Source organism: Mesorhizobium sp. ESP-6-2, assembly GCF_020164675.1.
Lineage (GTDB): Bacteria > Pseudomonadota > Alphaproteobacteria > Rhizobiales > Rhizobiaceae > Mesorhizobium.
The window spans coordinates 1-57,671 of sequence record NZ_JAIUGT010000011.1 but is presented as its reverse complement, the minus strand read 5'-3'; the positions used below and the strand labels follow the sequence as shown (position 1 = coordinate 57,671).

Here is a 57,671-nt window from a genome sequence, read left to right as displayed (position 1 = left end):
GTCGGCGATCAGTCACGTCGCCAGCATGATCGCTCACGGCGTTTTCGAGAAATGGCCAGAACTCTATTTCGTTATCGTCGAATGCGGCGTCGCCTGGGTGCCTACCGTCCTGTGGCGTCTCGACGCCGACTACAAGGCGCTGCGCAAGGAAACGCCGTGGTTGAAGATGCTGCCATCGGAGTACTGCCGCCGCAACATACGCTTCTCCACGCAGCCGCTGGAGCAGCCGGCCAACGTGCAGCATCTCTGGTCCATCCTGGAAGCGATGGACGGCGAAAACACGCTGATGTTTGCGTCGGACTATCCGCATTGGGACTATGACGACGCCAACACGCTGCACATCCCCCCTGCCTGGAGGACCAAGGTCATGGGTCAGAATGCGCTCAACGTCTACAAGCGCATTCCTGCCGTCCTAACCGCGAACGCTGCCTGACGGAGCAGAACATGGCCGAGAAAACCTTCATCTGCCGCGTCGACGAGATCGAAGCCGGGACACCTGTCATTGCCAAGGTCCGCAGCCTTTCGGTGGGCGTGTTCCGCATCGGAGACACCTTCCATGCGCTGCTCAACATCTGTCCGCATCGCGGCGCGCCGCTCTGCGAGGGACCGCAATGCGGGACGACGGCGCCGGTCGAGGAAGCCCGCTTCATCTATCATCGAGAAAACGAGATCGTGCGCTGCGCCTGGCATGGCTGGGAGTTCGACATCAAGACGGGCTCGGCACTTGTCGACCCGGCCGTGCGGGCGCGGACATTTCCCGTCATGGTCGAGGACGGCAACATCTATGTGACCGCGTGAGGGTCAAAAAGACCAGCAGGTCAATGAAGGAGGCGAAAAGCAAAGGAAGACGAGCTGGAAGATCGACGTGCATGACGAGGGTTGGAAAATAACGCGGAAAATCCGCCAATGGGAGAACGAACATGTCGGAATCTGAGTACAAACTTCGCATCGCGCAAAGTCTGATCGGGCGCGGCAAGGTTTCCCGCCGCGACTTCATCCACCTGGGCCTGGCGGCAGGCCTGACCGTCGCTGCCGCCGACCAGATCTTCGTCACCACTGCCCGGGCAGAACCGCAGCAAGGCGGTTTCGCGAAGCTCGGCATGGCGCATGGAGCGACTACAGACTCCATCGATCCGGCCGGCTATCCCGATACGTTCACGCAAACGGCTTTCTCGGGAGCCATGTCCAACAGCCTCACGGAGGTTGACGCCAAGGGAGGCATACAGCCGGACCTGGCCGAGAGCTTCGAATCTTCCAATGGCGCCAAGACCTGGGTGTTCAAGCTGCGCAAGGGCGCCACCTTCCACAACGGCAAGAACGTGACGGCGGACGACGTCGTGACATCGATGCGCTATCATATGGGTGCCGATACCAAATCGGCGGCGAAGTCTCTGCTTGAATCCGTTTCCGATATCAAGGCGGATGGCCCGGAAACGGTCGTCTTCACGCTCAACAGCGGCAACGCCGATTTCCCTTACATCATGAGCGACTATCATTTCGTCATCATGCCTAGCGTGGATGGCAAAGCCGATTGGGCATCAGGGGCCCGAACCGGCGCCTTCGTGCTTGAGAATTTCCAGCCTGGCGTTTCGGCCAAGCTCAAGCGCAATGCGAATTACTTCAAGAACGGCAAGCCTTACCTGGATGAGGCGGAGTTCATCGCGATTACGGATTTGGCCGCACGCATGGCTGCGCTCTCGACCGGGGAAGTGGACTACATCGGCCGCGCCGATCTGAAGACACTCGGCATGTTGAAGCGCAATCCAAAAATCGACATCATCGAGATCACCGGCTACGGGCACTATACATTGCCGATGAACGTCACCATGGCGCCATTCGACAATCCGGACGTGCGCATGGCAATGAAATGGGCGATCAACCGTCAAGAGATCGCCGACAAGATCTTCCTCGGACATGCTACCGTTGCCAATGACGATCCGATCGCGCCGGCGATCAAGTTTTACAAGAACCCGGAGCCGCAGCACAGTTTCGATCCCGAAAAGGCGCGCCATTATCTGAAGAAGGCGGGCATGGAAAAGCTGAAGGTCGATCTCTCGGTCGCCGATGCCGCTTTCGCAGGTGCGGTGGATGCGGCCGCACTCATTCGCGAGACGGCCGCACAGTGCGGCATCGACGTCAATGTGGTGCGCGAGGCCGAGGACGCCTATTGGGACAATGTCTGGCTCAAGAAGCCGTGGTGCGCTTCCTATTGGAGCGGTCGCGCAACCCCCGACTGGATGTTCACGCAAGCCTTCGCAGCCGAATCCAGCTGGAACGAGTCGTTTTGGAAGAATCCCCGCTTCAACGAATTGCTCGTCCAGGCCCGAGCCGAGACGGATGAGGCCAAGCGTGCCGGCATGTATGCCGAAATGCAGCAGCTGACCCATGACGATGGCGGCAGCATCGTGCTGGTGTTCAACAACTTCGTCAGCGCCAAATCCAAGAAACTGGCCCATGGCGATGTGGCGCCGAATTGGGAAAATGACGGCCTGAAGATGGCTGAGCGCTGGTGGATGGCTGAGGCATAGAGGTGTTTGTCAGGCGCGCCGCTCGCACCGCGGACGGCACGCTGTTGGGATTGCGCGCATGCGTGTGAATCCAGTCGCAAAAACGGTGATGCAACGGTTAGGCCTTGGCCTGATCACGTTGTTCGTCGTTTCGATCATCATCTTTTCGGCGATCGCCATGCTTCCAGGCGACTTCGCCAAGGCGACGCTTGGCCAAGCTGCTACCCCCGAAACAGTCGCGGCCCTTCAACACGAGATCGGCCTCGATCGCCCGCCAATCGAACGCTATTTCAGCTGGATGGGTAAGATGGCACAGGGTGACTTTGGATCCTCCTTCGCCAGTCGAACCGGGTACCGGCGGACCGTCGCGGAGATCATCGCACCGCGGCTCTACAACACCATGTTCCTGGCGGTCATGACCGCGCTCGTCGCGGTGCCGCTGGCGTTGGGGTTGGGCATTCTTGCGGCCCTCTACCGCAACAGCTGGTTCGATCGGCTTGTAAATACGGTGACGCTTACGACAATTTCGTTCCCTGAATTCTTCGTCGCCTACATGCTCGCTTTCCTGATCATCTCGCGCGATACCTTCGCCGGCACAGACTTGGCACAATCTTTACCCGTCTGGCTCGCGGCTTCGATCAACTGGACGCTGAACGTCGTACCGAAGTTCCCGACCCTGGCCAATATCAGCGGCCAGACGCCGTTCTGGGAACACGTCTGGCGTGCGGCTCTGCCGTCGATCACGCTCACACTCGTCATCGTCGCTCACATGATGCGAATGACGCGCGCGGCGATCATCAACATGCTTTCAAGCCCCTATATCGACATGGCACGCTTGAAGGGGATGACGCCAATGGTGGTCGTGCTCCGGCACGCCTTGCCAAACGCCTGGGCCCCGATCGTGACAGTTGTCGCCTTCAACCTTGCCTATCTCATCGTGGGCGTCGTGGTTGTCGAGGTGGTGTTCGTCTACCCCGGTGTGGGCCAACTGATGGTCGATGCCGTGAAGTCGAGAGACGTACCGGTCGTGCAGGCCTGCGCGCTTGTCTTCGCCGCCACCTATATCCTGCTCAACCTGATCGCCGACATCATCTCGATCGCAACCAACCCGAGGCTTCTGCACCCAAGATGACAAGTGCGGAGCCCCTCATCCAGACCACCAGCGCGGCCAGGGTAAGGCGCACACGCCGATCTCGCATGAGGACAGCGCTGAAGAAGGCGCCGCTCAGTGCCTGGTTCGGTATGGGTGTAACCCTCTGCTACGTTCTGGTCGCCCTGTTTGCGCCTCTGATTGCTCCCTATCGGGAAACGCAGGTCTTCAGCGAGGCATTCGCGCCCTGGGGCCACGAGTTCATGTTCGGGACTGACCAACTGGGTCGCGACATGCTCACTCGACTGATCTACGGGGCCCGCAACACGATCGGCATCGCCTTCGCGACAACCATCATCTCCTTTGCAGCGGGTGTGACGCTCGGCCTCCTGGCTGCAATGTACCGGGGGTGGCCAGACCAGATACTATCACGCGCGGTGGACGTGTTGATGTCGATCCCGAGCCTGATTTTTGCGCTGATGCTGCTCTCGATATTCGGCTCTTCGATCACCAGCCTCGTCTTGATCATCGCATTGCTGGATTCTACACGCGTGTTCCGTCTGGCGCGAGCCGTTGGACTCAACGTCGTGGTGATGGACTATGTCGAGGTCGCGCAATTGCGCGGCGAAGGGCCCGCATGGATTCTGCGCAAGGAAATCCTGCCCAACATTCTGCCGCCGCTCATCGCGGAATTCGGCCTGCGTTTCTGTTTTGTGTTTCTGACCATCGCAGCATTGTCGTTCCTGGGCGTCGGCATACAGCCCCCATCGGCTGACTGGGGGTCGATGGTGCGGGAAAACGCAACGCTGATCACCTATGGCGATGTCACGCCGCTGCTGCCGGCGGGCGCCATTGCCCTCCTGACGGTAGCGGTGAACTTCGTCGTGGACTGGTTTTTGCATTCAACCAGCGGACTGCGTGATGAAAACTAGCAGTGCCACCGCACGCGAAAAAGGAACAGATCTTCTCAAGGTCCGGGACCTTCACGTTGAAGGCTTCTCCGATGAGCGCTGGCATCCGATCGTGCGCGGCGTGGATCTCTCGCTTAAACGCGGAGAAGTGCTCGGACTGATTGGCGAATCCGGCGCCGGGAAGTCGACCATCGGCCTTGCGGCAATGGGCTATGCCAAACCGGGATGCCGTATTACCCAGGGCTCGGTGCTGTTCGACGGCGTCGATCTTTTGTCAATGAGCGAAGCCCGTCGTCGGCGGCTTCGGGGCTCTCGCATCGCCTATGTGGCGCAAAGCGCAGCCGCCTGGTTCAACCCGGCTCACCGGCTCCTCGATCAGACCGTGGAAACGGCAGTTGCGCACGGGATCGCCAGCCGGGACAAGGCAAATCGCGATGCTATTGAGCTTTATCGACGCCTCCAGCTTCCCGAGCCTGAGACCATCGGCTTCCGGTATCCGCATCAGGTATCCGGCGGCCAGTTGCAGCGCGCCATGACTGCCATGGCCATGGCTTGCCGACCCGACCTGATCGTGTTCGATGAGCCGACAACTGCGCTCGATGTGACCACGCAGGTCGAGGTTTTGGTTTCGATCCGCAGGATTGTTGAAGATTTCAACACAGCGGCGATCTACGTCACGCACGATCTGGCCGTGGTGGCGCAGATGGCGGACCGGATCATGGTTCTGCGCCATGGACAAACGGTCGAGGAAGCGGACACGCGACAGATGCTCACGGCCCCTACCCAGGAATACACCCGGACGCTCTGGGCCGTGCGCAAGCTCGCCAAGCCGGAGATTAAGACCCAGGACTATTTGCTCACCATCGACAATGTCACCGCCGCCTATGCCGGAAGGGTCAAGGTGCTGGCGGACGTGTCCATCAAGGTTCCGCGCGGCCGGACGGTAGCAGTGGTGGGCGAGTCAGGATCGGGGAAATCGACGCTTGCCCGTGTCGTTACCGGTTTGCTGCCCGCCATATCCGGGTCGCTTTCATTTGACGCCAAGCCGCTTCCCTTGTCTCTGAAGGAACGCTCGAAAGACCTGCTGCGCCGTATCCAGATGATCTATCAGTCGCCCGACAGCGCGCTTAACCCTCGCCAGACGGTCGAGGACATAATCGCACGGCCCCTCGAATTCTATTTAGGCCTGAAGGGGGAGCAGCGAGACCGCCGGGTCGGTGAGCTCATGCACATGATCGAGATGGACGAAAGCTTCCTCGACAGGCTGCCTGGTGAATTGTCAGGAGGACAGAAACAGCGCATCTGCATCGCCCGCGCGCTAGCTGCCAATCCGGAGCTCATCATCTGTGACGAGGTCACCTCGGCACTCGATCAGATTGTGCAGGAGGAAATCCTGACGCTCCTGATGCGCCTGCAGCGCGAACTCGGCATCAGCTATATCTTCATCACCCACGATATCGCGACGGTAAGAGCGATCGCGGACGAGGTCGTGGTCATGCATCAAGGCAAGGTGGTGGAGCAGGGCTTGAAGACCGAGATTTTGACACCGCCGCACGCTGCCTACACCGAACTGCTTCTCTCTTCCGTGCCGGACATGGATCCGGATTGGCTGACGCAACTGCTGGCACGACGGAAGAACCAGGGCATTCTAGACCCGGCTGGTTGAATAGTCCTGCCAATGGAATTAGCAGTTCTCTCACCCACGGCTGAATCCGCCAACACACAAACGTCGCTGCAATGGTTCAGAAGTGCTGGGGCGTAATAGCCAACGAAATCGGTGTGTCCAATGATAGGCGATGCAGGGATTGAGCCTGCGACCGCCGGGTGAAAAGCATAGTCCTTGGCTAATCTTGTTGCGGGTTTTCGGCCACCGCTTTTGCCCAAAAAAGGCTACTTGCGCAAACCGAGCGCGTGCACGCTAGATCAGTCCTTTGCGAACGTTCAGGTGAGTGAACGCCGTTACTAGTATGGCGCCGACCATGAAGTAGAGCGTGGACATGACATGGCCGTTGTGGAACTGGAAACCAGCACAAAGCAGCGCCAGCACAACGGCGAGGAAGGCGGTTACGCGCGAGAAGTCATCTGACATGGGCGACCTTTGAAAGATTGGTGACCGCCCTCAATCGGCCGCGCGTTCTATAAGGCGCTTTGCACCGTCCTGCAACTCGGCCTAGTGCAGAATCTTGGCCGGCCATGCCCCGACGCTCTCAGCTTCTCTCTACTGGGCCGTGTTGGTTGGGCGGAGCGGGCCCCGAAGCTCGGGTGCTGATAAGTCTTGGCGCTCTGGCGCTCGGATTGCTAAGCGCCTTTGAAGTTCGCAGGGGCCTGGCGCTCGTTTCACGAACTTCGGCTTGCTGAGCGGTTCGAATCCGCCTCTGGGCACCATCACCTTCCTAAGGTGTTGATCCAGCTGAAAAACCAGCAAAATTAAATGCTTAGGGCTACCCGAGTGCTACACATAAAAGCAATAACCAAGGATTTCATAGGGGAAATCGCAAGGCTCGCTGGCAAGTCAGCGAGCCCACGTCCCAGAGTGGGACGATTACCAGCGCATAAAACTGCCAACGGCTGGTTAAGCATGAATTTACCACGACATACAGGCGAACGGATCGTGAATGAACGAACCGGATTGGCGGCGGTTATGCTCGCGCTTCCAATGAGGACTACGTTTTGTTCGCGACCGCCTTCGCCTTGCTGATCTCATTCTCGGTCAGCATTGCCCTTGTTTCATGGGCCGCGCCCAGCACAGCGCAAGCCATATCCGCCGACCTGCACAAATCCATCGCCGGATGGCTATTGCGTGAAGCAAGGTCCGACGCGCCCCCGCAAGGCTCTAGATGATTGCCTCGCCATCGCAGAACTCCCTCATGCCACAGTCCCGGAGATAGGCATACCGCGGGCCATGAAACGTGAGCCGATCTCGACTTCACCGCCCCAGCGGTAGTTTGGACATCGCCGCAAGTTCTTCCTCGTCTCTAATTCCGGCCTGATAGTTTGCTATAACTCGGGATGCGAGCGCTTCACGTCCCTCCGACGATTGGCCCTCGGTTTTCAACTTCTCGAACACGCGTCCTAGCAGAGCGACTTCAGAGGAATCGAAGACGCCAGCTTCTTTGGCTCGCTGATAAATTGGCATGTGCGCTCCCTCCAAGGAATAGGTGAGAAACTGATCTCACTTAAAGACTCGACGCAAAGCAAAAAATGGATCGGTATTGGCCCTACATCCCTGATTGACACCTCGGAGAGGCTTGACAGCAGATAGACGTACACGGCCCGCCCGGCCGACTTTGCTGGTGGTGCGCCCAGAAACGATTTTGGAACCAAACCAAGCATCCTCCCATTGCAGGTGCTGGCACTTGAAAGGGAGGTATGTAATGGAAATCCAAGGCATTTACGCCGCGCTCGCGACAGCAAGCATGGATCGTGCAGAGAAGTTCTATACCCATCTGTTCGCCCGGGAGCCTGATGATCGTCCCATGGACGGGTTGATCCAATGGCGCGGCGTCGCAGGCGCGAACATTCAAATCTTCGATGACAAGGACAAATGCAGGGTTCGGCAGACTGACCGTTGTTGTCCCGAGAATAGATGACGCCCGCAGATCGCTCGAAGGAATTGGGGTGAAGCTCACCGGCGAATCCGAGGGCGACTACGGACGGATTGCCCAGTTCTCAGACCCTGACGGAAATCGCATCACTCTTGCGGAGCCTCCCTCGAGGCCCTTCAAAACGTGAACCCGAAGCCACTCTTCGATCTGCCTCGCAAGTTGAGTCCAATAGTGCCTGTTGAGTTGTGCGGGTTCACCAGCCCGGAACTAGCGTCGGTTTTCCTCCCGTTCGGAAGTTGGCGAGGTGTTCGGGATGCTCGTGCCTATGCGGCTTTCGAGAGGTGGCTTTGAATAGATGCTCCAAGAGAAGGCATCGGGCCGAATACCCTGCTCGACTTGGCTCCACGTCACGGGCGATTGGGAACCCGGGGCGGGCTCTCGCTCGTCGCGGGACTTTTCCGCGTTTCGACCCCTGTCTTGGATCGATACCGCATTTGGAAATAGTGGTCGTTGATATGGCCGATCGGGCGAAAGCTTGATGCTCTCTTCCAAGCGTCTGATTGCCGTTGTGGAGGGACGCCAGATGAGCCTATGCCCTATTCGGGCCGATGGCTTGGCAAGTTTGCCATTCAAGCGCCAATTGGGCTCGCGGGGGCCAATAAGGTCAGTAGATTCCCACGGCAATGACGAGGATAATCCCGATAACAGCCAGGGCCATGACCGCCACCATTGCGGCCTCAAACGGGCCGCCGCCGTTCCTTAAGTGGTCCATCTTTTTTTGCTCCCACCGTACGCCCCAATGAAAGACCGGGACCTGTTCCAGCGGAATTACAAATGTTAGGGGCGAGAAAAGATCGTCCTGAATCCAAGCACTAACCACGGAAGCCGAGGTTCTTACCAAAGCAATCGTTGCGAGGGTTGAAAAGCTCAGCGGCCGAGCGCGAAGCAGGGCTGCCCCGCCGAGCGTTCAGACTAGCGGCTGAGGAAAAGCCAACAGCAGCGGGTGATCGGGAACCAAGTTCGCGACCGAGAGTTAAGGGGGCCCTGTCAGCGGCGGCTAACTCAACATGCTCCTTGCGGTGAACAATGCGATCTCGACGGCCGTACTGGCTGGTAGGAGTGCGAATGCAGAAGTTTTTGGTGTGATAGACCTCACCAACAAAACTGAGGCCGAAATCGGTCCCATCAGCTTGGGCATGGCCATTCAGTTCGTGGCCAACGGCTCGGTCCTTGGATATGACGTACGCGGGGCGATGGTGGTCTACGGCGAGCCGGGCACACCGAGCTTAAGGGCGAGAGAGTGCGAGCGATTGTGGGCGCAATTTGGCGGCGCTCTTCTTCGACCGTAACCGTCTTCTGCATTTTTAGAGTTGTAGCCGTCGGAGTTAGATCGGGAGCATGGGGACGTGGTTTCGAACTTCTTTGAGAACGCATCGGTAAGGCGTAAACTGGCGGTTTTGATCCGCATGATGAGGTTCGCGCGTTCGATAGGCACGAGCTGACATACTTGGGTCCGGATTACCTTCGATCGGCCTCTTGGCTGCGGCATTTCATACGACTTGGCTAAAGCGGCGCTTGGGCGATTGCCGAACTCGCTTCAAACCACTGCGGATCGTGAGCCGAATCCATTGAGAAGCTATCCAAACTCCGCAGCTTCCGCAGGCAGGTCGTCGAGCACCGGATTTTACGGCTTGCCAGAGAGAAGCGGACTTGGCGTTCCTGTGCAACCGACAGAAATCGAAGCGCCGCTATCATATGTAATTGCCTGCCGGATGTGATATGCCTGATTGCTGGCCGCAGTAGCTTTTCAAGAGAAAACGTCATGCTGTATCCGGGCCGATTTTTGGAGCCGAGCGAAATTGGGATGCTCGCCCACGCTTTTCAGACAGTCTGCAAAGAGCGCGGCGTTTACCCTCTTTCGCAAGAAGGGGAGCGCTTAGCTTCGCATTTGCTCAAGCTGTTTATGAACGGCTTGACCGGGGAGGACGAATTGCTCGACGCCGAGAGAAACCGCGCTCGACGGCATGACCGGTCGTTACAGCAGGTCTCTGCCAGTCACGCAGGGACGAGGGAGGCCGCATGAATCCGACAGAGCTGGGTAGACCGGCGGCTCAAGGCAAGAAACCTTGGTGCAGACGTTCGAATCAAAGCTAAGCGTATCACAGGCCTTCATGCCGCGAGCGCTGACCCAACCTTAAGCATGCGGAATATAGATTCCGGTTGAAGAGACCGTGCCAAAAAGGCGCCGCCGACGCTACTGAGCGGCTGCTCGCGCATCCTATTATACAAACAAACTGTCGTGCGGCAGTCGAGGTTGTCTAACTCGTCGGCCATCTCAGCCGTCTAATACTGACTACCTTGGCATCGGCAAAAGCCTCGCTATTGGCGATGTGAGATGTCGCCGCAGGCCGCAGTCGAAGAAGCGGTGCACTCCGATCGGCCGCTATACCCGCGCTGCAAGTGCATCGCATGTGCAATTGTTATGTACTTTTCAACACCAAGTTCAAGCCGCACGAGGAAAATGACAAGGAAGCCATTCACGACGCGTTTAGACCCATCGGTGTTAGCTCTGGCTGAAAAACTCGCAGAGTCCGGACGTCGTTCGGTAACGGCTGTCATCGAACTCGCATTGATCGAGTATGCGGAACGTCGTGGCTTTAAGGCGCGAGAAGCCGAAAAGGGCGGATAGCTGCCATTGCGAAGCACACTCGCTGAGCGGCCGAAATGACCGTTTACCAAAGGAGCCAGTAGCTCTCCGACGACATTCACACGGGTGGTCATTTGGCGCCGGTGCTCTCGGCGCATTCAATCCAGTTGGCCGCTCTCGCAACGGCTTCGATGAGCCTCGCTGTCCCATCGAATGCCGAGATCGGATGATCAGGGTGTCGCCGTGCGGAAGCTGCGCACGAAGCTGTCGACCACGTTATCGAGGTCCGCCATAGACAGGCAGAGCGGCGGGCACATTCTGATGACGTTGCGATACGGTCCCGAGCGGCTGGCGACCAGGCCCTGACGCCGGGTTTCTTCGAAGACTTGCAACGTTTCCTCGGGCGCCGGTTCCTTCGTGGCGCGGTCCTTCACCAGCTCGATGGCGAGCATGAGGCCTTGTCCCCTGATGTCGCCGATCAGCGGAAAATCCTTCTTGAGGTCCTGCAGCCTTTGCTTCAGCGCGCCGCCGACCGTAGCGGCGTTCTCCTGCAGCCGCTCCTCGCGTATCACCTTGAGCACCGCGCGTCCGGCGGCGCAGGCGACCGGATTGGCGCCGTAGGTATGGAACAGGAACTTGTCGGCCATGGACTCCGCGACGGCGCGTTTCGCGATGACGGCGCCGAGCGGGATGCCGTTGCCGACGCCCTTGGCGACAACGACGATGTCGGGAACGACGCCATGCGACTCGAACGCCCAGAAGGCATCGCCGGTTCGCCCGACGCCGGACTGCACCTCATCGATGATGCAGATGCCGCCGGCAGCCCGCACGCGTTCGAATGCGCCCGCGATGTAGCCGGCGGGCATCGGCACGATGCCGCCGTAACCCTGCACCGGCTCGATGATCATGCCGGCCAGCCGGCCGCTGGTCGAGCTGGCTATGGCACGTTCGACTTCGTCGAGATAGGGCTGCACACCTTCACCGTGGACGCCCCGATACTGGTTTGGCTCGGCGACGAAGGTCACCCCGCCAAGCTGCGGCACCTGGTGACGAAAGCCAGCTATGCCGGTCACCGACTGGGCGCCGAAGGTGGCGCCGTGGTAGCTTGAGGCAAGCGCCAGCATGTCGATGCTGCCGGTGTGCGAGCGCGCCATAAGCAAAGCAAGGTCGATCGCCTCGGCGCCGCTGTTGGTAAAATGCACGACCCAGTCGTGACCGGCCGGCATCGTCGCCACCAATTCCTCGGCATATTGGGCGGGAACCGGATGGTAGAACATCGTCGTGCAATGTGTCAGTTCGCTCACCTGCTCGGTGGCTGCCTTGACTACCTGCGGATGGGCGTGTCCGACCGAGATGCAGAGATTCATACCGAGCAGGTCGATGTATTTGCGGTCCTTCTCGTCCCACACATACTGGCCTCTGCCGCGCTTTAGGATCAGCGGCTCCTTGTAGGGAACGAACTTGCGTTGCGAGGCCGAATAGAAGCGGTTCCGCCGATCGACGATGGCTTCAGTCGACCAGTCGATCTCCAGACTTGAATGGACGTGCGGGGCGTTCATGTCGTGCCTCCAGAGTTGAGATTCCCCGCGGATTGAGCACGGAATGCGCAGCATCCGCACCGGCAAACACCCTCCATCAGGATAACTGATGGAGCCGATTAGTCATGCGGTGAGGGGCGGTCGACCGTGTAGCAGTCGGCGGGAAGGCTTGGCAGGCGGGTGCTGATCGCGTGCGTCAAAACCTCGGCGGTGCGGGCGGCGAAAGCCTCCGGCAGGTTTCCGAGTTCCCGCTCTCGTGCGACCAGCAGGATGTTGCGCGACAGACCCGTAAACGGCAGGGGATGCACGTCGATCTCCATGCCCTCCGCCAGGCCGTCGATAAGCAAGGTCGGTGTCAGGATCGCAAAGCCCATGCCGGCGGCGACGGGCGCCATCACCACGCTGGAGCGGTCGCCTTCCATGGCGCGCGGGATTTCGATGCGCAGGCGGCTGAGGTGCTGGTCGACGCGCAGGCCGACCGGCGTCTCGCGCGAGAACCGCACGAAGGCAAGCTTCTTCGAGAGCTTGACGATGTCGCCGACATCGCCGGCAAAACCTTTCGGCGTTACCAGCAGAAATTTCTCGGTCATCACCGGATGACGCGTCAGTCCTTCGATCTCGAACAGCTCGCCGGAGGTGACGGCGAGGTCGGCGCGGCGGGCGCGCAGCAGCGCTACATGATCGGTCGCGAGACCCGCGAACAGGCTGAGCTCGGGAACGCCGAAACCTTTGCGGGCGAGCACCGAAAGCGCCGGCGCTAGCGTGGTCGCGATAGACGCCAGAAGCGCGATGCGCAACAAGGGCAGCGGCGCGGCATTGACGCGGCGCGCATCGGTGCGCAGGCCCTCCACCTCGGCCAAAATGGCAACAGCGCGGCGATGAAGCGCGATGCCGGCCTTCGTGAGTTCGATAGGCCGCAAATTGCGGTCGATCAGGCTGACGCCGAGCGCGCCTTCCAAATTCTTCAGGTGCTGCGACGCGGCCGATTGCGTCATGCCCAGCATCTGCGCCGCCTGGGTAACGTGCCTGGTCTCGACTATGGCGACGAAAACCTCGATCGACCGAAAAAGATTGAAATCGAAACTGCCGCTCTTCACCCGCAACTCCGCCCGCAAGGCTTCATAAGTTTTCCTAATGTTGCGAAATTTTGGTTGAGCGCAAGAGGCTTAGCGGAAAAGATCGCGCCGATCCATCCAGCGAAGGTACCTCACCAGGTGAATGACAGCGCACGCATCGTGATCATTGGCGGCGGCATCATTGGCCTCGGCATAGCCTATCACCTCGCTGAACTTGGGGTGAGCGACGTCGTCCTTCTGGAACGGCATCAACTGACCAGCGGCACCTCCTGGCATGCGGCCGGCATTGTCGGCCCGCTGCGCGCCAGCCTCAACCTGACAAGGCTTGCGCAATACGCGACCGAGCTGTTTCCGCGCCTCGAGGAACTTACAGGGCAGTCGTCCGGCTATCGGCGCACCGGCGGGCTGTGGCTGGCGCGACGTGCGGAGCGCATGGACGAACTGAAGCGCATCGCGCATATGGGCGATGTCTGCGGCCTGAGCGTCGGAATCGTCGATCAAGCGGGCGTGGCGGAGCGCGTCCGTGGCATCGTCGCCGACGGCATCGAGGGCGCGCTGTGGGTCGAGGAGGATGGCCAGGCCAATCCGGTCGACATCTGTGCCGCCTACGCTAAGCGTGTACGCGCCGCCGGCATCCGTATTATAGAAGGAACTGCGTGCTCGGGCATCGTGACCCGAAATGGCCGGGTCGCGGGCGTCACGCTTGCATCCGGCGCCACCATCAATTGCGAGATTGTCGTCAACTGCGCCGGCGCCTGGGCGCGCGATATCGGCGCTCTCGCCGGCGTTCCGGTGCCGCTGCAGGCTGTCGAGCACATGTATGTCGTGACCGAGCCCATCGCCGGCCTGCAGGATCCGTTTCCTATCCTGCGCGATCTCGACGAGGGCATCTACATCAAGGGGGATTCCGGCAAGCTGGTGCTGGGCGGGTTCGAGCCTAACGCCAAGATCTTCGACGTTCGCGGACCGGCGGGCGACAGGCCGTTCCTTGAGCTGCCGGAGGATTGGGAGCAGTTCGAGCCGTTCATGTCGGCCGGATTGAAACTTCTGCCGGCGCTGTCTGAAACCGGCATCAGGCACTTCATGAACGGCCCGGAGAGTTTTACGCCCGATACGCGGCCGCTGATGGGCGAGTCGCCCTATCTGCGCGGCTTCTATGTCGCCGCCGGCTTCAACTCGACAGGCATGATGTCGTCGGCGGGCGCCGGCAAGGCCATGGCCGAATGGATCGTCGACGGCGAGCCCGGCCTCGATCTGTGGGCGCTTGACATCGTCCGCTTCGACCGCGCCGCCGCGGCGCGCTCTTTCGTCGGCGTCCGGATGGAGGAAGCGGTTGCCGACCTCTTCCGCATACATTGGCCTTACAAGCAGGCGGCCGCCGGGCGTGACCTGCGGCGTTCCGCCTTTCACCGGACGTTCGCCGAAGCGGGTGCTGCGTTCGGCGCGCCGACCGGCTGGGAGCGACCGCTCTGGTTCGGCGGCACGGAGACGCGCGGCTATTGCATCGGCGCTCAGAAATGGTGGAGCGCAGCCAGGGCCGAAGCCGGACGAATGGCGCAAGGCGTTGGCCTGTTCGAGCTTTCGCCCTTCACCAAGATCGATGTGCGTGGACGCAACGCAACCCAGCTGATGCAAAGCCTGTGCGCGGCGGACGTCGATAGGCCGGAAGGCCGCGCCGTCTATACACAGATGCTCAACGCACGCGGCGGCATCGAGGCCGATGTGACGGTCACGCGGGCCGACGAGCACGGCTTTCGCGTCATCTCCGGCGCAGCGACAAGGCAGAAGGACCTTGCCTGGGTCGCACGTCATGCAGAGGATCTTGGTCTGGATGTTTCGGTCTTCGATGCCACGTCAGCAGAAGCCGTTCTTGGGGTTATGGGGCCGAATTCGCGCGCGCTGCTCCAGAGCCTGACGGACGCCGATCTTTCGGACGCAGCCTTCCCGTTCTCGACTGCGCGCCGCATCGACATCGGCACCGCCAATGTACGGGCCACACGTGTCAGCTTTGTCGGCGAACTCGGCTTCGAGCTTTACGTGCCGGTCGAACACGGCGAGAGCCTGCTTACCACGATCGTCTCAGCGGGCGGCGCTCATGGCCTGACCTTTTGTGGTCACCATGCCCTGGACGGCTGCCGGCTGGAGAAGGGCTATCGCCATTGGGGGCATGATATCGGGCCCAAAGACACGCCGCTGGAGGCGGGCCTCTCCTTCGCCATCGCCTGGAAGAAGGATGATTTCATCGGCCGCGATGCCTTGATGAAGCAGAAGGCCGATGGCCTGAAGCGCCGGCTCATGCATTTCGCCGTCGACGGCGACAATCCGCTTCTGTTGCATGACGAACCGATCTACCGCGACGGCAAACTTGCCGGCTTGACGACGTCAGGTGGCCTCGGCGTTCGCACGGGCCTGAGCCTTTGCCTAGGCTACGTTGCCTGTGATCCTGGCGAGACGAAAACGCAGCTGCTTGCCTGCGACTACCAGATCGCGGTGGCCGGCACACGCTACAGGCTGCGGCCACTCGAAAAGCCACCCTATGACCCAACCGGATCGCGCATGCGCGCAAGCGCGGAGGAAAATTCATGAGACAACTGGCCCGCGTGGTCATTATCGGCGGCGGTGCCATGGGCGTGTCGCTGCTCTATCACCTGGCCAAGCGCGGCTGGAGCGACGTCATGCTCGTCGAGAGACAGGAGCTGACAGCGGGCTCGACCTGGCATGCCGCCGGACTCTGCACGCATTTCGCCCACAATGCGACGATCATGGAGATGCGCGCCCATTCGGTGCGGCTCTATCGCGAAATCCTGACCGCCGAGACTGGGTTGCCGACCGGCTTCCATGCCAGCGGCGCGCTGCGCATCACCCGTTCGCACGAGCGGATGGACGAATTCCGCCATGTCCAGGGGCTCGGCCGGTTCGTTGGCCACGACTTCCACATTCTGAGCCCCAGCGAGCTCAGAGAAATCTATCCGCTTTGCCATACCGACGGCATCATCGGCGCGATCTACGAGCCCAATGACGGCCATGTAGATCCGACGCTGGCGACCAACGCAATGGCCACCGGCGCGCGCTCGCGCGGCGCCGAGATTGTGCGCCACAATCCGGTGCTGGCAATCGAGCGCAAGCAATCGGGCGAGTGGCTGGTCCGCACACAGCAGGGTGACATTGTCGCCGAGCATGTGGTGAACGCGGCCGGCACATGGTGCCGCGAGATCGGCGCCATGATGGGGCTCGACCTGCCCGTGGTGCCGATGCTGCACCAGTATGTCGTGACCGATACCGTCCCTGAGATTGCCGACCGGATCGCCACCGGCGCCAAGGAGCTGCCGATCATCCGCGACCCGGAGGAGAGCTGGTATTTGCGCCAGGAGCGCGACGGCTATATCGTCGGACCTTACGAAAAGTCTGCCCAGCCCTGGGCGGTCGACGGGGTGCCGCCCGAATTCGGCATGGAACTGCTGCCGCCCGATCTCGACCGGGTCGAGCACATCATGGCGCTGGCAATGGACCGCGTGCCGGCACTGGCTGATGCCGGCATCAAGACGGTGGTCAACGGCCCGATCACCTTCACGCCGGACGCCAATCCGCTGGTCGGCCCGGCTTTCGGTCTTGGCAATGCATGGCTCCTCACCGGCTCCAGCATGGGGGTCATGGAAGGCGGCGGGGCCGGCCGCTTCCTCGCCGACTGGATCGTCGATGGATCACCGCCCAGCGATGCCCTTGCCATCGATCCGCGCCGCTTCGGCAGCTATGCCGACCGCGACTATCGCATCGACAAGGCGGTCGAAGGCTTCGGCCTCCAATTCGGTATCCATTATCCGAACGAAGAACGCGAAGCCGGCCGTCCACGCCGCACGACGCCGGCGCTGGAGCTTCAAAAAAGCCAGGGCGCGGTGCTCGGCGCCGCCTACGGCTGGGAGCGGCCGAACTGGTTCGCCGGCAAAGGCGCCGACCGTCATCCTCCGCTGACCTTCCGCAAGCCTGGCTGGTTCGACGCGGTGCGCGGCGAGTGTCTTGGCGTGCAGGGCAGCGTCGGCGCCATCGATCTTTCCGCCTTTTCCAAATTCGAGATCGGCGGGCCGTGCGCCAGCGCTTTCATGGCTTCGCTCGGCGCCAACCGGCCACCGGAGCGCCATGGCCGCATCGGGCTCGTTCACGTGCTGACGGCAAAGGGCGGCGTGGCGTCGGAATTCACCGTGACGCGCCTCGGCGATGGCTGGTTCTACCTGACCAGCGCGGCACTTGCCGAGCGACATGACGAGGATCTGCTGCGCTCGCGCGCCGCGACCTTTCCAGGCGTGACGATCGACAACGTCACGGAAAGGCGGGGCGTGCTCGGCGTGATGGGACCGCGTGCCCGCGACCTCCTGGAAAAGATCTGCGAAGCCGATCTGTCGAACGCGGCATTCCCCTGGCTTTCGGCTCAGATCATACGGGTGGCGGGCATCAAGGCGGCGGCGCTTCGGGTTTCTTACGCCGGCGAACTCGGATGGGAACTGCATGTGCAGCTCGCGCAGTTCGGCAAGCTCTACGAGGCGATCACCAAGGCCGGAGCGCAATTCGACCTGCGTCCGTTCGGCATCTACGCACTGAACGCGATGCGGCTGGAAAAAGGCTATCGCGCCTGGGGCGCCGACCTGACCACCGAGCGCACGCCGCTGGAGGCGGGGTTGGGCGCTCTGGTCAAGGCTGACGGGCGGACGTTCATCGGTCGCGAGGCGATGCTGGAGCGCACCGGCAAAAGCTCGTGGACGATGGTGCTGCTCGAGATCGATGACGACGGCGAGCGACTGCCGTTCTACGCCCATGCCGTGATGCAGGCGGGGCGCCCGGTCGGGATCGTTACCTCCGGCAGCCACGGCTTCCGCACCGGCAAGATCGTTGCGCTCGCCTATCTGCGGCCCAGTGTTGCGGCTGAAGGCCTGACCGTCTCGATCCTCGGCAAGGAACTGGCGGCGCGGGAGTTGAAGAGGGCTCCCTACGATCCGGACAATCTGCGGCTGCGCGGCCTTCAAGCCGGTGCGCCTGTTGCTTTCATGCCTGCCTGATCACGGAGACAAGAATGGACGAGGACGCGACGATCAACGCTCCGGCGCCACGAAGCGGAGGCCGGGCCGGAAGGCAAGGCCAGCGTCTCGCCCAGCAGGCGCCGCGGCGTCCCTACATCAGCCGCAGGATCGGCACTTTCAACATCCTCGACGAGGAAGGCTTGAGCCTGATCGAGGCGAATGCCGACCGGCTGCTCAAGGAGATCGGCATGGAGTTCCATGACGACCCCGAGATCCTCGACATCTTTCGCGAGGCGGGCGCCGAAGTGGAGGGCACCAGGGTTCGTTTCGATCCCGGCATGTGCCGCAAGATCATCCGCGCCACCGCGCCTTCGCAGTTCAAGCAGCACGCCCGCAACCCGGCCAACACGGTGATGATCGGCGGCGACAACACGGTGCTCTGCCCATCCTGGGGGCCGCCCTTCGTCCACGACCTCGACCGCGGTCGCCGCTATGCGACGATCGCCGACTTCCGCGATCTGGTGAAGATCCATCAGATGATCCCACATCTGCATCATTCGGGCGGCGTCGTTTGCGAGCCTGTCGACCTGCCGGCCAACAAGCGGCATCTCGACATGCTCTACACCCACATCCGCCACTCGGACCGCGCCTTCATGGGCGCGTTCATCGGTTCGAGACGGGCGCAGGACGCGGTCGACATGGCCAAGATCGTGTTCGGAGAGGAGTTCGTCGCCAACAACGCCGTGCTCTACAATGTCTCCAACACCAATGCGCCGCTGGTGCTCGACGCCAACATGTCCGGCTCGCTGAAGGTCTGCGCCCGCAACAACCAGCCGGTCGCCTGCACGCCATGGACGCTGGCCGGCGCGATGAGCCCGTGCACGGTCGCCGGCACGCTGGCGCAGGTGCTGGCTGAGGCGCTTGCCTGTCTCAGCCTCGTGCAATTGATCAACCCCGGCGCGCCCTGCCTGATGGGAAGCTTTGCCAGCACGATCTCGATGCAGAGTGGCGCGCCGACCTTCGGCACGCCGGAGGCGGGCAAGATGGTGCTCGCCTGCGGGCAGCTGGCGCGGCGCGTCGGCGTGCCGTTCCACACCGTCGGCTCGCTGTCGGCTTCCAAGCTACCCGACGCACAAGCCGAACAAGAGGCGACATGGGGTATCCTGATGTCGATGTTTGCCGGCGCCAACGTGATCAACCACGCCACCGGGTGGCTGGAAGGCGGACTGGTCACCGGCTTCGAGAAGACGGTCATTGACGCCGATCTCTGCGGCAAGGTCGCCAGCCTGTTCGAGGGCATTGATCTGTCGCTCAATGCACAAGCCATGGAAGCGATCGAAGCGGTCGGGCCGGGGTCGCATTTCCTTGGCAGCGCCCACACGCAGTCCAACTTCCTTTCGGCCTTCTATCGCTCCACCAGCAGCGACAACAATTCCTTCGAGCAATGGAACGAGGATGGCCGCCTCGACGCGGCGCAACGCGCCAACCGGCAATGGAAAAGGCTGCTCGACGATTACCAGGATCCGGGCCTTGATCCGGCCATCGACGAAGCGCTCCAGGCCTTTATCGCCAACCGCAAGGCCAGCGAGCCGGACCAGGCTTATTTCTAGAGTGGGCTGCGTTGGAGTACGTTGCCATGCAGCAATGATCTTATGCGCTTCATCGTTTTTCCTTATGCGGTGAAATTTGGGATGGATTGCCTGCGTGTTCCGCTAACCTGATGGATAGACTGAACGAAATCAGCGCAACCGTTGGGGAACACCATGAAACGCTACCTTCTCGAAACAGCATTCAGCGCACTGTTGCTGATGCCAGCAACGTCGGCGCTCGCCGCCGACGTGACGATGCCCGACCCGAACTATGCCACCGCGACGGCGGTCATGAACGTCATCAAGAACGCGGCCGAGCAGGAACTGGGGCTGGAGGTTTCGACGGTGACCACCACTGCCGTTCCGGTCATCTGGGAGGCGATGAGCCGCAACAAGGGCGAGGTCGATATCTGGCCGGATGTTTGGCTGCCCAACCAGCAGGGCCTGGTCGACAAATACGTCAAGGGCGCCAGTACCGTGAAGCTCGCCCAGAACGGTTACGAAGCCAAGCAAGGCTATTGCGTCACCCAGGTCACCGTCGACAAATACCACATCAAGGATGTCTCCGACCTGGCTAATCCGGACAATGCCAAGCTGTTCGACACCAATGGCGACGGCAAAGGCGAAATGTGGATCGGCGCGACGGGCTGGCAGTCGACCAACATCGAGAAGATCAGGGCGCGCGACTACGGCTTCGCCGATTTCTTCGATCTGCAGGTCACCGACGAGGCGGTTGCGGCAGCCTCGCTCGACCGCGCGGCGAAGGCTGACAAGCCATGGGTCGGCTATTGCTACAGCCCGCACCAGAATTTCGCTCGCTACAAGCTCGCGTTCCTGACCGAGCCGAAAAACGATCCGGCGAAATTCGTGGTCGTGCAGCCCAACGACGATCCGCAATGGTTCGAAAAGTCGAAGGTCTCATCGGCCTATGCTGACACCACGGTGCATGTTGCCTATGCTGCCTCGCTTGCGCAACGCCAGCCGGATCTGACTGCGGCGCTGGAGCGCATGAACTTCAACCCGGACGACATCTCGAAATGGGCATACGCGATCATCGTCGACAAGAAGCCGGCCGACGAGGTCGCCAAGGCGTGGATCAAGGATCATCCGGACGACGTGGCAAAGTGGTTCGGCCACTGAGGGGAGCACCACGCGGCAACTGCGGCCGGGAGCTGTAGGCGTGGACGTTGTGTCGACCAATGACCCAAGGTCCCAGCGGAGCGGCTCAGTCGCTCCGTGCGCTATTGTCATGAGGGGCGTCTGGAAGGTCTTTGGCGCCCGCGCGCCGGAGGCCATGGCTTCCATCCTGCGCGACCGATTGCACAAGGAGGACGTGGTCAAGCGCTTCGGCTGCGTCGTCGGCGTGGCCGATGTCAGCATGTCGGTCGCGCCCGGCGAGATCTTCTGCGTGATGGGTCTGTCGGGCAGCGGCAAATCGACGTTGATCCGTCATATCAACCGGTTGCTCGAACCTTCCGCCGGCGAGATTTTCGTCGACGGCGAAAACATCATAACGAAAACGCCGGCGGAGCTGAGGGCACTCCGGTCGCGCAAGGTCAGCATGGTGTTTCAGAGTTTCGGGCTGCTGCCGCATCGCACAGTGCGCGACAACGTGGCGCTTCCGCTGGAAATCCAGGCGGCGAGCAAACAGCAGCGCTTCGATGTCGCCGAGGCAGCACTTGCCAAGGTCAATCTTTCCGGATGGGGCGATCGCTACTGCCATGAGCTTTCGGGCGGCATGCAGCAGCGCGTCGGCCTCGCTCGCGCGCTGGCGGCGGACTCGGCGATCCTGTTGATGGACGAACCGTTCAGCGCGCTCGACCCGCTGATCCGGCGGCAGCTTCAGGACGAGTTCCTGGCCCTCTCGCGCTCGATGGGCAAGACGGTGGTCTTCATCACTCATGACTTGGATGAGGCAATCCGGATCGGCGATCGCATAGCGATCATGAAGGACGGGGTCATCATTCAGATCGATACACCCGAAGAGATCGTCACCGCGCCCAAGCACGACTATGTCGCGAAGTTCGTCGCCGACATTTCACGCCTGAAAGTGATCACCGCCGGCCGCATCATGCAGCCAGTGGACCGTTTCAGGGCGCGCCACCCGCAGACGGACCTGAAGTCGTTGCGCCGGGTCGGCTTGCAGCAGCCGCTGGGGGAACTCGTTGAATTCGCGGCGCAGGACGAGGCGCCGCTGGCGGTGGCGAATGGCGAGGGAATTGTCGTCGGGGTGGTCGACAGGCAGCTTCTCCTGGAAGGATTGCGAAAGGGCGGACAATCGTGAACGCCCATGATCCGCAGAGGCTTGAACCGCTGGCGGAAAACCGTCTGGTCGAGGAGTTCGCCGTTCAGAACCCGCATTATTATGTCGAACGGTTTGCTCGCATCCGGCGGGCGCGCAATCCGGTCTGGCCTTTCAATGGCGCAGCGGCGCTGCTTGGCCCTGTCTGGGCGTCCGCCCGCGGCATCGCGGTGCTGTTCTGGATTGTCTTTTTTCTCGAAATGCTTGCGGTCGTCCAGATCGGCATCGGCATTGTCGGCAATCTCGGCGCCGCCGAGCAGGCGCGCGCCGAGCGGCTGACCAAACAGGCTGAGGCACGGGGTCAGCAGGCGAAAGCCGCGCAGGCCGCGGGCGTGGACAATGCCGAGGGCTTGAAATCGTCCGCCGCGGCATTGCAGAGAGCCGCAGACGCGGCGAAATTGCAGGCGGAAGCCGCCCGAAGCAAGGCGCCTCCGCTCATCGGCGCCGGCCTCGTCACGCTGCTTCTGGCGCGGCTCGCCGCCGGATTTCTTGGCAACCGGCTGCTGGAACGCCGCTTCGCCCGCTGGCGATCCACCCCTGCTTTGCGGCATGGCCTGAATTATCCGCTTGCGCTCAGCGCGCTGGTCTTCTGCATCCTGGCCTATGGGCTTTCCGTCTACCGTTTCGCCTGGGCAACGCCGGCCGCCTGGATCATGGCCGCGCCGTCCAACCGTGATTGGCAGGCCGGCCTGTCGTCGGCGCTGGACGGGCTTATGGAAGGAATTGCCCACGCCGGCGAGGGCTTCTTCGGCGCGGTCACCGGCGGCATATCGCTGGTGCTCGATGGGCTTTCCTTCGCGCTGACAGGTATGCCGTGGCCGGTGACCATGGCGGTCATCCTCATCCTCGCCTGGCAACTGGCCGGGCCGCGCGTAACCATCTTCACCGCCGCGGCGCTCGCTTATCTCGCGGTGCTCGGTTTTTGGGAAAAGAGCCTCGAAACGGTCGCGCTGCTTGGAACCTCGGCGGTGCTGTGCCTGGCGATCGGCATCCCGCTTGGCATCTGGTGCGGGCGCAGGCCTCGTGTCTACACTGCTTTGCGGCCGGTGCTCGACTTCATGCAGACCATGCCGGCCTTTGTCTATCTGATACCGGTGATCGCGCTGTTCGGCATCGGCAAACCGCCCGGCGTCATTGCCACGCTGATCTTCGGCACGCCCCCGGTCGTACGGCTGACGGCGCTTGGCCTGCAAGGTGTTCCGCCGGCAATCCGCGAGGCCGCGCAGGCCTACGGCGCCACGCGATGGTTCCTGCTGACGCGGGTGGATCTGCCGCTCGCCATGCCATCGATCATGGCCGGTATCAACCAAACTATCCTGATGTGCCTTTCGATGGTGGTCATCGCCTCGCTGATCGGCGCCAAGGGGCTGGGAGAGGACGTGCTCAACGCGCTCCAATACGCCGCCGTTGGCCAAGGGTTGCTCGCGGGCTTCGCCATACTGCTCTGCGCCATGATGATCGACCGCATCGTCCAAGGCCGGCCAAAATGAGGTCGCAAACAATAGATGCGGCGTGGCGTGGTCCAAATGAAGCGACCAGCCAGAGGCTTTGAGTAAGCGATGTCCGCTTTTGGCGTCGTTGGAGGGACTGAGATCGACTGAAATGCTGCGCATACCAGCCATTCGGTAGCCGGATCGTTCGCGCGCACCCGTCGTATCATCCTTTCCACATCGCCGATTGGAGAACAGCCTGCATATGCGCTGCGAGATCGAGCTCACCGCGCGCCTCGATCTCTAAAAGATATCGGGCCTTGACCAGGCGATCCCCTTCCCCGATCGCAGCATAACCGCAGATGGCGAGTAGCGCCCCCTCCTCCTTCCGGCCGGCTCTGTCAGAGCCGCTGCTGCCACCGCCTATGTCATGCACGGCGTTGACGAACGCGGCATATGCCGTCCTGTGCGCCTCAATCAGTGTACTCAGCTTATTGGATGGTTCGGAGTTTCCGCCCGGCGGCTTTGTGCCCAGTGCTTCTGCCGCAGCCGTCGAGGCGACGACTGCGCTGGCGGAGTGGAGAAGCAACGCGCGGCGGTTGATCCTGGACGTGGCGACCTCTCCCATTTGCTTTCATGGCTATCAGATCGGTGACGTAACACGATCAGAGCTTAACACGATGGTTTGCGCATTCGTGTCAGGATAGGAAGCTGGCGCGGCTAGCCGATGCGGAGCGCCTGCATCTCGAACAGGATGCTCGCCAGGCGCGTCCTGCGAAGGGCACTTGGATTTGGTGGCAGACTTGTCGCGGCCGGGCGCGTCCGACGGCGCAGCGAAGCTATACATTCGCGGTGCACAGGATAACGCCAGCCGGTTAGCCTGCGGTCGGCCGCCATCCTATGGCCAACTCTGGCGAAGTCGGCTCTATCGTCGGGCCGCAAACGAAGCCCGCCGCGGCAACCGTTCGACGACCGATCACGAGTCACCGTAGGTCAAGTCGCCAGATTCTGACAAATATGCTGCTAACGAACAAAGTCTTTGCTAGTAAGATCCATAGACAACAAGCTGCTGAAGACTTCGTTCATTTCGTGTCGTCGGATTCCTCGCCTGTAGCAATGCGCCTGACGCGGACAGCGTTGCCGATCACATCGGCGGGGCGCATCTAGGCCCTTTAGGTCCGGTTCGCATACTAGTTCTCCGCATGGCTAAAGACGACAGTCCCGTTGTCCTTGCGCACCTCAACGCATATGACCCCGTCGTCACCTCTCCGAGTTTGGAACATGGCGATTGCATGATCCTTCGCCACCTTCTCAGTGTCAAAGATAACCTTGTCGATGATGCCTTTTCGCCCATACCAAATGACGGTGAAGGCCATTGCAGCTCCCATGCTTGCCGCTACCATATAGGCGCTTCAGCCTAGGGGAGCAAACTGGCTGGGCGTTTTCGCCTAGCCCTCAAATTTCAACCTGAGACACTACCGTGCGGTAGCCGGTTTTGACCGTCAGAGAGTGCCTGGCCCGATCGACATTCGAGCGATTCCAAGAAACTCAAGAACGATCGCAGAAGCGGTAGAAGCCTTCCACGCTTGCCATATCGACGCTGACCAGCAGAGTCCGATAGATTGCCAACAGCGGTCCACATCCAACCAGCCATCGCTTGGCTGTTCGACGAGGACGGCAGCCGTTCCTAGAGAAGCGAGAGCGGCGGGCTCTAGAGGAGATTACGTCGATGACGAACGTTCGCGCCCTTGTCCTTGAAGATCAGCACCAACTCAAGCTGCGTGATATCGATCTGCCGCAGACAGTCGGTCCGGGCGAGGTTCGTATCAAGATCCATACGGTGGGTGTCTGCGGCTCGGACGTGCATTACTACACCCATGGGCGCATCGGCCCGTTCGTGGTCGAAGCGCCGATGGTCTTGGGCCACGAGGCCGCTGGCACCATCGTGGAAACAGGCGAAGGCGTCGAGCATCTGAAGATCGGCGACCGCGTCTGCATGGAACCAGGCATCCCCGACCCCAATTCGCGGGCGAGCCGGCTCGGCCTCTACAACATCGACCCGGCGGTCAGGTTCTGGGCGACGCCGCCGATCCATGGCGTATTGACACCCTATGTCGTTCACCCCGCCAACTACACCTTCAAATTGCCCGACAATGTCAGCTTCGCCGAAGGCGCGATGGTCGAGCCCTTCGCCGTCGGCATGCAGGCTGCGGCCAAGGCGAAGATCGCGCCGGGTGACACGGCGGTGGTGCTTGGCGCAGGGCCGATCGGCACGATGGTGGCCATCGCCGCCCTTGCCGGCGGCTGTTCCCGCGCCATCGTCGCAGACCTCGCTCAACCCAAGCTCGATATCGCCACAAGCTTCCAGGGTGTGGTTCCGGTCAACATCCGCGACAAGAACCTGGCGGCGGAGGTGAAGCGCCTGACCGCCGGCTGGGGCGCCGACGTCGTCTTTGAATGCTCCGGCTCGTCCAAAGCATGGGAGACGTTGCTCGATCTGCCGCGACCCGGCGGCGCTGTGGTGGTGGTCGGCCTGCCGGTGGCGCCGGTGGCGTTCGACATCGCTACGGCCTCGACCAAGGAAATCCGCATCGAGACGGTCTTCCGCTATGCCCACCAATATGACCGGGCGATCGCGCTGATGGGATCGGGTCGGGTCGACCTCAAGCCACTGATTTCGGCGACCTTCCCCTTCGAAGACTCCATCGCGGCTTTCGACCGCGCGGTCGAAGGCCGGCCGGCGGACGTGAAGCTGCAGATCAGACTGCCGGACTAAGGCGAGCGCCGGCAAACAGGTTTGGCGCACCTCCATTCGCCTCGATGCAGCCGGTCTGCTGATTCCGTCGCGTTCCAGAAAGCAATCCAGGTCCGGCTGTAACGGTCGCCGTTGCGACGGCAGCGCCCTGTGGAGCCGATCTGACTTGACAACTCGACGCCCGTCCCACACGCTGCCTTAACAAAAGGCACAACAAACTTACAAAAGTTCAAGTTTGCACGACCCTGGCCGATAGGAGAAGGCCAATGCATCTCTGTCACCAAGCGGAGATTTGCGCGTGAGCACCGCGACCTTCACGCAAGAGAGGTCCAGATGGGCCCTGCCCCGGTTTATGACGGCCGAGCATCCTTTTCCCTGGCTCGCGCCGATCACGGTGATGCTTCTGGTTTTCGGCATCTATCCTCTCGCCTATTCGGTCTGGCTGTCATTTCACAAACGCAATGTCGTCTCCCGGCAGCTTGATTTTGCCGGAGTGCACCAGTGGGCGCGCGCGTTCTCGGATACGCGTATGTGGCACTCGCTGGAAACGACGCTGATCTACACCTTTGTCGCACTGGCCGTTCAGCTTGCACTCGGCATTCTCATTGCGCTGCTGCTTGATACCGATCGCAAGGGCTATGGGATCCTGCGGGCGCTGATGACGCTGCCGCTCGTCGTGCCGCCGGCCGTGACTGGAATGATGTTCTTGCTGATGCAGGACGGCTCTTTCGGCGTCCTGTCGTTCTACCTCTACGCCCTCGACCTGATCTCGCCGGCGCAGCCGATCCTGACGCAGCCGGTTACCGCCTTGCTGGCGATCCTGCTGGCAGACATATGGCAATGGACGCCGTTCATGGTGCTCATCATCCTGGCAGGCCTGCGCGCGCTGCCGAAAGAACCTTTCGAAGCGGCAGCGATCGACGGCGCAAACGGCATTCAGACATTCTTGCGGCTTACATTGCCGATGCTGCGCAAGGTGATTGCGGTCGCCGTACTGATCCGCGGCGTCGATCTCTTTCGCATCTACGACTACGTCTACATCATCACGGCCGGCGGGCCGGGCACCGCTACCGAAACGCTTTCGTTCTATGCTGGCCGTATCTACTTCACAGGAGACTTCCCCTACGCCGCAACCCTGTCGCTGATCGTGCTCGTCGTTCTGATCGGCGTGTCGAACGTCTTCGTCAGGCTTTTCAAGGTGAGGTTCTGATGGAACCGTCCCACGCCAAGATGATCACCAGAGACGTGCTCGCCGTGATGGTAGTGGCGATCTTCATGTTTCCGATCGCCTGGTGGGCCCTGTCTTCTATCAAACCCTACTCCGCGATCTTCGACCGCAGCGGACCGGTCTACACGGGCTTCACACCGACGCCGGACAATTACCGCGTGACCCTGCTTGGCGTCTCGCGCGTCGACATAGGCATGGAACAGGGCGGCGAGGCGGCGGGGGTGATCAAGGGCGGCGCCAGTTCCTACGATTCACGCCGGTCGCTTCTCGACAGCGCGATCATAGCCGTTGGGTCGACGGCGCTGACGCTGTTGCTGGCGACACTGGCTGCATATTGCCTGTCACGAATGCAGTTCAGCGGCCAGCAGTCGTTCCTTTTTTGGATTCTCTCGCAGCGCTTCATGCCGCCAATCGCCATCGTCATCCCGGTCGTTTTCATGTTTCGGGATCTCGGCTTGCGCGACACCTATACAGGGCTCATCCTCGTCCACAGTTTGATCAATCTGCCGCTGGCGGTTCTGCTTTTGAAGTCGTTCTTCGACGATGTCCCGCGCGAGGTCGACGAGGCGGCGCTGATTGACGGGGCGACGCGCTGGCAGACTTTTCGACGTGTGGTCCTACCCATGGTGAAAGGCGGCATCGCCGCGACAGCTGTGCTGTGTTTCATCTTTTCCTGGACCGAGTTCCTGCTCTCACTGTTCCTGACAACGTCGATCCGCACCGTGCCGGTGAAGATCTCGACTTTTGTCACCTCGACCGCGACCGAGTGGGGCTACATCACAGCACTCGGTACCTCCGCGATCATTCCCAGCTTCATCTTTATCCTGCTGGTTCAACGGCATCTGGTCCGGGGCCTCACCCTCGGATCGCTGAAAGAGTGAGGCCCCGACGAGAACAACGACGACAAATCGCAACGGAGGAACGATCATGAGCTTCAGAGATCACGACAAGAAGACATTCGTCGCCGATACCTGCAACGACTTTACGGCGCGCCGAATAAGCAAACGCGACTTCATGAAGAAGATGGCGCTGGCTGGCGTTGGCTTTTCCGCCTTCGGATCGGCCATGTTGGGTGGTGGCCGCTCACATCGCGGGGGGCTGGGCCTGGGCATCGAAGAAGCCCGCGCCCAGGACACGGATATGTTGAAGTGGCTGGCCGATGTCGGCAAACCATATGCCGGCACGAAAATCCGCTACACTTCGGAAGCGACGCCGCCAACGATCGTGGCTAACCAGCTTGTGGCGGGCGAGTTCACCAAGGCAACCGGCATTGAGGTCGAGGTCGAGATCGTGCCGTTGGAGCAGGTTCTCGCCAAGGCTACGCAGGACGTACAGGGCCAGCTGGGCACCTATGATGTCTACTATCTCGACCAGTCCTGGATGGCGACGTTTGCTCAGGATGTCATCGATCCGCGCGAATATTATGGCCAGAACAAAGAACTGGCGATGCCAAACTTCGATTGGGACGATTTCTCCAAGCCGCTTGTCGATGGCATCGCCATGTACAACGGCAAACAGTGCGGAATTCCTTTCGATATTCCGATCTTCATCCTGATGTACCGGAAGGATCTTTTCGACAAACACAATATCGCCTTGCCGACAGACCTCGGCGCCTATCTCAAGGCGGTACAGGCTCTCACAGAGGCCGAAAAGGCCAATGGCATCTTTGGCACCGCGTGCCAGGCCAAGTCCGGCCACTATTCGCTCGAATGCGACTGGACGTTCGCACTCTGGGGGCATGGGGGTTCGATCTTCAACAAGGACAAGAAGTTTGTCGGCAATGACGAGCGTGGTGTGGCCGGGCTAGAATTCTACCAGGAGCTGGTCAAAAACTCGCCGCCCTCCGCAACGACATGGACCTGGGACGGTCAGGGGCAAGCTCTGACACAGGGACAGGCCGCCATGGCAATCACCTGGGGCGAGGATTTTCCCGGCTTCGATGCCAACGATTCCAAGGTCAAGGGCCTGTTCGAGGCCTTGCCCGCCCCCAAGGAGGTCCCCGGCCGCCGCGCCGCCGCCGATTGCGGCTTCAACGAAATCCCGGCCGTCGGCCACCAAGGTGGCTCGACGATCTCGTTGTCGCAATATTCCAAGAACAAGGAAGCGGCATGGCTGTTCATGCAGTGGGTCTGCTCGAAGGACGTGATGGCGCGGGTCTCGACGCTCGGCGGCGGCGCCTCGCCGATGCGCAATTCCTCCTTCACCGATCCTCGGGTCAAGGAGAAAGCCGTTGTTGGACCCGGAACGACACGCCATTTCGACGCGATCAAATACACCATCGACAACCAGATGGGGTCAGAGCCCGACATGCCGATTTGGGCTGATTTGTCGAACAATGACATCCCAGTTGAACTCGGCAAGCTGCTGACGGGGCAAGACTATGGCGGCAACGCCAAGGCATGCCTGGATGTCATTGCCGGTATCGTCGACGGCAAAGTCAAGGATGCCGGCCTTTAGCGGGATACTCCGGTGAGTTCGGCGATGGCGGTTTCGGCCGCCCTCGCCCTTTGGCAATGTGGCGGCAATGGTTCCGGATCTCGTTATCGGCATTGATTCCTCGACCTCGGCAACCAAGGCGATTGCCTGGGACCGCAACGGTCGCGCCGTGGCGGAGGGTCGTGCGTCAATAGCAATGTCCAACCCTCGTTCTGGCTATTTCGAACAGGATCCGGCTGAGTGGTGGGCCTCGACGGTGACAGCGCTCCGCACCGTGACGGCAACAGTTTCGCCCGGACGCATTGCGGGCCTTGCCATTTCCAACCAGCGCGAAAGCTTCGGCCTTTTCGACGAGCAGGGTGAGGCGATCGGGCCTGCGACGCTCTGGCTCGATGAGCGCGCCCGCCAGAATGCGCACCGCTTCGGCGCGTCCTTCGGCGCGGCACGGATCCACGCAATATCCGGCAAGCCGCTGGACGTAATCCCTTGTCTCTATCGCATGATCTGGTTTCGCCAGGAGCAGCCCCAGACCTTTGCGCGCGTGGAGCGAATGGCCGAAGTGCACGGCTACCTGGTCTTTCGCTTGAGCGGCCGGTGGGTAACGTCGACCGCCTCCGCAGACCCGATGGGTGTGCTCGACATGCGAGCCATGGACTGGTCGGACGATATACTGAACGCGGCCGGGGTCGCACGACGTATGATGCTGGACCTGGCGCGGCCCGGCACCGTCTTGGGCCGAGTGACGTCGCAAGCCGCAATGCTGACGGGCTTGCGGGAGGGCACGCCGATCGTCGCTGGCGGCGGCGACGGTCAATGTGCCGGCACGGGCGCTGGTGTGTTGCAAGCGCGATGCGCCTACATAAACCTGGGCACGGCAGTCGTGTCCGGCAGCTTCGGCCTCGACTACGTCCATGACCCGGCCTTTCGCACCGAAACGGCGGTCGCCGACGCCGGATATATTTACGAAACGTGCCTTCGCGCCGGCACTTTTCTCGTCGATTGGATGACGCGCGAAATGCTTGGTGTCGATCTACATGGATCCAGCGGCGCCCTGGAGACGCTCGAGGCCGAAGCCGCCGCCAGCCCGATCGGCGCAGGCGGCATAATGCTCCTGCCCTATTGGCAGGGCGTCATGGATCCGCACTGGGACAGTGCGGCCCGCGGTGTAATAGCCGGGCTTTCCGGCTCGAGCCGTCGCGGCGATCTCTATCGCGCCGTGCTGGAAGGAATAGCACTGCACCAAGCCGCGACGAGCCAGCGGGCCGCTTCCGCGGCTGGTCAGAACATCGACCGTTTCATAGCGATCGGCGGAGGAGCGAAGTCCGACCTGTGGATGCAGATTCTGGCGGATGCACTCAACCGTCCCATAAAACGGTCCACGACCGTGGAAGCCTCCTCGCTCGGCGCGGCAATGGCAGCGGCAAAGGGGGTGGGCTGGTTTTCCACGATCGCAGAAGCGTCGCTCACGATGGCCGCCGAACCCGCCAAGTCCTTCGAACCCGATGGCGGCCGTGCCAGCCGCTATGCCGAACTTCTTGCGATTCATACCGATCTTTGGCCAGCGCTTTCCGCTTGGAACCAGCGACTCGCGGCTTTCGCGGAGGCTGACCATGCCTGAAATGGTCAACTGGAACGCCCTGATCGAGGATGTTGTCGCAGGACGCTGGAAGGACCCTAACACAGGCGCGGCAGCTGACCTGCCGTTCCAAACGATCCAATTGCTGGAGACGACGGAGGGCCGCGAGGCGGATCTCGTTGCTCCTCTGACGCTGGGCAGCCGTATCGCTGTCGTATCCGACGCCAATACCGTCGAGGTGATGGGCCGGCGCGTCGCGAAGGCCCTGCGTTCCATCGCCCATGTCGACGAAATCGTGTTGCCTCAAGATCTCCACTGCGACGAGGCCACGATCCAGATGATCCGGGACAAAACGCGGCCCGCCGACGGTGTCGTGGCCGTGGGATCCGGGGTCCTCAACGACAGCTGCAAACAAGCGACCTTCCTTGACGACCGGCCTTATGCCGTCTTCGGCACGGCAGCGTCGATGAATGGCTATGGCGCCTCGACCGCGTCGGTGACCTTGGCGTCAGGGCTCAAAATCTCACTGCCCTCGCATGCTCCGCGCGGCATCTTCCTGGACCTTGGCATTTCAGCCGCGGCGCCGACCTGGCTCAGTGCGGCCGGACTTGGCGACAGCCTTTGCCGTTCCACCGCCCAGATCGATTGGTGGGCCTCGCACCGGCTGTTCGGCACCTACTATTCCGACGTGCCCTACTTACTGCAGGCGGGCGATGAGGAACCCATGCTGGCGCATGCGTCTGGCCTTGCCAACCATGACATCACCGCGGTCGGGCACCTCCAGCGCGTCTTGACGCTATGCTCAATGGGCGTCTGCTTCGCCGGCGTTTCCCATCCCGGTTCCATGGGAGAGCACCAAATCTCCCATTGGATCGACATGTTCGCGCGAGAGCATCATCCCGGTACCACTCATGGTCAGCAGGTTGGCGTTGCCTCGCTGGTCATGGCGCGTCTGCAAGCCTGGCTGATGGACAGGCAAGAGCCGCCACTCGCAAGGCCGACCATTGTCGATGAGACCGCTATGCTGGCCCGCTATGGGGCGCAAGTCGGGCCACTTTGCATTGCCGAGATGAAGAAGACAGCACTCGATCGCAGCCAGACGGAAGCCTTCAATCGCAAACTTGGGGAAATCTGGCCGGCTCTGCGCCGCGAGCTTCGACCGATGGCGATACCGGTTGCCCGCATGGAGGCGGCGCTCAAAGCTGCCGGAGGGCCGCTCACCGGCGCAGAATTAGGCCTGCCGCGAGAGCTTTGGCATGACGCCATCCGCTACTCGCGAGAAATCCGCGGTCGCTGGTCCTTTGTCAATCTGGCCGCCGATGCGGGACTCCTGGAAGAGTTCCTGGAGGGCGAATGGTGAACCGCATTGGATCGTTACCGGTGTCTCGCACGGCGAAGTGGTAGCCAAGGGCAAGGGCAATCGAAGGAATCGCACTTTATGGCGTCAGTCACCATCAACAACATCAGGAAAGAGTATGGCGCCGTCGAGGTCATCCATGGGCTCGATCTTTCGATCGAAGATGGCCAGTTCGTCGTCTTGTTGGGACCGTCCGGCTGCGGCAAGTCCACTCTGTTGCGCATGATAGCCGGTCTTGAGCCGATCACGTCCGGTGGGATCGCCATAGGCGACAAGGTCGTCAACACTCTTCATCCCAAGGATCGAAACATCGCGATGGTCTTCCAGAATTACGCGCTTTACGCGCATATGACGGTCTTCGACAACATGGCCTTCTCCATGCAGTTGAAGAAACGGTCCAAGGAAGAAATCAAACAAAAGGTGGGATGGGCAGCCTCGATCCTCAACCTCACTCCCTACCTCGAACGGTATCCCCGCCAGCTCTCGGGCGGCCAGCGGCAGCGCGTTGCCATGGGCCGAGCCATCGTGCGAGATCCAACCGTATTCCTGTTTGACGAGCCGCTATCCAACCTCGACGCCAAACTGCGCGTGCAGATGCGGACTGAAATCAAGGAACTCCATCAGCGCCTGAAGACCACCACCGTGTATGTCACGCACGACCAGATCGAGGCTATGACCATGGCCGATATCATCGTCATCATGCGCGACGGCTACATCGAGCAGATGGGCCGGCCGCTCGATGTTTACGATCACCCGGCAAACCTCTTTGTCGCCTCCTTCATCGGCTCGCCTGCAATGAACTTGTTCCATGGCGAGGTGGCACCTGAGCGCGACGCCTGGGTGGTGCGATCCGACAAGCTGTCCCTCCCGCTGCCCCCGAAGGCTGCGGTCCACCCCGGGCAAAAGGTAATCTATGGCATTCGCCCCGAACATCTTCGACCGGTAGCAAACGGAAGCGGCATCGCAACGACAGTCAAAGTCGTGGAGCCGACTGGCCCCGAGATCCATATCTTTGCAAGCATGGGCGACATCGCGATCTGCTCGGTGCTGCATGACCGCATGGAACTCTCTCCCGGGGCGGTGATCCATCTGGAGCCCACCCCTGACCGAATCCACCTGTTCGATCAAGACACCGGCAAACGGCTGGACAACGAGAGAAATTGAATGGCACGCATCGTTATCCTCGGCGCCGGCGTCATGGGCTCTGCCATGACCCTTCCGGCTGCTCACGCAGGTAACCGCATCACTCTCGTTGGCACCCATCTCGATGAGGAGATCATTGGCTCCGTGACGGGTACAGGTCGTCATCCGCGCCTCAACATCACTCTACCTGGCGCCGTAACAGCCTGTTCCTGGACTGAATTCGGGGCAGCGGTAAATGAGCGACCCGATCTGCTGGTACTCGGCGTCTCGTCGGCCGGCGTTCCCTGGGCGATCGACCGCATTGCGGAAAGCATCAAGTCGCCTGTGCCAATACTGATGGTTACAAAAGGCCTCGCCGCGAGCGAGGCAGGCATTGAAATCCTGCCACATCAGCTTGCTCGCGAAATTGAACGACGCACCGCCCTGACGATCCCCGTAATGGCTGTTGGCGGACCGTGCATTGCGGGCGAACTGGCGGCACAGCGTGATACCTCAGTGATTGTGGCCGGGCACGACCCCGACCAGATCGCCAAGGCGTCTCACATGCTGCGAGCTCCTTTCTATCACGTGCGAGCGTCATCCGATCTCATCGGTGTCGAGATCTGCGCCGCTTTCAAGAATTTCTACACGCTTGCCGTTGGCGCTCCGGTCGGGCTGCTGGAGCACGACGACAAGGCGCCAAATGGTGCCCTCATGCACAATCTTGCCTCGTCGCTTTTTTCGCAATCGCTCGCCGAGATGGGCATTTTGGTCGAAGCGCTGGGCGGAAGAATCGAAACAGTGCAGGGATTGGCGGGCTCCGGTGATCTTTATGTGACCTGCCAAGCGGGCCGCAACGGCCGGATGGGACGCTTGCTTGGCCGCGGCCTGCCCTATTCCGTAGCCAAGCGGGACCATATGAGTTCAGACACGGTCGAGGGGGCGCAACTGGCGCTGGATCTTGGCCAAACGTTGGAGAAAATGATGGCACAGGGTGCGCTTCCGGGCGATCGCCTGCCGCTCACGGCTGCCATCATCGACGCGATTTGCAATGATGCTCCGCTGGCCTTGTCCTTCGATCGCTATCACCGATGCTAAGGGCGATGCCAGAAAGTCATGATGCCAGAAAGTCATATCGATTCGGACACGGCGCCGCCGAGCCGTTCGTAGCCCGCGCAGTGGACAGAATGTTGTGATGGAGAAACCACCACGAAAAAAACGTGACGGCCGCCAGGCCGTATCCAACTCCGTTTCAACCGATCGCGAGGAAGGGCTCCTCGTCCGCGCCGCCTGGCTGGCTTATGTCGCAGACCTCACGCAAGCGCAAATCGCCAAGTCTCTTGGTCTAACCCGCCTTCGCGTCAACCGGATGCTGGCGCAGGCCCGCGAGCGGGGGATCGTTCAGATCCGCATCAATTCGAAGGTGGCGAACTGCATCGAGCTGGAGAACCGGTTGCGTCACAGCTACGGCGTCTCGGATCCAATCGTGGTTCCGACACCGCCCGATCCTGCTCTGCTACCACAAGTCATCGCAGCCGCCGCGGGGCAAGCCCTGTCGCTCAGGATCTGCGATGGGATATCGGTGGGCGTGGGGTGGGGTCGGACGCTCCAACTCAGCCTCCGGTCGGTGACCGTACGTCCGGTCAAGGGGATGTCCGTCGTTTCCTTGCTCGGCGGCCTCACGCGCGGGTCGGCGATCAATATCTATGAGATGGCCTCCCGGCTCGCCGCGCTTTTCGAGGCGGAATGTTTCTACATCGCGGCACCGGTGTTCAGCGATACCGAGGCCACGCGCGATCTGCTGATGCGCCAGTCTATCCTGGAAGATGCCTTTACCCATGCGCGCGACGTCGACGCCGCTTTTGTTTCAGTCGGCGCGGTGCACAAGGACGCCACCATCTTTCGGATCGGACTGATAGGCGAGGACGATCTCATATCGCTGCACGAAGCAGGCGCTGTCGGCGATATTTGCGGCCATTGGATCGATGCCGATGGGCAGCTCGTCGATCACCCGCTCAACCATCGTGTGATCGGCCTCGCCCCGCAAAACCTGCGCGACATCGAAACCGTGATCCTGCCCTCCGGTGGCCTCGAGAAGGTCCCGGTGTTGCGCGCCGTGCTGCGTCTCGGTGTCGTCGATGTTTTGATCACCGACGAGCAAACCGCTGAGGCAATCCTTGCAGAAAAGCCATAGCGCAGATCTGCCAGCATCTGCGCCCTCGAGGATAAGAAGCGACGAGGTAGTCATGCGCAAAGTTGCGATGCCGACTGCATCGTGCGTCGGGCAAGCCAACTCGTTTCGGTCGACAAACGTTTCGGTACATCTCGTCGCTACGCGTTGCTAGACTAAGCGCGTCGCTGGGCAGTCGCGGCTGCACGTTCAAACATGGATTGGAGCAGGACCGGCCAGACATCCCGAAGCGACGCCGCCTCGGCCCGTGGCTAGCCCGAACTCTATCCCGTCCGGTTCGCCTCCGCTGACGCGGCCTGTCAATCAAGATGGGGCTGCTGGGCCCGCGCTCCACGCGGCGAGCGCTGTCGGGCCGACCTGTACCATGGCCACTGGAAGACCACCACTTTCACCAGGGCGCTGCGGCTGACCGGCATGACCGCGCCGTTCGTCTATGATGGCGCCATGAACGGCGGCGTCACACGCCCTTAGCGACGTTCTCGATCAGCCTGACGACCAAATTGCGAAACCTCTCCGGAGACCTATCCCCTATGTTTCCAACAGCCTCGGCTACCATACCAGGTGAGGAAACCGACACCTCGCCACTTAGCTGGACGTTGACCGTGAATGCCCTTTTGGCTGTCTTTTTCAATCCTGGCTTTCGGTAGAGTCGGAACCGAACAGAGGGCATTAACACTCCGCCCCGGCGGCGCGGTGCGGTATCTATGTCGATGGTCATCTCGCCCGCCACCTCTGCCCTGGCCGCTTCCAACGACGCAACCACGACATCGTTTAGCCAAGCCCTGGCTTGGGTGCCAAAGTCCGCCATCGAAGCATTCCCATCCTCCTCTTGCTCGCGGTGGGCTGTCTTGCCGCGCTCAAGGGCTTCTTTGAACCTATTCATCCCAATCGCCTCCGACTTGTCTGCGCATGAAGCTGATCCTCAGATCGGCGACTGCGCGGCCATTCAATAGAACGCATGCTGTCGGTGTACGTTGCGTGGGCTGGCTCCTGCGGTCGAGGCGCTCCTCGTCGAGACCATCGCCGATCACCGCCCAGTGCTGTTCCCCCAGTCCGGCTGCTGCTGCGACGGGTCTTCGCGGATGTGCTATCCGTGTGGCGATTTCATCATCGGCGAAAATGATGTCAGGCTGCGCGAAATCGGTGACACGCCGGTGTGTTCGGAAGCGCAGCGGCGCCAAGGCAGGACCGTCGTCGAGCTGTAGGAAGCGCTGCGAGGTCATGCGGTCATTGAAGCGTCTCATCGCGGCCGATAACGCTGCGCAAAGAAAACGCCAAGCTTGAAACTGAGCTTGCCATCCTCACGGCAATGACGCGTGCAGGCCGACAGCTCTAACGATGGTGTATTTTCTTGTCCGGCGTTCGCTCCAATAGGTGGCGACTGCGCTTGATAATTTTCAGGGCTTCATCTCGGGTAAGACCGCATTTGCTCGCATCCCGCAGTCGGATTGCTTGCCGCGACTTCGTCCACCCCAGACCACAGGCGAGGAGACATCGGCAGCAGAGAACATTAGCTTGCGCTACTTGACGCGATAGCCGGCCGCACCAGACTCCAAAGAATGGCAAGGGCTTTAATGTTGGCGATGAAGTGGCGATCGACGCCTCCGTCCTGAGACGCGTCACCGACGAGCGGGTGAGCGTATCGATCCCGACCTATGGCTTCCCATATTCCATTCGTGACAGCACGACGCAGGTGTTCAAAGGCCAAATGATCGAGCTGATCGGCAGCGTCACGCGGATCGAGAAGGACGCCGTACTGTTAGCCTGGGCGGACCGATAGTGACGGTTTCTCCTGACGTCGTCAGGCTTATGGCAGCCTATAAGGCAGCGACGAGGAAGGCGCCCTTGGTGGACAAGCCGACATAAATGCCGCGGGCTCAAACGGCATTCCTGCGCTGTCAGGCCTTCCCTGCAGGTCTCCATGCCGAGAACCTGATCATTTTAACTGGGCGAGCCAGCAAGAAGTCCCGCGGCTAAAAAACCGCCCCCCAATTGCCCCGGATGACTCTGCCCTGTCCACACCTTATTAACAAATGCTATTTCGGATGGCTCAGGGTGTGCTTTGCTGATATGTTTCTTTGGCGGAACCCCAACCCCGCCGGCCGGCGTCTCCAAGCAGGTTACTTACCCCACCCGCCCCCAAGAGGCGCCGGCCACCTTGCCGCGCGGCGAACACTGCCCCGAGCTGGCCGCAGGGTCCGATATCGAGCCTCTGTATTGGGCAGCCTCAATCCATAGTGCGAGCGCAATAGCTGGCGACCGCCCCTTTACTTTCAAATCGCGGCCTCGATAGCCTCCGGCCGCAATCCACACCGTCTTGGAACGTTGATCCATCGTGATGCCCAGCGCACTCGCACGGGCGCATAGCTCTGCGTTATTTCGAGACATTCTTTCTTGAGCTCCGTTGCCCCCCTCCTGGCTGCAGACGCAACAAAAATGCATTGTTGCGTAACAGGATTGTGTGCGCTGGAGACTGGGCGTGTTGCTGGCCAGGCGCTACCTCCCGCCGCGGCCTGGCGCGCTCAAGACAATAAAAAGCCCGCCGGCTTTGACCGGCGGGCAGTCCACGGGAAAGACCGCCAATGGGATGCGGTCCGGCCTCACAACCCTGATGTCTCGGTGTTTGTTCCACCGGAGCAATTTAGCTCGTCAGCAAAAAAATGTTCCCGCAGGAGCGCCCCGCAATAACAATGTTAATTTTATCTGAGCCCACTCATGACAAAATAAGTGAGGGCCTACCGGAACGAAGTTTGCTGACGCTATGGCCCCTTGGCATCCGACGACCGTCGATCCCCCCAGCCCCCGCCCATCGGCGTTCGTCCTTTTTCCTGTGCGCCTAGGTAACAACCTCAGAAGGCCATGGAACAGCGGCGCGGGTGGGAAATATTGGGAAGGATCAACAAGGCAAAACGGAAGCTGCTGCCCACCGCTCCATTCACGGCAGCGGCGGGCGTTCCCCAGGCATTAGAGGGAATTCAGGTCGGGAGCGTTGGGGCACCCGAACTGAGCAGCACCAAACACATTAGGTCGATGGAAAGTTCCAACCGGTGCAAAAAATATCCGCCAGGTGGTACCGGCGGGCACGGAGTGTCCTAAAGTAGCAATTAAGTATATGGTGCATTTCGTACTAGTCACAAAGGTGTTTTATTACCCGCAATCGCCATTCCAAGGTATGGCACTAGAAAAGAGAGGGATGAGACGTGGACGGTGTTCGACCTGTTCACCGGCTTGCCGGCGGAAATTCAAGGCCATCCATATATCGACCTCGAAATGGATTAGGCCAACGAACTAGCTGCTGTGCTTAATGTCGCTGACCGAATTTGAAGGGACGCCAGTTAGGGACGAGAGCAGACAACTCGGCGGCAAGTCATATGATATCAGCGGCGGCTCGATGAACTTGAGCTGATCCTCAACGTTACACATGCACTCGACACTCCGAACCCGATTCAAGCCGCTCGGATCGTTTGTCCCCATTATGTTCGACCGGGTGAGGAGGTGCTCATGCTGATCAATTGCCTTCAGTGCAACGGCGACGGCTTTTGGAGGCTTCCGGTCGAAGACATTGACGATCGGTACGACCTTACAATCGCTACCATGATCTATGCTGATGGAAAGCGTTGGCCCGCCATGTCGGAAGAACCGATTGAGAAAGTTCCCAGCGGTAACCCCGTTGCTTACGAATTCCCTTGCTTCAAGTGTCGCGGACTAGGCGAAATCGAGATGGCGGTAATTGGGACGGCACTGGGGTTGTTGCGTTCATCTCCCCGAAGGCTTTCGAACTGATCTCCCGGTAAGGACCTTCACGCGTCGAGGGATTGCAGTTGTGAAGCCCCAGCGCCGGGCATCAAGACATAGCCGAAAGGCAACCGCGCAGTGCGTCCGAATGTCTAACTGGCAGAGCCCTTTAAGCCTTTCCAAAACTTGGCTTCGCGCACCAAGGAGCTCGAGTCGGCGCCGATGAGCTTGATCAGGCCGCGCGCTTCTGCCTCGGAGATGCCGACCTCTTTAGCCAAGCGCCGGGCAAGGAACTGAATGCCCGGATCATCTTCGCGTCCGCCGGCGGTATCTGTCATCGGAACCTCCTTTTTGGCTCCGAACTTGCCGGCGATGGTTTCGTTTCATGGGGAATAAAAAAAGCCCGCCGGCCGAAGCTAGCGGGCTAAGGATTAAGTTGGCTCAGTGCAGAACTTGGACGATCTGGTGGGTATCAGGGTCGACCAGGACTGTCTGATCGTTGATGACGGCCACTCGATATTTGACATTAGGAACCTCACGGAGTTCGACAGTGTCCGGAACCGAGGAGCCAAGTTTCAGTTCGACACCGAGAAGATTCACGGACGCCAGAGGCTGCTTTTTGACGTATTCGCGGACGACCGTTTCCTGCTCGGGCTGTAGAACGACGACATTGCCGGCAATTGCGGTGGTAATCCCGCTCATCAACACGATCGCCGCTGCTGAAATTGGAATACGAACATTCATTTTGTCTCTCCGTGTCAGGTTCGCCCTTCACAGCATCAACTAACTTCAGAGAGCGAAGTTCCCTCGCAACAAACCTTGGGCAGCACCGATTCGAGCGAAAATCCCGCCGGCCGGAACGTCGATGACGACAGACGGCGGAGCCCGGAACAAAGAAAAGCGCCGTTAGTTTCACCCGCAGGGCACTCAAACAGAAGGACGAGCATGATGAAAATGGCTATGGTAATCGCGCTTGCGGTGTCGTTTTCTGCGGGCTCTGCAATCGCGGCATGTCCGGACAAATCGGCTGCCAACACGGGCGCCGACACCCAACAGACCGCCGGTATTTCGAAAGATGGTACCCACGCGCCCTTGGAGACTCCGAAGGCCAAGGACAGTGCCGGCAAACCGGCCGCCAAGGATGGCAGCACAATGCCGTTGGCAGGGGCGGAAGGCGGCGGTGACAAGAATCTCGCAACATCGCAGCAGGATATCGAGGCGCAGCAGCATGGCGAGAAGACCGCGGCGGCAAAGGCCGACGACAGCTGCAATGACTGACGACGGAACAGGGCCGGAGCGGTTGTCGGCTCCGGCCTTTTCATCAAGCCTCACAGAAGGTCGCGCATCGCGCTCCCTTCTTGCGCTTTTTCTTAGGTGCCGGCGTCGCGCAAGGAATTTCGGCCTTCAGCCGTTTCTCCCGGAGCCGAGCTGTCTTCTCATCCCGTTCCGCGCGCTCTACCTCGATCAGTTCCCGCGCAGCATCCGAGGTGCGCTCCTTTCTGTCTCGTCTTTCCTTCTCGGTGAGCCGTTGACCTTCTCGCATCGTTGCCCTGACTAAGACGGTACCGCGCAAATGTTGCCGCACAGAACGATTGTCATCAGATCGGGTTCCGCTGGACTGCAAAAGCCCGCCACCTTTCCATAGCGGGAGCGAATCATCCTCCCCGCAGCACGCGCCAGGCGGTGACGAGCGACGCCAGCGCCGCGGCCGCGACAGACGGAAGGACCGCGACGGATGGTTGTCGGGCAAAAGTTATTGGAAGGCCACTACGAACCCGTCGCGACTGCCAGAGCTGGCGCGACACGCGCTTCCGACCGTTTCGCTTCCTCCTCGATCTGTCGTCCGGACCGACAGATCAGCGTTGATCACCAGCGGTCTTTCTAAATTTTGAGCAGAGGAACCAAGGTTCGATTAAGTCTTCTGCTATACTCTGTAACAGTCGGAAGTTGCACCGACCGAGATTCCACCTTGCCATTTGCCATTCATCAGCGCTTCCGCACCTTGATGACCTGGACCAGTCTTCCGGCTGTGGTCGCCCTCGTCGTGCTGTTAAGTGCGGGAATCTATGCTGATCATCAAAATAGCATTGTTGCCGAACAGGCATTGCGCGTTGACGTTGCGAAGGAGATGAACCTCGTCCGCGCCAATCTCGAGGGCAACGTCAATGGAGACCTTCAACTGACGCGCGGTCTGATCGCGACCATCGTTACCGAGCCGAATATGAGCCAAACCCGCTTTGCCAAGCTGGCAAAGAGCCTCTTTCGCGAGAAGACACAGGTCAGAAACATTGCCGCTGCCCCCGGCCTGGTCATCTCGTTGATGTATCCAATGGAAGGCAATGAAAAGGCCGTTGGATTGGACTTTCGCAAGGATGAAGAATTGCGTGAAGCGGCACTTCGGGCGCGCGATACCAAACAACTGGTTCTGGCCGGACCGGTGGAGCTCAAGCAAGGAGGTCAGGCCTTTATCGGCCGATTTCCGGTCTTCCTTGACCCTGATCGCCCTACCGAGACGTTCTGGGGCATTGTGGCTGCGGTAATCGACATTCAGAAGCTGTACGAGGACAGCGGTCTTTTAGACAAGAAACTGTCGATCGAGATCGCTCTGACGGGCAAGGACGCTCTGGGCCGAAGCGGCGCGCGATTTTTCGGTCCCGCGCGGGTGGCGGAAGACAACCCCGTTACGGCGGAGGTGCGGTTGCCGACAGGATCGTGGCAGATTTCCGCCGTCCCCAAGGGTGGCTGGAATGCGACGCCCCGGAACGCTTGGATTTTGCGATTGGCAATGCTCATCGGCGGCGCTCTAGTCGTGGTTCCGATTGTCATTGCGGGACGGCTTTTCGAGCAACGGCATAAGCATTACGCCGATCTGCGCCGGAGCGAACGAAGGCTCGCACAGCTTTCAGAGAGGCTGGAGCTTGCCCTCGATGCCTCGCAAATTGGCGTCTGGGAACAGGATCTCGACGCGGACATCATATACTGGGACGACCGGCTGAACGAAATCTATGGAAAGCCGGCAGATGGCAAACTGAGAACCTTCGAAGAGTGGTCAAGATCAATCCACCCCGACGATTGTGAACAGGCCAAGCGGGATTTCGCGCAGGGGATAGCGACCGGCATATACTCTTCGGAATATCGTGTAATGCTTCCCAACGGAGCTATTAGACATCTTCGCGCGCGTGCCAAGAGTTACAAGGACGGCACTGACCACAAAATGGTCGGAGCGGAATGGGACGTGACGGCGGACGTCGCCCTGACGCTGGAGTTGGAACGGGCAAAAAACCTTGCCGAAACGAAGAATGCTGAGCTAGAGGCGGCGACGGCGCGCAATGAACATACAGCGCTTCACGATTCTCTGACCGGCCTTCCAAATCGCCGCCACCTCGACACGGTCCTCGATTCTCAGGCCGCTACAGTATCGACGGCTGGCAGCGGCGCCGCGCTTCTGCATCTTGATCTCGATCGCTTTAAACAGATCAATGACACGCTTGGCCATGCCGTCGGCGACGCCGTGCTGATCCATACCGCGAAGGTGCTGACATCGACTGTTGGGCCGGCAGATTTCGTTGCCCGAGTCGGAGGCGATGAGTTTGTCGTAGTCTGCAGCCGGGACATCTCAATGGAGCAACTCAAGCAGTTGGCCGACCGGATCATACAGCGATTGCGGCAGCCGGTTCCCTATAAGGACCACCAGTGCCGTATTGGAGTCAGCATCGGGATCGCAGTCGATGGGGGCCGTCCCATTAACGGCCCACGCCTGATGGTCAACGCGGACATAGCGCTCTATCGGGCCAAAGGCCGAGGACGCAATCGGTATGAGTTCTTCACCGAAGATCTCCAGTCCGAGATCGTTCGGACCAAACGGGTGGCCGATGAAATCCTCGGAGGGTTGGAACGCAACGAGTTTGTTCCGCACTACCAGCTGCAATTCGACGCCAAAACGTTGGAGGTTGCCGGCGTGGAGGCGCTGGCCCGCTGGAACCATCCGATCGACGGACTTCAGCTGCCAGGTGGGTTCCTGAAAATTGCGGAAGAATTGAATGTCGTTTCGATTATTGACCGACTGGTGCTCAAACAAACTCTCCACGACTTTGATCAGTGGCAGAAAGCACGGCTGCTGGTTCCGCACGTCTCCGTGAACGTCTCTGCGAGACGGCTGCAGGATGAGGAACTGATCAACAGCCTGACTTCACTGTCAATAAAACCAGGAACCGTTTCGTTCGAGCTTCTGGAATCAATTTTCCTCGACGATAACGATGAGCTTATGGTGTGGAACGTCAACCAGATCAAGGAACTCGGAATCGACATCGAAATTGACGATTTTGGCACCGGCCACGCCTCCATTGTCAGCTTGCTTAAACTGCAACCAAGACGGCTGAAAATTGCACGCCAGCTAATTAGTCCAATCGCAGAATCAGTCCAGCAGCGCGAGGTCGTAGAATCGATTGTGCAGATTGGCAGGTCCTTGGGGGTGGAAGTCATCGCCGAAGGTGTCGAGACAATGCTGCAGGCCAAGATCCTCAAGGATTTGGGCTGCGACATCTTGCAAGGGTATGCGCTCAGCCGACCGATGAGTGCATACAAGATCATGGAGTTTTTAAGCAGCCGGCGAATGCGCTCCGCATCCTGAGATCGATCCACGCCGTGACGATCATCACGGCTCCGGCTTGAGCCCTGCAAAGTGCCTACGCCGCGGTCTGACCGCGAGCGTGGGGGCGCGACCGGCTTAACGAGTCCTTATTCTTGCTCGATGGCCGCTGACCGTTTCTATGGCGTGCGAGCCGCTGGGCTGGTGGCCGAGTTGCTTAGGTGGTGGGCTGTGATCGGGCGACTACCACTGGGACTTGATGATGATCAATGTCCCTGCGCGCCAGCTGCCTTCGACGCTGACAGCAAGTTCCGACAACGACTTGAAATGGAATCACGCCACGCAGGGCTTGGGCAACGCAATGACCCGGGCGGCAAGACAAGCCTATATGGATTGCGGCCGGAGCCTACCGAGGCCTCGACTTGAAAGTAAAAGGGCGTTCCCCAGCTGTCGCGCTCGCACGATGGATCGAGGCTGCCCAATACCGGGGTTCTATTTAGGGCCGTCGAGGCAAGGTGGCCGGGCGGGCGTCGTCCGGCCTCAATTCTCCGCTCGGCGCGGCAAGGCAAACCCGCACGGCTTTTTGTTCCATCCGTTATCCGTTTGGGTCACTCAACTAAGTTCGCGGCGGCTGCCTACACATTGTTCATGGGTGGCAAACCTCCGGGCCGCCTGGTCTCTACCAGGCGAAGGGGGAAAACCGAAAGGGAGCGCCCAACGGATCAGCTTTTGCCAGGTTCGCCGACCCGTCATCGATCTTGGAACGCCATCATGGAATAGGGTCGAAAAGGACGCGAGAAAAAAGATGCAGCGGAGTTTCGCACTCGCCGGCGCCTCCGCTGGAGCCTTCATCTCGGTCGAGTGCATCAACGGCTGATGGCAAGTTCGTTCTTGTAGAAAACCCCACCCTTCATGACTGCCTGGAAAGATTTGCCTTCGTCGCCGAGCAGCGAGATGTCCTTAAGCGGATCGCCGTCGATTACGATCATGTCAGCATAAGCACCCGCGGCAATGGTGCCGACCTTGCCGGGCATCAGGCACAATTCAGCCGCGTTAAGGGTGGTCGAGCGTATTACCTCGATGGCCAGCAGCGCCTCTGCGCGGATATTGAATTCCAGGTTCTGGTACGGGTGCAGGAAGCCGAGATGGTCCGAGCCGTGGCAGATCTTCACGCCGGCCTTGTGCATAATCTCCAGCGATTCCGGTCCACGATCGCGCACCCACTTCAGGCGCTCGACGGCACCCGCGTCAAGTCCCAGCCTTTCTGCTTCGATGATCTGCGCCTCGTACGCGCTGATCGTCGGTGTCGAATAGGCTCCCTTCTCGGCCATGATCGCGGCCGTCTCGGGGGTGATCAGCGTACAGTGCTCTATCGATTTGATCCCGCAAGCCAACGCGCGTGCTATCGATTCGTCGGAGTGGGCGTGCACGCAAACATAGGTCTTGGCATTGTCCGCCTCCTCCTGGAAGGCGCGAAGCTCGTCCATCGAATAGGCATTCCATGAGCGTGGCATCCGCAGCTGCGCCGCGCCACCGCCGGCCATCACCTTTATGAACTGGCCGCCCTTGCGGATCTCTTCGCGCGCAGCGCGGCGACATTCGTCGACGCCGTCGACGATCTTCGACACATTCCCGAGCTGGTTGTTGAAGGTCTCGGCCGAGATCAGTTCGCCGCGCTCGCGCGGATCGGTATGGCCGCCGGCCTGGACAAAGGCCTTGCCGCACATGGTCAGCCTCGGGCCCTCGATCAGACCCGCCTCGAGCGCATGTTTGAAGCCGAGCGTTGCGCCTCCCACATCGCGGATCGTCGTGAAGCCGCGCGTCAGCATGCCCTTGACGATCTTGGCCGCATGCAGCGCAACCAGTTCGTTGGACATACGCGAACTGGTGGACGGATCTTCAGCCGCCGAATAGACGTGGACGTGGCAATCGAGGACTAGATCAGACCTTTGCGAACGCCCTATCTTGTCGAAACCGCAGCCTCTCGACGTCCGGCCCTCAGGCCGCTGCCTTGTGATGGGCCCTAGCCGCTCCTTCTTTGCTCTCTTTCGCCCGCACACATAGCGCGCGGAACTCTTCGACCTCGGCCTCGGTAAGGTGCTCGATGCCGATAAAGGCGTTCTTGGCGGCACCCGAGCGGATCAACTCATCGAGTTTAGCCTGTATGGCGGCACCGTCGCGGTTCTGGGTGTTCTGAATCAGGAAGACCATCAGGAACGTTACGATCGTCGTACCCGTATTGATGACCAATTGCCAGGTTTCGGAATAGTGGAAAACCGGGCCGCTCACGGCCCAAACCAGTATAGACGCCAGACATAAGGCAAAGACCCACGGGCGGCCAGATGCGTGCGCGACGACGGTCGCCACGCGACTAAATGTCTTTTCCATTGGGTGTCCTGATGACGAAATGTGGAACTGGCCCCAACAATGTACAAAGCCCGTTTTTCGTTCCACGCGCGTCGGACAAATCGAGCGCAGCCGACGCGGACGCTGAGTGTCAGCGTCGGCGCGCTTCTCTGGAACTCTGCCAAGCTCAAAAGTCATGAAGGCATGCGCGGGAACTATGGGCCTCGAAGGGGAGGCAGGCTTTCGAGGCGGAACGGCATGAATAGCGACATGGCCAGCGAATTTAGCGGATGGTCGCTCGAATTGCGGGCGGCGCGAAGCCCCGAACAGCATAGCACCGCCTGCGCGAGACCTGTTGAAGCTGCGGCCAGGATGGTTGGCGATCTCGGGACAGCCAGCAGCGAGCCGGAGCCCTCGCTTACTCCCTTACCAAGGGAGTGCTCTACCACTGAGCTACCGCAGCAATGGGCGTCTGAATAGCCGTAGACGCCTTGAATTGCAAAGCGCTTCGCCCCCAATCTGCACATTCCTGTAAGGCGCGCCATTGTAACCATAACGGCACCAGCAAGCACTGAACACCCGCCAGGCAGCACCGTTCAGCCGAGAGCTACACCAGACTTGTAACAAGTTTGGTGCCTAACTGGATGCGAATTGACATAAAGTCCCGTATACTACCTATGAAGCCCTCACGCGCGTCCTTGCCAACTCCACGCAATGAGCTTGCGCGATCCGGAGGTTGACCTAGCGCGTTCCTCACCCTGCAAGCCCTTCGCTTGGAATAGCAGCACTGTCACGGCGGCGTGCCCCTCGATCCTTCGATCGTCATCCCTGAACCTCCCCGTGTACCAGGTGATCTTGCCGTCGATCTGCATCGGCTTATGGATCAGCGGCCTCTTGGGGAGGTGTTCGGGATGGACCTCGAGCAGCGGGATCCTGATCGATGGCTTGCAGCGGTTGCAGTCAAATTTCAGCTTCAAAGGATCAACGCCGCCGCCATAGACCATCATGAGATCGGCCGATCTGCAGTAACGAACATTGCGGAGGGGCACGGGCGCCCACAAAGTGAGTCAGGATTTCCCGACAGTTGAAAGCCCTGGTTTCCAAAGCGCAAAGTTAGCCGGACGGACGATTCGATCAAACTGGACTGGAATTGCTATGCGCTGACCGCTAGGATGGACAATCGTCCCGATGGTGCAAGGCGATGGACAAGGTTGCTGCGGCCCGCGAACCTCCTAAGGAGAGGAGAAGGGTTCGCGCGGCTCAATATGTACGAATGTCCACCGAGCACCAGACTTATTCCCTAGAGAATCAGAAGGATGCAATCCGCAGTTATGCCGAGGTCATGGCGTACGACATCGTCGCCACCTATGAAGATCCCGGCCGTAGCGGGTTGCACATAGAAGGCCGGCCCGGCCTCAAGAAGCTGCTGTTCGACATTGAACACGGACTCGCCGACTACGAGACGGTCGTCGTCTACGACGTGAGCAGATGGGGCCGGTTCCAAAGCGTCGATGAAAGCGCTTCCTACGAATATCGATGTCAGATGGCGGGTGTACGGATCGAGTTTTGCGCCGAGCAATTCGCGAATGATGGCACCGTGGGATCCGATGTACTCAAGGCCATAAAGCGCAGCATGGCTGCGGAGTACAGCCGGATGTTGTCACAGAGGGTCTTTTTGGGCCAGGTGAGGATGGCCCGCATGGGCTTCCACGTAGGCGGCATGCAGGGGCTCGGACTAAGGCGTCTGATGGTTGACCAGTTCGGACGGCCCAAACTCATCCTCGCCCGCTACGAACACAAGAACTTCCAGACAGACCGGGTGATCATCGTACCGGGGCCACCGGACGAGATAGCTACTGTTCGATTGATCTTTCGCCTGTTTGTCCGGTCACGCAAAAACGAACCTCAAATCGCAAAATATCTGAATGACCGAGGGATCCTGAACGACTTCGGCCGGCCTTGGAAGCGCGATGGCGTGCGCCGTGTCCTCACTAATGAGAAATATATCGGCAACAACGTTTGGAATAGACGCTGCACCAAACTCAAAACCAAGGTTGTGTACAATCCCCCGGACCAATGGGTCAGAGCGGACAACGCCTTCGAACCTATCATCAGTCGCCAGTTATTCGACAAAGCACAGCAAATATTAAAATCGCTTTATCTTCACATGAGCGATGACGAGATGCTGGCAGCCCTACGAAAACTCCACAAACGTCATGGGAAACTGACTTCTGACATCATTAACGCAGCGCCCGGATGCCCTTCGAGCTATCGCTATAGCGCGCATTTCGGCGGCCTGCTCGGTGCATACAAGCTGATCGGTTGCCTGCCGCCCAGAAAGTCCCATTTCATCGAAATTGACAGGCGCCTGAAGGCTATCCGCCATCGCGCAATGGAAGAACTGCTGGTCGCGATAGAACAGGTAGGCGGCCGCGCTTCCCAGGACCCTGAAACGGAGCTCATCCACATCAATGGCGAGTTGACAGTAGCGCTCGGGATCGCCCGGTGTCGCGTTTCGCATTCTGCCTATCCCCGCTGGTCTTCGAGGGCCGTGCGAGAGGCCAGGGCGGATATTTTCGTTTTGATCCGAATGCAGCCGGGCAATCTGATCATTCGCGATTACCTGATCGCTCCGACGCATGAAATCTGCGAGTTTAAAGGAAATTTCCATGTCAACAATGGAATGAAGCTGGACGCGTTTCTTTTCCGATCGGTAGATTCGCTCGTTGCGCTGGCTGAGCGAGTATTCGTAGGGAACGCTGCATGAAGGTGCGCCGCGCAGTTTTAGGCTTGGAAGCCGCCGACCTCATTTTGCAAAATAACCGCACAAGACACGCAGCGCTTTTGGAAAAGATGCACGAGCCCCACAGATGGTTCACCGGTCCATGGCTGTGCAAAACCTATCAGGCTGAATGCCAAAGAACGCGGGACATGATCGCCGAAGCGAGTATCCCTCGGCATCTGCTGGAGACGATCGCAGAGGTGTTTCGATATCCGATCAAGCAGGAATCGTTCCGTCGCCTGCTATCGGCCGAAAGCCTGGCCTCTGTGCCGAAGGTCCTGACCGAAGGGCCTACTTTGAACCTGCTCGCGGAGAGTTCAGCGCCAAGGCCGTTGGTCAATGGAGTTTCTCCCGAGGCTCTCGAGCTTTTGCAGGATTGGAATGTGCCTCCACAGGTCTTCGCGTCCTTGCGCAAGATGGTTCCGGAAAGGCAGCTCAAAGCGGCAAGGCTCATGATCGCCCTGAAGAGAGTGAGCTTCCACTATGCGCAACTCCTCTCAACGCTCACTCCGGCGTCGCAGTTGGCGGATCCCTCCGTGCCGAGAAAGAAGTTTGTCGGGGTGACAGCCGACCAGCTGGCCGCCATGGAAGCTGAGTTTGATTTGCTGAACGAAGAATTTCTGTACTGCGCAAGCCTTCGTGGCACCTGGGCGCTGGAGTTGATGATGGCAAGGCTCTATCTCGACCGGCTGATGGAAAACGCACGGGTGGTTAGACACCTTGCGCGGGATTTCCCGGAGCAGCTCGCGAGATTCCAATCGATCCTGGACATTCCAGTGGGTGGGGAAGCTTTGACGAGCCAACCGGTGAAAACCGGCCTAAAGCGCGGGCATTTCGTCTTTTGAGTTGGCGCCTTCGGGCAAGATGCCCGCTACTCATCGCGCCAAATGACGCGCTTCTCCCAGCAGCTACACGACCTGGCTGATCCAGGCGCCCACGACAGCGTCGCTGCTATGCAAGCCGGGTCGCAAGGGATCGGTCCTCACCCTCAGTTTCGTGGCATGCTGTGGACCTCGAGCCGAACCGGCCCGCCCCGATCGCAGTTCGTGCAGAAAAGCGCCCGTTCGACCGAGCTGAACAGGGCTTCCCTGCCGTACCGCCGGATCAGCCCTTCGGGGCCTTACCATGGCGTGATGCGAGCATTTCGTGCACCAGGCCCGCAGCGTGTGCCATGAGCGCAGGTCGCCAAGCGCCACATCCAGGCCGGCATGGACCCTGCCGTCGATAATCGTTTGCGGCGAGATTTTCACTTCGCCAGGCGTGATGATCTTTTCCATGACGTGGCGGCTGTAGTAGTGGATCAGCATCATGCCGGGCCGGCGCGAATTGAGGCCTGCCAGGCGGCCTGACTGACGCTCGAATCCGGCGAGCGACTGATCGTCTCGGCAAGCCCCGTCTCCTCGCGGCCCCAATCCTCGATGCGAATTTAGTATCCCGCTTTGTCCATAAGCACCCGCAATTGGGGTTTAGGCGCGATCCAGAACGTTCCAAAAGCTTCCAGGAACCCCAGTCAAACTGGATGTGCTGTGGACAATTCCTCCTGGTGGCATGGCTCGACGCCGCTGCACCTGACACAGCGTTCCGGGGTCGCCAGTCAGCGTAAGAGGCCATCGCTATCGAAGTCTTCCCATCCGCGTAACTTGGGGCGGGTCGCCTCTTCGCGGCTTTTGTCGGTATCATTTGCAGCCCCGCGGTCCCTCTTTTGCGAGCGCTTCAGCGCCGACTTTGCGGCGGCGCGTCGCCGGTTCTCGGCGGCCGTAGCCGCGTCTTCCTCGCGCCAGACGGTGACCAGGTCGCGGTCGAGCACATCTTCGATCTGGCGTGGATCGAACACGTGAAAGGTGATCTTCCTTGCGCGGCCACGAAGTTTGACCGTCCTGGTCCCGGTGCTCTGCAAGCGACCGTCCTTCAGCCAGCGGTGCCGCTCGCCGGAGGAAATCGTCAGGATATCCTCGACCTCGCGAGGGATTCCCGGCAGGTCTTCGATAGCCTCCATGGCTTTGGACACAATCGCCGCTGCCGCTCCAATATCGGCATCCGCGCCCTCCGGTAGGCGCAGGGTGAGGACGCGGGATTCGATATGGAGCAACTTTTTCAAGGGCACGGGAAGGCGCGCCCGGATCTCGAGAAAAATGCCGCTCGCCCGTACTGATGATCCAAGCGTTGCAGCCGCAGACAACGGCCACTCTGCCATTAATTTTTCAGTCGGGTCGATTTTTCGGCGCTCACGCATGGCAGCTAAATAGGCTTCTTTCAAATAGCTTCTAGGCGGAAGCAACTTCATGCAGTTGAGCAGTGCCGGGCTAGCCTCAGCGTTCTCCGCGTTGGGGCCATGCATGGTGGAGGCGATGAATCGAGGACTCCAGGATCGATTGGAACTGCGCAAACCGCTCGGGAAAATACTGCGCCAGGTATTTCACCACCCGCACGTTGCCCATGAGCCTGTCCAGGTAGCCCCTGCCCGCGACGAGTTCGAGATTCCAGACGCCACTGAGTGCCGCGGCAGTCTGATACTCGCCGCACACGTCGGCTAGTTCGGCTTCCATAGCCGCCATCTCCATGGATCTATGCCAACGAATTGCTTCCGCGGCGTCGAAGGATCGGGAAGTTGTGAAGGCGGTGTGCTGGTGCCGTTGAGGATCAGCGGAACGCCTGGTGGTTACACTCGCGAAGAGGATCTTTCCCGTTTGGCAATCAAGGCGTTCAACGGCTGGGAAACCCTGATTCATTTCGTGAGAGGGCTCTGCCGCCGTTCCGCCGCAATGCGACCGCATTCCGGGGCTTGTTCGCCCCAGCCTGTCTGTCACCCGGGGCTTCAGAGGAGTTCGAGTGATGTTTATCAAGAAGGCCATACTCGCGGTGCTGATGACCGCGGCGCTCGCCGGATGCGAGACGCAAACCGAAGGCCAGCAGCGGGCCACTACCGGCGCATTGGTCGGCGGCGCCGGCGGCGCGCTCGTTGGCCAGGCGATTGGCGGAAACACCAAGAGCACGGTGATCGGCGCGGCCAGCGGTGCACTGCTCGGCGCCGTGGTCGGCTCAGCCACCACGCCCCAGCGCCGCGGCGAGCAGCTCTGCCGCTACCAGGATCGCTCCGGCCGCATTTATACGGCGCCTTGCGACGACCGCTACTACAACGGTAATTATTGATTGAACTGCTCACCGAGGGAGCCGGTGCATTGGCGCCGGCTCCCCTCTCGCTGTCATTCTTTTGTACGATTTGCGCGATAGGGAGATTCTCAGCGGGCAGGAGGAGGTCGGGTATGACAAGCCTTGCCGATGCTCTGAGGAACCGAAGCCGACATGCCGTAAAGCGGCTGCTTCGCTACGACAGCCGCAACTGGCTACGCATCCGTCAGATTGAAGCTTTCACCATGTTCCTTGAAGCGGCCAACCGCAAGTCGCGGGACGTGATCGAGATTTCGCCGGGCTGGAACCGCTACTGGCGGGCGCTGTGCCCCAATTATCGCTCCGTCGACTTTCCGGACTTCGATATCTGCAAGGACCGCACACAAGAACAATATTCCATCGTCATCGCCGACCAGGTGCTGGAGCACGTGCAGCGCCCGATGACGGCCGCCGCCAACATCCACGCCATGACCAAGCCCGGCGGCTGGGCGATGGTGGCTACGCCCTTCCTCTTCCGGGTGCATGCACGCCCCCACGACTATAACCGCTGGACACCGGCGGGGCTGAGACAGTTGATGATTGAAGGCGGTTTCGCCGAAGATGATGTTCAGGCGTTCGGCTGGGGGAATAAGGCATGCGCCAAGGCCCATATCGGCGGCCCGGTACGGGCGTATGGACTGTGGCGCGACCTCAGCAACGATGAGGAGTACCCGCTGATGGTTTGGGCGTTCGCCAAAAAACGGGGATGACGACAAGCCTTGCCGGCGAGCTGAAACTCCTTGCCAAAGAGTGGGTGACGCACTGCGCTACGGCGCATTTCGCATGGCGCGCGCCACGTCTATACCGGTGAGAGGTCACGATTTACCAGCGCACGCTGCATCCGAGCCTTGCCCCTACTGTGTTGCTGTCGGCGAATTTGTCGAGACGCAGAACGGTTATGTCGAATCCTTCAACGGTCGCATGCGCGACGAGCTCTTGAACGAGAGCCTGGTCTTCGGCCTCGACCACGCCCGCAGCGCCATCGCCGAATGGCGGCAGGACTTCAACACCACGAGGCCTCATTCCTCGCTCGACTACCAGACCCCGGCGGCCTTCGCCGGAACCCTCACCGCAACCGGCTCCGACGCTGCGCTCATTGACGGCATCGCGTCTCTGCCGGTTGCTCAACCCGCGCCGTACGGCGTAACAGAAACGGCCGAGACTCTAATCGCCGCTGGATGACAGTTCAGTGGCAGGTCACGGGGCAAGCGATGTCATCGACACCCTTGCGGCATTAGTCTCTGAGTTTGAAAACCGGCAATCCGCACATTGGGAGCTCCGGCAAGCGGCACAGGCTCGCAATGACAATGTGCACGTGGCAGGTCGAGCGCCGCAAGCGCACTCGTCATCTGATTGAACTCGGCGGTCTAGTCGTCAAGGCAGGCGTTGTCGAGATGATCAACGAGGATCGCGCGATTATATACGGCGCTCTGCTCTGGATGGCCGACCAGCTCAAGAGCGATCAAGGCGAACAGATACGAGAAATCTGGGCGACAAGAGGTCGAGAGGCATTCATCTCGGAACTGAGGAAAAATCAGTGACAAGCGTCAGAGCTGCGACTGAAGGGCGGCTAGGGCGGGCGGCGCGCAGCGCCCACCTATCGCAGCGTTGCTCGCCATCATCCTGCAGCCGATGTCGCCTTTTGAGATGCCAGAGGTCGCGAGGCCGGAAGCGAAACTCCGCTAAGAGCAAGATCGGGATAGACGGCTGGCCCTTCTTCCCATGGATTTTTCCCACGAGGCACGGGCGAGCTGCCTAACGAATGGCTACTGCAGCAGCGCCGCCGTCCTGTCGAGCGCGCCGGGAAAGCCCTTCAGCGACAGGGCCAGATTCGTCTCCTTGCCGCCGTCCGCGACGACCTTGACCTTGAGGCTGGTTCCGTTGCGCAGGGCCGCCAATGTGTCTCCCTCGAAGCTCAGGTCGACCAGGCAGCCCCCGGGCAGGCAGGTGCGGAAGCGCAGCGCCGGAAGCACCACGCCGTCATCGATCTGCAGCGTCACGCCCTGATCCAGCGCAAGGCCGAACGGCAAGATTAGCGTTCCTTGCACCATCTCGCCATTTGGGCGCACTTCCATCGCCAGCACGCGCTGGCGCGACTGCGCATCCGTTTGCTCCTGCGAAAGTGCACAGGCCTTTGCCGCCGCGCCGTTCTGCGTCGTGACGTTGCAAGACACCGTCCAGTCACCATGCCCCTCCCTCAGGGAAGTTGCACCACCCGGCAGCCCGGCCTCCTGCGCAAACGCCGAAACGGCAAAGCCCATCACCAGCAGCGTGGTTGCTCCCAGCAGGACGCTTCTACCCCAGTTCTTCCGATTCATGTTCTGTCGGTTCCTATCAAACACTGGTCCGGGCGCGTGCATCGCCCCCGGATTTTCGATCATCAAATCCCACTGTGTTGCAGCGGACTCGCACCTACCAGCGCACGCTGAAGCCGAGCTTGGCGCCGATTGAATTGCTGTCGCCGAACTTCTCGAGGCTTGTCTTGGCGGTAGCTTCGCCAAAGACGGCGTATTTGCCGTCGGCGAAGTCCAGCGAGCCGCCGAGGCCGACACCGCCCCACAGCGCCTGGTTTTGGCTGACCAGCTTCACGCCCGACACGTCGACATCATAACCGTCGAGGAAGTCGTAGTAGAGGTCAGCGATGCCATAGACATGGGTGCGGCTGACCTGGCCCGCAGCATCCGCCCACTGGTCCTCATAGTCCGCCGACAGGCCGAGGCGGCCGACGAGGCTGTCGCCACTGCCGGGCGACACGGCCGTGCCGAACTTGTCGGTGAAGGTGTCGAAGCGGACGTCGGAGTAAGCAAGCTGCGCCTGCGGGGTTAGCGACCATTTGCTGGACAGCGCGATCTTCTGGCCGCTCTCGATGCTGAGGGCATAGCCGAACCCGTTGTTGCCCTCGGCCAGAGTGGTGCCGAGCGTGGCCGATCGGATATCGCTGTCATACCATGTCGCCTGCGCCTGGGTGTCGAGATAGAACCCGCCGTTGCCGAACCAGGTCAGCGTGCCGCCGACGCCGTAGCCGGTGGCGGCGATCGAGCCGGTGCCGAAGACCGACGAGATGTCCGCCACCGCGGTCCCGTAATGGGCGGTGATGCCGCCAATCAGCACGCCGTCCTCGCTCTCATGCAGCAGGCCGTCGACACCGGCATAGAGCTTCCAGGTCGTTACGTCGTAGTCGGTGCCGGTGGTCGAGGTCTTCGGGTCGAGCTTGGCGTGCGCCGCCTCGATGCGGGCCCAGATGGCCTTGCCGTCGACCGGGCCTTGGCCCGGGACATCAGCACCTTCCGGTGTTGCCCCCTCGCCCCACGATCTGTTGCCGATGCGCTGCTGCAAGGTGCCCAGTTCATTGAAGGTCTGCAGCACGCCTTCATAGGCCTCGTAGAGCGGCGCACTCGGCGCGTACAGCGGTCCTGGCGGATTGCTGGGTGTGGTGAGCGCCGAACGCAGATACCAGTCGCCGTCGGCAGGCGTGCTGACGCCGTTCTTGTAGAGCCGATAGGCATAGGCGCCGCCGATCACCGCCTGGTCGCCCTCGAAGACGTAGTCGCCGGCGAGCGAGAAGGTGCCGGCCGAGGTCCCGCCGACATCGATGATCTTGATGCCTTCCACCGTCTGCGCGCCGCTGCCGCCGAGATTGGCGACCTTGAGCGTGGTGGTGCCGGCGGTGTCGCCGGTGACGACCAGCCGGTCGGTGGCGGAGCTGTCGTCCCCGAGCACCGTCTCGATCTCCAGCGTGCCGCCATTGCCGGTGTAATTGCCGGCGATGGTGAGCGTGCCCGGCACGCCGGGATTGCCGGCGGCGATCGTGCCGCCCGCGGCGTTGGTGGTGTCGCAGACCGTGCCGGTGCCTTCGAGACGTCCGCCGGAAAGCACATTGACGGTGCCGCAGAGGCTTCCCGAGACATTGACCGCGCCGCCGCCGATCGCCGTGGTGCCGGTGAAGGCAGAGGAGTCGGCCGTCAGCGCCAGCGTGCCGGATCCGCTCTTGGTCAACGCACCGGCGCCGGAGATTGCCCCGTTGAGGGTCAGCGTCGTGGCGGCGTCGGTCGAGAGCGTGCCCTGGCCGAGGACATCGATGGCCCGGCCACTGGCAAAGCTTGCGGTGGTGTTGAGCGTGCCGCCGTTAAAGGAGAGCCCGCCCGCCGTATCGCCGAGATTGGCATCGAACGAGACCCGCAGCGTGCCGCCATTGACCGCCGTGCCGCCGGTGTAGCTGTTGGTGCCGGTCAGCGCCAGCGTGCCTGCATCGGTCTTCACCAGTTGGGCATTGCCGGTGAGCGCCGAGGCGATCGTCGCCGTGTAGCCTGCGCCGGCACTGGTGCCGTCGCCGACCCTGATGGTCGATTGTGGCCCGAGAAGGCCGATGTCGCCGCCCTGGATGAGATAGCCATCGGTCGAGAACTGCATGCCGGCGGCACTCACCTGGCCAAGCCCGTTGTCCACCGTCACCGTGCCAGCCTGACCGGCGAAGATGGCGAAGGCGCCATCGGAATAGGCCGCGTTGACGACGCCGGTCGCTTCGGTCCAGTTGTCATTGCCCGAGGAACCCTGCCAGGTGCCGTTGCCGCCATTGACGGTGCCGTCGAACTTCGGACCGGCATCGCCGTCCCAATAGTTCAAAGTGAGCCCGGCCGTGTTGACCAGGTTGACCTGGTTGGCGACCGAGGTCTGGACGAAGGTGTCGCTCGATGGGACGGAGCCGACCGAAAGCCCGTTGTTGGTCAACGTGCCGCTGTAATC

Annotated in this window: 48 protein-coding genes and 2 pseudogenes (1 of these 50 running past the window's edge); 34 read left to right on the top strand and 16 right to left on the bottom strand. The window is 60.6% G+C overall.

Going from position 1 to position 57,671, the window contains the following annotated elements:
• The 6 genes from LB532_RS24890 to LB532_RS24865 form a co-directional block, all read left to right on the top strand.
• On the top strand, positions 1–433 hold the final stretch of the coding sequence (locus LB532_RS24890; protein WP_140644091.1) for an amidohydrolase family protein. The gene continues 650 nt to the left of window position 1, outside the view; 433 of the gene's 1,083 nt are visible here — the last part of the coding sequence; its start codon lies off the left edge, out of view; it ends in the stop codon at positions 431–433.
• Between the two features lie 11 nt (positions 434–444).
• Positions 445–798 (top strand): Rieske (2Fe-2S) protein, encoded by a 354-nt coding sequence (locus tag LB532_RS24885; RefSeq protein ID WP_140644093.1) that lies wholly within the window; start codon positions 445–447, stop codon positions 796–798.
• A gap of 122 nt (positions 799–920) precedes the next feature.
• Positions 921–2,528: an ABC transporter substrate-binding protein gene (locus LB532_RS24880; protein ID WP_140644095.1), complete on the top strand. Its 1,608-nt coding sequence runs from the start codon at positions 921–923 to the stop codon at positions 2,526–2,528.
• A gap of 58 nt (positions 2,529–2,586) precedes the next feature.
• Positions 2,587–3,639, top strand: coding sequence for an ABC transporter permease (locus LB532_RS24875; RefSeq protein WP_263487711.1), 1,053 nt, complete (start codon positions 2,587–2,589; stop codon positions 3,637–3,639).
• Between the two features lie 65 nt (positions 3,640–3,704).
• A complete protein-coding gene (locus tag LB532_RS24870; RefSeq protein WP_224557357.1) occupies positions 3,705–4,529 on the top strand; it encodes an ABC transporter permease in 825 nt (274 codons plus the stop codon).
• On the top strand, positions 4,519–6,174 hold the full coding sequence (locus LB532_RS24865; protein ID WP_140644098.1) for an ABC transporter ATP-binding protein: 1,656 nt from the start codon (positions 4,519–4,521) through the stop codon (positions 6,172–6,174). Before LB532_RS24870 ends, LB532_RS24865 begins: the two co-directional genes overlap by 11 nt.
• A gap of 252 nt (positions 6,175–6,426) precedes the next feature.
• Here the strand turns inward: LB532_RS24865 and LB532_RS24860 are convergent, their stop codons facing one another.
• The gene (locus tag LB532_RS24860; protein WP_181169605.1) at positions 6,427–6,597 is read right to left on the bottom strand and encodes a hypothetical protein; all 171 of its coding nucleotides are present in this window, start codon (positions 6,595–6,597) and stop codon (positions 6,427–6,429) included.
• A gap of 837 nt (positions 6,598–7,434) precedes the next feature.
• Positions 7,435–7,644: a hypothetical protein gene (locus tag LB532_RS24855; RefSeq protein WP_140644100.1), complete on the bottom strand. Its 210-nt coding sequence runs from the start codon at positions 7,642–7,644 to the stop codon at positions 7,435–7,437.
• A 238-nt stretch (positions 7,645–7,882) separates the two neighbouring features.
• Here LB532_RS24855 and LB532_RS24850 point away from each other — a divergent pair, with 238 nt between their 5' ends.
• Both LB532_RS24850 and LB532_RS24845 read left to right on the top strand, forming a co-directional pair.
• Positions 7,883–8,098, top strand: a complete 216-nt coding sequence (locus LB532_RS24850; protein ID WP_224557355.1) for a hypothetical protein — start codon at positions 7,883–7,885, stop codon at positions 8,096–8,098.
• A gap of 1,022 nt (positions 8,099–9,120) precedes the next feature.
• The gene (locus LB532_RS24845; RefSeq protein WP_140644101.1) at positions 9,121–9,402 is read left to right on the top strand and encodes a hypothetical protein; all 282 of its coding nucleotides are present in this window, start codon (positions 9,121–9,123) and stop codon (positions 9,400–9,402) included.
• Between the two features lie 1,528 nt (positions 9,403–10,930).
• Here the strand turns inward: LB532_RS24845 and LB532_RS24840 are convergent.
• Together LB532_RS24840 and LB532_RS24835 are read right to left on the bottom strand one after the other, a co-directional pair.
• Complete coding sequence (locus tag LB532_RS24840) at positions 10,931–12,259, bottom strand: aspartate aminotransferase family protein (protein ID WP_140644105.1); 1,329 nt, start codon at positions 12,257–12,259, stop codon at positions 10,931–10,933.
• Positions 12,260–12,357: 98 nt separating this feature from the next.
• The gene (locus LB532_RS24835) at positions 12,358–13,335 is read right to left on the bottom strand and encodes a LysR family transcriptional regulator (protein ID WP_140644107.1); all 978 of its coding nucleotides are present in this window, start codon (positions 13,333–13,335) and stop codon (positions 12,358–12,360) included.
• Between the two features lie 117 nt (positions 13,336–13,452).
• Between LB532_RS24835 and LB532_RS24830 the strand changes: the two genes are divergently transcribed.
• The 6 genes from LB532_RS24830 (at position 13,453) to LB532_RS30245 (ending at position 23,704) form a co-directional block, all read left to right on the top strand.
• Positions 13,453–15,900, top strand: a complete 2,448-nt coding sequence (locus LB532_RS24830; protein ID WP_140644109.1) for an FAD-dependent oxidoreductase — start codon at positions 13,453–13,455, stop codon at positions 15,898–15,900.
• Positions 15,897–18,362: an FAD-dependent oxidoreductase gene (locus LB532_RS24825; RefSeq protein ID WP_140644111.1), complete on the top strand. Its 2,466-nt coding sequence runs from the start codon at positions 15,897–15,899 to the stop codon at positions 18,360–18,362. The genes LB532_RS24830 and LB532_RS24825 overlap by 4 nt, the downstream gene beginning before the upstream one ends.
• 14 nt (positions 18,363–18,376) lie before the next feature.
• Positions 18,377–19,933 carry a trimethylamine methyltransferase family protein gene (locus LB532_RS24820; protein ID WP_140644112.1) on the top strand — a complete coding sequence of 519 codons (1,557 nt, stop codon included), beginning with the start codon at positions 18,377–18,379 and terminating at the stop codon, positions 19,931–19,933.
• Between the two features lie 153 nt (positions 19,934–20,086).
• The gene (locus LB532_RS24815) at positions 20,087–21,052 is read left to right on the top strand and encodes a glycine betaine ABC transporter substrate-binding protein (protein WP_140644114.1); all 966 of its coding nucleotides are present in this window, start codon (positions 20,087–20,089) and stop codon (positions 21,050–21,052) included.
• A 109-nt stretch (positions 21,053–21,161) separates the two neighbouring features.
• Positions 21,162–22,196: a glycine betaine/L-proline ABC transporter ATP-binding protein gene (locus LB532_RS24810; RefSeq protein WP_140644116.1), complete on the top strand. Its 1,035-nt coding sequence runs from the start codon at positions 21,162–21,164 to the stop codon at positions 22,194–22,196.
• Complete coding sequence (locus LB532_RS30245) at positions 22,193–23,704, top strand: ABC transporter permease (protein ID WP_210239940.1); 1,512 nt, start codon at positions 22,193–22,195, stop codon at positions 23,702–23,704. The genes LB532_RS24810 and LB532_RS30245 overlap by 4 nt, the downstream gene beginning before the upstream one ends.
• A 166-nt stretch (positions 23,705–23,870) precedes the next feature.
• Here the strand turns inward: LB532_RS30245 and LB532_RS24800 are convergent, their stop codons facing one another.
• On the bottom strand, positions 23,871–24,272 hold the full coding sequence (locus tag LB532_RS24800; RefSeq protein WP_140644118.1) for a hypothetical protein: 402 nt from the start codon (positions 24,270–24,272) through the stop codon (positions 23,871–23,873).
• Between the two features lie 562 nt (positions 24,273–24,834).
• Positions 24,835–25,020 carry a hypothetical protein gene (locus LB532_RS24795; protein WP_140644120.1) on the bottom strand — a complete coding sequence of 62 codons (186 nt, stop codon included), beginning with the start codon at positions 25,018–25,020 and terminating at the stop codon, positions 24,835–24,837.
• 353 nt (positions 25,021–25,373) lie between these two features.
• Between LB532_RS24795 and LB532_RS24790 the strand changes: the two genes are divergently transcribed.
• From LB532_RS24790 to LB532_RS30355, 10 genes and pseudogenes are all read left to right on the top strand, one after another.
• On the top strand, positions 25,374–26,420 hold the full coding sequence (locus tag LB532_RS24790; RefSeq protein ID WP_140644122.1) for an NAD(P)-dependent alcohol dehydrogenase: 1,047 nt from the start codon (positions 25,374–25,376) through the stop codon (positions 26,418–26,420).
• Positions 26,421–26,697: 277 nt separating this feature from the next.
• Positions 26,698–27,609 (top strand): carbohydrate ABC transporter permease, encoded by a 912-nt coding sequence (locus tag LB532_RS24785; RefSeq protein WP_224557353.1) that lies wholly within the window; start codon positions 26,698–26,700, stop codon positions 27,607–27,609.
• Positions 27,609–28,508 (top strand): carbohydrate ABC transporter permease, encoded by a 900-nt coding sequence (locus LB532_RS24780; RefSeq protein WP_140644124.1) that lies wholly within the window; start codon positions 27,609–27,611, stop codon positions 28,506–28,508. The genes LB532_RS24785 and LB532_RS24780 overlap by 1 nt, the downstream gene beginning before the upstream one ends.
• Before the next feature lie 46 nt (positions 28,509–28,554).
• Positions 28,555–30,084: an ABC transporter substrate-binding protein gene (locus LB532_RS24775; protein ID WP_140644126.1), complete on the top strand. Its 1,530-nt coding sequence runs from the start codon at positions 28,555–28,557 to the stop codon at positions 30,082–30,084.
• Positions 30,085–30,151: 67 nt separating this feature from the next.
• Positions 30,152–31,681, top strand: a complete 1,530-nt coding sequence (locus LB532_RS24770; RefSeq protein WP_140644128.1) for a xylulokinase — start codon at positions 30,152–30,154, stop codon at positions 31,679–31,681.
• On the top strand, positions 31,674–32,999 hold the full coding sequence (locus LB532_RS24765) for an iron-containing alcohol dehydrogenase (RefSeq protein ID WP_140644130.1): 1,326 nt from the start codon (positions 31,674–31,676) through the stop codon (positions 32,997–32,999). Before LB532_RS24770 ends, LB532_RS24765 begins: the two co-directional genes overlap by 8 nt.
• A 78-nt stretch (positions 33,000–33,077) precedes the next feature.
• A complete protein-coding gene (locus LB532_RS24760; RefSeq protein WP_140644132.1) occupies positions 33,078–34,160 on the top strand; it encodes an ABC transporter ATP-binding protein in 1,083 nt (360 codons plus the stop codon).
• The gene (locus tag LB532_RS24755) at positions 34,161–35,216 is read left to right on the top strand and encodes a glycerol-3-phosphate dehydrogenase (RefSeq protein WP_140644134.1); all 1,056 of its coding nucleotides are present in this window, start codon (positions 34,161–34,163) and stop codon (positions 35,214–35,216) included. It begins immediately after the preceding gene.
• Positions 35,217–35,313: 97 nt separating this feature from the next.
• Positions 35,314–36,312 (top strand): sugar-binding transcriptional regulator, encoded by a 999-nt coding sequence (locus tag LB532_RS24750; RefSeq protein WP_140644136.1) that lies wholly within the window; start codon positions 35,314–35,316, stop codon positions 36,310–36,312.
• A 152-nt stretch (positions 36,313–36,464) separates the two neighbouring features.
• Positions 36,465–36,768: pseudogene (locus tag LB532_RS30355) on the top strand (IS630 family transposase); the annotation flags it as partial.
• Here the strand turns inward: LB532_RS30355 and LB532_RS24740 are convergent.
• Complete coding sequence (locus tag LB532_RS24740) at positions 36,767–37,192, bottom strand: hypothetical protein (protein ID WP_140644138.1); 426 nt, start codon at positions 37,190–37,192, stop codon at positions 36,767–36,769. The pseudogene LB532_RS30355 and the gene LB532_RS24740 sit on opposite strands and share 2 nt — an antisense overlap.
• Before the next feature lie 154 nt (positions 37,193–37,346).
• Here LB532_RS24740 and LB532_RS24735 point away from each other — a divergent pair, with 154 nt between their 5' ends.
• Both LB532_RS24735 and LB532_RS24730 read left to right on the top strand, forming a co-directional pair.
• A complete protein-coding gene (locus tag LB532_RS24735; protein WP_411908900.1) occupies positions 37,347–37,514 on the top strand; it encodes a DUF779 domain-containing protein in 168 nt (55 codons plus the stop codon).
• 383 nt (positions 37,515–37,897) lie between these two features.
• Positions 37,898–38,089, top strand: coding sequence for a hypothetical protein (locus LB532_RS24730; RefSeq protein ID WP_318011245.1), 192 nt, complete (start codon positions 37,898–37,900; stop codon positions 38,087–38,089).
• A 2,107-nt stretch (positions 38,090–40,196) separates the two neighbouring features.
• Here LB532_RS24730 and LB532_RS24725 read toward each other — a convergent pair.
• Complete coding sequence (locus LB532_RS24725; protein WP_140644142.1) at positions 40,197–40,382, bottom strand: hypothetical protein; 186 nt, start codon at positions 40,380–40,382, stop codon at positions 40,197–40,199.
• 103 nt (positions 40,383–40,485) lie between these two features.
• Positions 40,486–40,788 carry a DUF1236 domain-containing protein gene (locus tag LB532_RS24720; RefSeq protein WP_140644144.1) on the bottom strand — a complete coding sequence of 101 codons (303 nt, stop codon included), beginning with the start codon at positions 40,786–40,788 and terminating at the stop codon, positions 40,486–40,488.
• Between the two features lie 75 nt (positions 40,789–40,863).
• On the opposite strand from LB532_RS24720, the gene LB532_RS24715 reads away from it, so the two are divergent.
• Together LB532_RS24715 and LB532_RS24710 are read left to right on the top strand one after the other, a co-directional pair.
• Positions 40,864–41,322 (top strand): hypothetical protein, encoded by a 459-nt coding sequence (locus LB532_RS24715; RefSeq protein ID WP_224557351.1) that lies wholly within the window; start codon positions 40,864–40,866, stop codon positions 41,320–41,322.
• A gap of 727 nt (positions 41,323–42,049) precedes the next feature.
• Positions 42,050–44,674 carry an EAL domain-containing protein gene (locus LB532_RS24710; protein WP_140644174.1) on the top strand — a complete coding sequence of 875 codons (2,625 nt, stop codon included), beginning with the start codon at positions 42,050–42,052 and terminating at the stop codon, positions 44,672–44,674.
• An 824-nt stretch (positions 44,675–45,498) separates the two neighbouring features.
• Here the strand turns inward: LB532_RS24710 and LB532_RS24705 are convergent.
• From LB532_RS24705 to LB532_RS24695, 3 genes are all read right to left on the bottom strand, one after another.
• On the bottom strand, positions 45,499–46,692 hold the full coding sequence (locus LB532_RS24705) for a metal-dependent hydrolase family protein (protein ID WP_140644148.1): 1,194 nt from the start codon (positions 46,690–46,692) through the stop codon (positions 45,499–45,501).
• Entirely contained in the window at positions 46,631–47,020 is a 390-nt protein-coding gene (locus tag LB532_RS24700) for a low affinity iron permease family protein (RefSeq protein ID WP_140644150.1), read from the bottom strand. The genes LB532_RS24705 and LB532_RS24700 overlap by 62 nt, the downstream gene beginning before the upstream one ends.
• A 644-nt stretch (positions 47,021–47,664) precedes the next feature.
• Positions 47,665–47,985, bottom strand: coding sequence for a hypothetical protein (locus LB532_RS24695; RefSeq protein ID WP_224557347.1), 321 nt, complete (start codon positions 47,983–47,985; stop codon positions 47,665–47,667).
• A 194-nt stretch (positions 47,986–48,179) separates the two neighbouring features.
• Here LB532_RS24695 and LB532_RS24690 point away from each other — a divergent pair, with 194 nt between their 5' ends.
• Positions 48,180–49,745 (top strand): recombinase family protein, encoded by a 1,566-nt coding sequence (locus LB532_RS24690; RefSeq protein ID WP_140644152.1) that lies wholly within the window; start codon positions 48,180–48,182, stop codon positions 49,743–49,745.
• Positions 49,742–50,605 carry a plasmid partitioning protein RepB C-terminal domain-containing protein gene (locus LB532_RS24685; protein WP_140644154.1) on the top strand — a complete coding sequence of 288 codons (864 nt, stop codon included), beginning with the start codon at positions 49,742–49,744 and terminating at the stop codon, positions 50,603–50,605. Before LB532_RS24690 ends, LB532_RS24685 begins: the two co-directional genes overlap by 4 nt.
• A 749-nt stretch (positions 50,606–51,354) precedes the next feature.
• On the opposite strand, the gene LB532_RS24680 is transcribed toward LB532_RS24685, so the two are convergent.
• Positions 51,355–51,993, bottom strand: coding sequence for a hypothetical protein (locus LB532_RS24680; protein ID WP_140644176.1), 639 nt, complete (start codon positions 51,991–51,993; stop codon positions 51,355–51,357).
• Between the two features lie 76 nt (positions 51,994–52,069).
• Complete coding sequence (locus LB532_RS24675) at positions 52,070–52,306, bottom strand: plasmid partitioning protein RepB C-terminal domain-containing protein (RefSeq protein WP_181169607.1); 237 nt, start codon at positions 52,304–52,306, stop codon at positions 52,070–52,072.
• 286 nt (positions 52,307–52,592) lie between these two features.
• Between LB532_RS24675 and LB532_RS24670 the strand changes: the two genes are divergently transcribed.
• The 4 genes and pseudogenes from LB532_RS24670 (at position 52,593) to LB532_RS24655 (ending at position 54,469) form a co-directional block, all read left to right on the top strand.
• A complete protein-coding gene (locus LB532_RS24670) occupies positions 52,593–52,910 on the top strand; it encodes a YMGG-like glycine zipper-containing protein (protein WP_140644158.1) in 318 nt (105 codons plus the stop codon).
• 113 nt (positions 52,911–53,023) lie between these two features.
• Entirely contained in the window at positions 53,024–53,638 is a 615-nt protein-coding gene (locus tag LB532_RS24665; RefSeq protein WP_140644160.1) for a class I SAM-dependent methyltransferase, read from the top strand.
• A gap of 178 nt (positions 53,639–53,816) precedes the next feature.
• A pseudogene (locus LB532_RS24660) lies at positions 53,817–54,110 on the top strand (integrase core domain-containing protein); the annotation flags it as partial.
• A 125-nt stretch (positions 54,111–54,235) separates the two neighbouring features.
• Complete coding sequence (locus LB532_RS24655; protein WP_140644180.1) at positions 54,236–54,469, top strand: conjugal transfer protein TraD; 234 nt, start codon at positions 54,236–54,238, stop codon at positions 54,467–54,469.
• 225 nt (positions 54,470–54,694) lie between these two features.
• Here the strand turns inward: LB532_RS24655 and LB532_RS24650 are convergent, their stop codons facing one another.
• Together LB532_RS24650 and LB532_RS24645 are read right to left on the bottom strand one after the other, a co-directional pair.
• Complete coding sequence (locus LB532_RS24650; protein ID WP_224557344.1) at positions 54,695–55,309, bottom strand: invasion associated locus B family protein; 615 nt, start codon at positions 55,307–55,309, stop codon at positions 54,695–54,697.
• 31 nt (positions 55,310–55,340) lie between these two features.
• Positions 55,341–57,671 (bottom strand): autotransporter outer membrane beta-barrel domain-containing protein (locus LB532_RS24645; RefSeq protein ID WP_224557341.1); only part of this gene is annotated, 2,331 nt, incomplete at its 5' end.

Excerpts from the sequence above, each read along its gene's own strand:
- LB532_RS24885 (WP_140644093.1), top strand. The coding sequence starts at position 445 with ATGGCCGAGAAAACCTTCATCTGCCGCGTCGACGAGATCGAAGCCGGG.
- LB532_RS24880 (WP_140644095.1), top strand. The coding sequence starts at position 921 with ATGTCGGAATCTGAGTACAAACTTCGCATCGCGCAAAGTCTGATCGGG.
- LB532_RS24875 (WP_263487711.1), top strand. The coding sequence starts at position 2,587 with ATGCGTGTGAATCCAGTCGCAAAAACGGTGATGCAACGGTTAGGCCTT.
- LB532_RS24870 (WP_224557357.1), top strand. The coding sequence starts at position 3,705 with ATGAGGACAGCGCTGAAGAAGGCGCCGCTCAGTGCCTGGTTCGGTATG.
- LB532_RS24865 (WP_140644098.1), top strand. The coding sequence starts at position 4,519 with ATGAAAACTAGCAGTGCCACCGCACGCGAAAAAGGAACAGATCTTCTC.
- LB532_RS24860 (WP_181169605.1), bottom strand. The coding sequence starts at position 6,597 with ATGTCAGATGACTTCTCGCGCGTAACCGCCTTCCTCGCCGTTGTGCTG.
- LB532_RS24855 (WP_140644100.1), bottom strand. The coding sequence starts at position 7,644 with ATGCCAATTTATCAGCGAGCCAAAGAAGCTGGCGTCTTCGATTCCTCT.
- LB532_RS24850 (WP_224557355.1), top strand. The coding sequence starts at position 7,883 with ATGGAAATCCAAGGCATTTACGCCGCGCTCGCGACAGCAAGCATGGAT.
- LB532_RS24845 (WP_140644101.1), top strand. The coding sequence starts at position 9,121 with ATGCTCCTTGCGGTGAACAATGCGATCTCGACGGCCGTACTGGCTGGT.
- LB532_RS24840 (WP_140644105.1), bottom strand. The coding sequence starts at position 12,259 with ATGAACGCCCCGCACGTCCATTCAAGTCTGGAGATCGACTGGTCGACT.
- LB532_RS24825 (WP_140644111.1), top strand. The coding sequence starts at position 15,897 with ATGAGACAACTGGCCCGCGTGGTCATTATCGGCGGCGGTGCCATGGGC.
- LB532_RS24820 (WP_140644112.1), top strand. The coding sequence starts at position 18,377 with ATGGACGAGGACGCGACGATCAACGCTCCGGCGCCACGAAGCGGAGGC.
- LB532_RS24815 (WP_140644114.1), top strand. The coding sequence starts at position 20,087 with ATGAAACGCTACCTTCTCGAAACAGCATTCAGCGCACTGTTGCTGATG.
- LB532_RS24810 (WP_140644116.1), top strand. The coding sequence starts at position 21,162 with ATGAGGGGCGTCTGGAAGGTCTTTGGCGCCCGCGCGCCGGAGGCCATG.
- LB532_RS24800 (WP_140644118.1), bottom strand. The coding sequence starts at position 24,272 with ATGGGAGAGGTCGCCACGTCCAGGATCAACCGCCGCGCGTTGCTTCTC.
- LB532_RS24795 (WP_140644120.1), bottom strand. The coding sequence starts at position 25,020 with ATGGCCTTCACCGTCATTTGGTATGGGCGAAAAGGCATCATCGACAAG.
- LB532_RS24790 (WP_140644122.1), top strand. The coding sequence starts at position 25,374 with ATGACGAACGTTCGCGCCCTTGTCCTTGAAGATCAGCACCAACTCAAG.
- LB532_RS24780 (WP_140644124.1), top strand. The coding sequence starts at position 27,609 with ATGGAACCGTCCCACGCCAAGATGATCACCAGAGACGTGCTCGCCGTG.
- LB532_RS24775 (WP_140644126.1), top strand. The coding sequence starts at position 28,555 with ATGAGCTTCAGAGATCACGACAAGAAGACATTCGTCGCCGATACCTGC.
- LB532_RS24770 (WP_140644128.1), top strand. The coding sequence starts at position 30,152 with ATGGTTCCGGATCTCGTTATCGGCATTGATTCCTCGACCTCGGCAACC.
- LB532_RS24765 (WP_140644130.1), top strand. The coding sequence starts at position 31,674 with ATGCCTGAAATGGTCAACTGGAACGCCCTGATCGAGGATGTTGTCGCA.
- LB532_RS24760 (WP_140644132.1), top strand. The coding sequence starts at position 33,078 with ATGGCGTCAGTCACCATCAACAACATCAGGAAAGAGTATGGCGCCGTC.
- LB532_RS24755 (WP_140644134.1), top strand. The coding sequence starts at position 34,161 with ATGGCACGCATCGTTATCCTCGGCGCCGGCGTCATGGGCTCTGCCATG.
- LB532_RS24750 (WP_140644136.1), top strand. The coding sequence starts at position 35,314 with ATGGAGAAACCACCACGAAAAAAACGTGACGGCCGCCAGGCCGTATCC.
- LB532_RS24740 (WP_140644138.1), bottom strand. The coding sequence starts at position 37,192 with ATGAATAGGTTCAAAGAAGCCCTTGAGCGCGGCAAGACAGCCCACCGC.
- LB532_RS24725 (WP_140644142.1), bottom strand. The coding sequence starts at position 40,382 with ATGACAGATACCGCCGGCGGACGCGAAGATGATCCGGGCATTCAGTTC.
- LB532_RS24720 (WP_140644144.1), bottom strand. The coding sequence starts at position 40,788 with ATGAATGTTCGTATTCCAATTTCAGCAGCGGCGATCGTGTTGATGAGC.
- LB532_RS24710 (WP_140644174.1), top strand. The coding sequence starts at position 42,050 with ATGACCTGGACCAGTCTTCCGGCTGTGGTCGCCCTCGTCGTGCTGTTA.
- LB532_RS24700 (WP_140644150.1), bottom strand. The coding sequence starts at position 47,020 with ATGGAAAAGACATTTAGTCGCGTGGCGACCGTCGTCGCGCACGCATCT.
- LB532_RS24695 (WP_224557347.1), bottom strand. The coding sequence starts at position 47,985 with ATGATGGTCTATGGCGGCGGCGTTGATCCTTTGAAGCTGAAATTTGAC.
- LB532_RS24690 (WP_140644152.1), top strand. The coding sequence starts at position 48,180 with ATGGACAAGGTTGCTGCGGCCCGCGAACCTCCTAAGGAGAGGAGAAGG.
- LB532_RS24685 (WP_140644154.1), top strand. The coding sequence starts at position 49,742 with ATGAAGGTGCGCCGCGCAGTTTTAGGCTTGGAAGCCGCCGACCTCATT.
- LB532_RS24680 (WP_140644176.1), bottom strand. The coding sequence starts at position 51,993 with ATGCGTGAGCGCCGAAAAATCGACCCGACTGAAAAATTAATGGCAGAG.
- LB532_RS24675 (WP_181169607.1), bottom strand. The coding sequence starts at position 52,306 with ATGGAAGCCGAACTAGCCGACGTGTGCGGCGAGTATCAGACTGCCGCG.
- LB532_RS24670 (WP_140644158.1), top strand. The coding sequence starts at position 52,593 with ATGTTTATCAAGAAGGCCATACTCGCGGTGCTGATGACCGCGGCGCTC.
- LB532_RS24665 (WP_140644160.1), top strand. The coding sequence starts at position 53,024 with ATGACAAGCCTTGCCGATGCTCTGAGGAACCGAAGCCGACATGCCGTA.
- LB532_RS24655 (WP_140644180.1), top strand. The coding sequence starts at position 54,236 with ATGTGCACGTGGCAGGTCGAGCGCCGCAAGCGCACTCGTCATCTGATT.
- LB532_RS24650 (WP_224557344.1), bottom strand. The coding sequence starts at position 55,309 with ATGATCGAAAATCCGGGGGCGATGCACGCGCCCGGACCAGTGTTTGAT.